This is a genomic window from Paenibacillus ilasis (assembly GCF_043195395.1).
Lineage (GTDB): Bacteria > Bacillota > Bacilli > Paenibacillales > Paenibacillaceae > Paenibacillus_AQ > Paenibacillus_AQ lautus.
Genome location: NZ_JBHDJG010000001.1, coordinates 4,193,744 through 4,251,414, shown reverse-complemented (window position 1 = coordinate 4,251,414; position 57,671 = coordinate 4,193,744). Strand labels below are relative to the sequence as shown.

At 51.5% G+C, this 57,671-nt stretch carries 48 protein-coding genes and 1 other RNA gene (1 of these 49 cut by a window edge); 47 read left to right on the top strand and 2 right to left on the bottom strand.

Annotation, left to right across the window (positions count from 1 at the left end; genetic code table 11):
• From ACETK5_RS19260 to ACETK5_RS19180, 17 genes are all read left to right on the top strand, one after another.
• Positions 1-389 carry the 3' end of a stage II sporulation protein P gene (locus tag ACETK5_RS19260; protein ID WP_394057155.1) on the top strand. Its footprint begins 988 nt before the window's first position, so 389 of the gene's 1,377 nt are visible here — the last part of the coding sequence; its start codon lies beyond the left edge, outside the window; it ends in the stop codon at positions 387-389.
• A gap of 55 nt (positions 390-444) precedes the next feature.
• Positions 445-855, top strand: a complete 411-nt coding sequence (locus tag ACETK5_RS19255; protein ID WP_394057154.1) for a hypothetical protein — start codon at positions 445-447, stop codon at positions 853-855.
• Positions 856-943: 88 nt separating this feature from the next.
• Complete coding sequence (gene lepA, locus ACETK5_RS19250; protein ID WP_100535890.1) at positions 944-2,761, top strand: translation elongation factor 4; 1,818 nt, start codon at positions 944-946, stop codon at positions 2,759-2,761.
• A gap of 391 nt (positions 2,762-3,152) precedes the next feature.
• Positions 3,153-4,319, top strand: a complete 1,167-nt coding sequence (hemW, locus tag ACETK5_RS19245) for a radical SAM family heme chaperone HemW (RefSeq protein ID WP_100535891.1) — start codon at positions 3,153-3,155, stop codon at positions 4,317-4,319.
• Positions 4,320-4,394: 75 nt separating this feature from the next.
• Complete coding sequence (locus ACETK5_RS19240) at positions 4,395-4,856, top strand: N-acetyltransferase (RefSeq protein ID WP_100535892.1); 462 nt, start codon at positions 4,395-4,397, stop codon at positions 4,854-4,856.
• A gap of 108 nt (positions 4,857-4,964) precedes the next feature.
• On the top strand, positions 4,965-5,999 hold the full coding sequence (hrcA, locus tag ACETK5_RS19235; RefSeq protein ID WP_100535893.1) for a heat-inducible transcriptional repressor HrcA: 1,035 nt from the start codon (positions 4,965-4,967) through the stop codon (positions 5,997-5,999).
• Between the two features lie 13 nt (positions 6,000-6,012).
• A complete protein-coding gene (locus tag ACETK5_RS19230) occupies positions 6,013-7,554 on the top strand; it encodes a TCP-1/cpn60 chaperonin family protein (protein WP_100535894.1) in 1,542 nt (513 codons plus the stop codon).
• A 63-nt stretch (positions 7,555-7,617) separates the two neighbouring features.
• Positions 7,618-8,229 (top strand): nucleotide exchange factor GrpE, encoded by a 612-nt coding sequence (gene grpE / locus ACETK5_RS19225; protein WP_100535895.1) that lies wholly within the window; start codon positions 7,618-7,620, stop codon positions 8,227-8,229.
• Positions 8,230-8,314: 85 nt separating this feature from the next.
• A complete protein-coding gene (gene dnaK, locus ACETK5_RS19220; RefSeq protein ID WP_100535896.1) occupies positions 8,315-10,153 on the top strand; it encodes a molecular chaperone DnaK in 1,839 nt (612 codons plus the stop codon).
• A gap of 93 nt (positions 10,154-10,246) precedes the next feature.
• Positions 10,247-11,365 (top strand): molecular chaperone DnaJ, encoded by a 1,119-nt coding sequence (gene dnaJ / locus ACETK5_RS19215; RefSeq protein WP_100535897.1) that lies wholly within the window; start codon positions 10,247-10,249, stop codon positions 11,363-11,365.
• Positions 11,366-11,597: 232 nt separating this feature from the next.
• Entirely contained in the window at positions 11,598-11,969 is a 372-nt protein-coding gene (locus ACETK5_RS19210) for a hypothetical protein (RefSeq protein ID WP_100535898.1), read from the top strand.
• Positions 11,970-12,020: 51 nt separating this feature from the next.
• Positions 12,021-12,221, top strand: coding sequence for a YfhD family protein (locus tag ACETK5_RS19205; RefSeq protein ID WP_100535899.1), 201 nt, complete (start codon positions 12,021-12,023; stop codon positions 12,219-12,221).
• Positions 12,222-12,516: 295 nt separating this feature from the next.
• Positions 12,517-13,494, top strand: coding sequence for a 50S ribosomal protein L11 methyltransferase (prmA, locus tag ACETK5_RS19200; protein WP_100535900.1), 978 nt, complete (start codon positions 12,517-12,519; stop codon positions 13,492-13,494).
• A 2-nt stretch (positions 13,495-13,496) separates the two neighbouring features.
• A complete protein-coding gene (locus tag ACETK5_RS19195) occupies positions 13,497-14,180 on the top strand; it encodes a site-2 protease family protein (protein ID WP_100535901.1) in 684 nt (227 codons plus the stop codon).
• 82 nt (positions 14,181-14,262) lie between these two features.
• A complete protein-coding gene (locus ACETK5_RS19190) occupies positions 14,263-15,033 on the top strand; it encodes an RsmE family RNA methyltransferase (RefSeq protein ID WP_100535902.1) in 771 nt (256 codons plus the stop codon).
• Between the two features lie 2 nt (positions 15,034-15,035).
• Positions 15,036-16,379, top strand: a complete 1,344-nt coding sequence (gene mtaB / locus ACETK5_RS19185; RefSeq protein ID WP_100535903.1) for a tRNA (N(6)-L-threonylcarbamoyladenosine(37)-C(2))-methylthiotransferase MtaB — start codon at positions 15,036-15,038, stop codon at positions 16,377-16,379.
• Between the two features lie 86 nt (positions 16,380-16,465).
• Positions 16,466-16,918, top strand: coding sequence for an NUDIX hydrolase (locus ACETK5_RS19180; protein ID WP_100535904.1), 453 nt, complete (start codon positions 16,466-16,468; stop codon positions 16,916-16,918).
• 2 nt (positions 16,919-16,920) lie between these two features.
• Here the strand turns inward: ACETK5_RS19180 and ACETK5_RS19175 are convergent, their stop codons facing one another.
• Complete coding sequence (locus tag ACETK5_RS19175) at positions 16,921-17,892, bottom strand: Na/Pi cotransporter family protein (RefSeq protein ID WP_100535905.1); 972 nt, start codon at positions 17,890-17,892, stop codon at positions 16,921-16,923.
• A gap of 160 nt (positions 17,893-18,052) precedes the next feature.
• Between ACETK5_RS19175 and ACETK5_RS19170 the strand changes: the two genes are divergently transcribed.
• The 30 genes from ACETK5_RS19170 to ACETK5_RS19025 all read left to right on the top strand — a co-directional run bounded on the left by ACETK5_RS19170 (position 18,053) and on the right by ACETK5_RS19025 (position 55,612).
• Complete coding sequence (locus tag ACETK5_RS19170; RefSeq protein ID WP_100535906.1) at positions 18,053-19,426, top strand: class I SAM-dependent rRNA methyltransferase; 1,374 nt, start codon at positions 18,053-18,055, stop codon at positions 19,424-19,426.
• A gap of 309 nt (positions 19,427-19,735) precedes the next feature.
• Positions 19,736-23,266 (top strand): helicase-exonuclease AddAB subunit AddB, encoded by a 3,531-nt coding sequence (gene addB, locus ACETK5_RS19165; RefSeq protein ID WP_100535907.1) that lies wholly within the window; start codon positions 19,736-19,738, stop codon positions 23,264-23,266.
• A gap of 5 nt (positions 23,267-23,271) precedes the next feature.
• Positions 23,272-27,387 (top strand): helicase-exonuclease AddAB subunit AddA, encoded by a 4,116-nt coding sequence (gene addA, locus ACETK5_RS19160; protein ID WP_100539283.1) that lies wholly within the window; start codon positions 23,272-23,274, stop codon positions 27,385-27,387.
• A 51-nt stretch (positions 27,388-27,438) separates the two neighbouring features.
• Positions 27,439-28,617 carry an exonuclease SbcCD subunit D gene (locus tag ACETK5_RS19155; protein WP_100535908.1) on the top strand — a complete coding sequence of 393 codons (1,179 nt, stop codon included), beginning with the start codon at positions 27,439-27,441 and terminating at the stop codon, positions 28,615-28,617.
• The gene (locus tag ACETK5_RS19150) at positions 28,618-32,070 is read left to right on the top strand and encodes an AAA family ATPase (protein ID WP_326112457.1); all 3,453 of its coding nucleotides are present in this window, start codon (positions 28,618-28,620) and stop codon (positions 32,068-32,070) included.
• Between the two features lie 281 nt (positions 32,071-32,351).
• Positions 32,352-32,711 (top strand): histidine triad nucleotide-binding protein, encoded by a 360-nt coding sequence (locus ACETK5_RS19145; protein WP_071222932.1) that lies wholly within the window; start codon positions 32,352-32,354, stop codon positions 32,709-32,711.
• Positions 32,712-32,895: 184 nt separating this feature from the next.
• Positions 32,896-33,069, top strand: coding sequence for a 30S ribosomal protein S21 (gene rpsU / locus ACETK5_RS19140; protein ID WP_005547957.1), 174 nt, complete (start codon positions 32,896-32,898; stop codon positions 33,067-33,069).
• A 16-nt stretch (positions 33,070-33,085) separates the two neighbouring features.
• The gene (locus tag ACETK5_RS19135) at positions 33,086-33,526 is read left to right on the top strand and encodes a GatB/YqeY domain-containing protein (protein WP_006209020.1); all 441 of its coding nucleotides are present in this window, start codon (positions 33,086-33,088) and stop codon (positions 33,524-33,526) included.
• A gap of 258 nt (positions 33,527-33,784) precedes the next feature.
• Positions 33,785-35,146: an NfeD family protein gene (locus ACETK5_RS19130; protein ID WP_100535910.1), complete on the top strand. Its 1,362-nt coding sequence runs from the start codon at positions 33,785-33,787 to the stop codon at positions 35,144-35,146.
• Positions 35,147-35,239: 93 nt separating this feature from the next.
• Positions 35,240-36,247: a flotillin-like protein FloA gene (gene floA, locus ACETK5_RS19125; RefSeq protein WP_100535911.1), complete on the top strand. Its 1,008-nt coding sequence runs from the start codon at positions 35,240-35,242 to the stop codon at positions 36,245-36,247.
• An 18-nt stretch (positions 36,248-36,265) separates the two neighbouring features.
• Positions 36,266-36,844, top strand: a complete 579-nt coding sequence (locus ACETK5_RS19120) for a hypothetical protein (protein WP_100535912.1) — start codon at positions 36,266-36,268, stop codon at positions 36,842-36,844.
• 198 nt (positions 36,845-37,042) lie between these two features.
• Complete coding sequence (gene yqfC / locus ACETK5_RS19115; RefSeq protein WP_071222936.1) at positions 37,043-37,336, top strand: sporulation protein YqfC; 294 nt, start codon at positions 37,043-37,045, stop codon at positions 37,334-37,336.
• Complete coding sequence (yqfD, locus tag ACETK5_RS19110) at positions 37,333-38,526, top strand: sporulation protein YqfD (RefSeq protein ID WP_100535913.1); 1,194 nt, start codon at positions 37,333-37,335, stop codon at positions 38,524-38,526. The genes yqfC and yqfD overlap by 4 nt, the downstream gene beginning before the upstream one ends.
• Positions 38,527-38,532: 6 nt before the next feature.
• Positions 38,533-39,504 carry a PhoH family protein gene (locus tag ACETK5_RS19105; protein WP_009590792.1) on the top strand — a complete coding sequence of 324 codons (972 nt, stop codon included), beginning with the start codon at positions 38,533-38,535 and terminating at the stop codon, positions 39,502-39,504.
• Positions 39,505-39,518: 14 nt separating this feature from the next.
• Positions 39,519-41,819 (top strand): HD family phosphohydrolase, encoded by a 2,301-nt coding sequence (locus ACETK5_RS19100; RefSeq protein ID WP_100535914.1) that lies wholly within the window; start codon positions 39,519-39,521, stop codon positions 41,817-41,819.
• 2 nt (positions 41,820-41,821) lie between these two features.
• Positions 41,822-42,319 carry an rRNA maturation RNase YbeY gene (gene ybeY / locus ACETK5_RS19095; protein ID WP_100535915.1) on the top strand — a complete coding sequence of 166 codons (498 nt, stop codon included), beginning with the start codon at positions 41,822-41,824 and terminating at the stop codon, positions 42,317-42,319.
• Positions 42,319-42,702, top strand: coding sequence for a diacylglycerol kinase family protein (locus tag ACETK5_RS19090; protein WP_394057141.1), 384 nt, complete (start codon positions 42,319-42,321; stop codon positions 42,700-42,702). The genes ybeY and ACETK5_RS19090 overlap by 1 nt, the downstream gene beginning before the upstream one ends.
• Before the next feature lie 20 nt (positions 42,703-42,722).
• Positions 42,723-43,127 (top strand): cytidine deaminase, encoded by a 405-nt coding sequence (gene cdd / locus ACETK5_RS19085; RefSeq protein ID WP_100535916.1) that lies wholly within the window; start codon positions 42,723-42,725, stop codon positions 43,125-43,127.
• Between the two features lie 72 nt (positions 43,128-43,199).
• Positions 43,200-44,102 carry a GTPase Era gene (gene era / locus ACETK5_RS19080; RefSeq protein WP_100535917.1) on the top strand — a complete coding sequence of 301 codons (903 nt, stop codon included), beginning with the start codon at positions 43,200-43,202 and terminating at the stop codon, positions 44,100-44,102.
• Between the two features lie 137 nt (positions 44,103-44,239).
• Positions 44,240-44,380, top strand: a complete 141-nt coding sequence (locus tag ACETK5_RS19075) for a YqzL family protein (RefSeq protein ID WP_074961956.1) — start codon at positions 44,240-44,242, stop codon at positions 44,378-44,380.
• Between the two features lie 36 nt (positions 44,381-44,416).
• Positions 44,417-45,172 (top strand): DNA repair protein RecO, encoded by a 756-nt coding sequence (gene recO / locus ACETK5_RS19070; protein WP_100535918.1) that lies wholly within the window; start codon positions 44,417-44,419, stop codon positions 45,170-45,172.
• 368 nt (positions 45,173-45,540) lie between these two features.
• Entirely contained in the window at positions 45,541-46,428 is an 888-nt protein-coding gene (gene glyQ, locus ACETK5_RS19065; RefSeq protein WP_100535919.1) for a glycine--tRNA ligase subunit alpha, read from the top strand.
• Positions 46,421-48,496, top strand: a complete 2,076-nt coding sequence (glyS, locus tag ACETK5_RS19060; RefSeq protein WP_100535920.1) for a glycine--tRNA ligase subunit beta — start codon at positions 46,421-46,423, stop codon at positions 48,494-48,496. The genes glyQ and glyS overlap by 8 nt, the downstream gene beginning before the upstream one ends.
• A gap of 326 nt (positions 48,497-48,822) precedes the next feature.
• Positions 48,823-49,302: a YaiI/YqxD family protein gene (locus ACETK5_RS19055; protein WP_100535921.1), complete on the top strand. Its 480-nt coding sequence runs from the start codon at positions 48,823-48,825 to the stop codon at positions 49,300-49,302.
• A 41-nt stretch (positions 49,303-49,343) separates the two neighbouring features.
• Positions 49,344-51,161: a DNA primase gene (gene dnaG / locus ACETK5_RS19050; RefSeq protein WP_100535922.1), complete on the top strand. Its 1,818-nt coding sequence runs from the start codon at positions 49,344-49,346 to the stop codon at positions 51,159-51,161.
• Positions 51,162-51,203: 42 nt separating this feature from the next.
• Positions 51,204-52,334, top strand: coding sequence for an RNA polymerase sigma factor RpoD (rpoD, locus tag ACETK5_RS19045; RefSeq protein WP_076321292.1), 1,131 nt, complete (start codon positions 51,204-51,206; stop codon positions 52,332-52,334).
• A 266-nt stretch (positions 52,335-52,600) separates the two neighbouring features.
• Entirely contained in the window at positions 52,601-53,359 is a 759-nt protein-coding gene (locus tag ACETK5_RS19040; RefSeq protein ID WP_100535923.1) for a tRNA (adenine(22)-N(1))-methyltransferase, read from the top strand.
• Complete coding sequence (locus tag ACETK5_RS19035; RefSeq protein WP_100535924.1) at positions 53,335-54,450, top strand: Nif3-like dinuclear metal center hexameric protein; 1,116 nt, start codon at positions 53,335-53,337, stop codon at positions 54,448-54,450. Before ACETK5_RS19040 ends, ACETK5_RS19035 begins: the two co-directional genes overlap by 25 nt.
• A 154-nt stretch (positions 54,451-54,604) precedes the next feature.
• Positions 54,605-55,011, top strand: an RNA gene (gene rnpB / locus ACETK5_RS19030) — RNase P RNA component class A.
• A gap of 355 nt (positions 55,012-55,366) precedes the next feature.
• Positions 55,367-55,612, top strand: a complete 246-nt coding sequence (locus tag ACETK5_RS19025; protein WP_243390606.1) for a hypothetical protein — start codon at positions 55,367-55,369, stop codon at positions 55,610-55,612.
• A gap of 77 nt (positions 55,613-55,689) precedes the next feature.
• On the opposite strand, the gene ACETK5_RS19020 is transcribed toward ACETK5_RS19025, so the two are convergent.
• Positions 55,690-57,621: a S8 family peptidase gene (locus ACETK5_RS19020; protein WP_100535926.1), complete on the bottom strand. Its 1,932-nt coding sequence runs from the start codon at positions 57,619-57,621 to the stop codon at positions 55,690-55,692.
• Positions 57,622-57,671 lie beyond the last annotated feature (50 nt).

The window sequence follows — 57,671 nt, the reverse complement described above, 5'->3', positions numbered from 1 at the left end:
ACTTCATCATCGGACATGCGAACGAGAACTGGAGACAGAACGAGGCGTTTGCAAGCAAAATCAATGCCAAGCTGGAACAGTCCTATCCCGGGGTATCTCGGGGCGTGTGGGGCAAATCGGCGGATCAAGGGAACGGGGAATATAATCAATCCCTGTCACCGAACAGCATCCTGATTGAAATCGGCGGCATCGATAATACGAAGGAAGAATTGCAGCGGACGGCTGAAGCGTTGGCGGACATCATTGCAGATGTGTACTGGCAGGAACAAGAGGCGGAAAAAGCCAGCGTGAAAAAAGAAGATGATCAAACGAAGAAGCAGTCCGTTTCGGCGGCACCCAAGGGCGGAAGCAAAAAAGGTACGGAGGATCAAGCAGCCAAAGCAGGTTAACAGCCCGGCGGCAACTGCGGAGCAAGCGTGAACGGGTAAATCGGGGAGGGACTCAGTGATGTCAAGAACGGGAAAACGGTTGGTGGCTCTTATCATATGGACAGGCATCGGCATATTGGTCGGCATGCAGCTTGGCGGGGCAAAGGCACCAGTACCGGGAGACGGTACCGGAGCCGTGCAAACTGTGCAGCAAGACCATATTCAGAATCCGCAAGGCGGGGCTGCCCAAGGGAATGGATGGGGAGGGACACGCAAGAACCCTCCCGCATCAGAGTCCGCTGTTCTAGAACAAGACGCTCGTAAGACACTGCCCGAATATGAGCCTATGCCTAGCGACATCCTGCTTCCCGAACGCTCGCAGCCGCCTGCCGATGTGCTTGCCGACAAGACGGCAGGACTGCTCCAGCAGCTGTCTGACAAAAGCATACGCTGGGTCGTGTCGATGTTCGGATCGATCACGGAATAAATTCACCTTTATTCTCAGCATTGCTGTGCATCCCCTCAACTGGTATAATAAGTTGATTCAAACATCTGGTGGTTGTTGGGGGTTAGGCATGACAGACGTACAAGTTAGACAACAAAAAATTCGTAATTTCTGTATCATTGCACATATAGACCATGGGAAATCGACGCTTGCTGACCGTATCTTGGAATTTACGGGGGCATTAACTTCGCGTGAAATGCAAGAGCAGGTACTGGATCAGATGGATCTGGAGAGAGAGCGCGGGATTACCATCAAATTGCAGGCCGTTCGCCTGAATTACAAATCCGATGACGGCGAGGAGTATATATTGAACCTGATTGATACTCCAGGGCACGTCGACTTTACGTATGAGGTATCCCGAAGCCTGGCCGCTTGTGAAGGCGCGCTGCTCGTAGTGGATGCTGCACAGGGAATTGAAGCGCAGACCTTGGCCAACGTATATTTGGCACTGGATAACAATCTCGAAATTCTGCCCGTCATTAACAAAATTGACCTGCCAAGCGCCGATCCCGAGCGGGTGAAGCAGGAAGTTGAGGATGTCATCGGACTGGATGCCAGCGATGCGGTATTAGCTTCTGCCAAGGCGGGTATCGGAATCAAGGAAATTCTGGAGCAGGTGGTTCAGAAAGTGCCTGCGCCAACAGGCGATTCGGAAGAACCGCTGAAAGCGCTGATTTTCGACTCCCATTATGATCCTTATAAAGGTGTCATTGTATATGTGCGCGTTATTGACGGAAGTATTAAAGCCGGCTCCAAGATCAAGATGATGGCCACCGGCAAAACCTTCGAGGTCATTGAGGTGGGGGCGTTTAAGCCGCGCATGTCCATCGTGGACGAGCTTAACGTCGGAGATGTCGGTTTCATCGTGGCTGGCATCAAGAGTGTTGGCGATACGCAGGTCGGCGATACGGTAACGGATGCCAAGCGTCCGACGGCCCAGCCGCTCCCGGGTTACCGCAAAATCAACCCGATGGTATTCTGCGGTCTGTATCCAATCGAAACGTCAGACTACAATGATCTGCGCGAGGCGCTCGAGAAGCTGCAGCTTAATGATGCATCGCTAAGCTTTGAGCCGGAGACATCCAGCGCGCTCGGATTCGGTTTCCGTTGCGGATTCTTGGGCCTGCTGCACATGGATGTCATTCAGGAGCGGATTGAACGCGAGTTTAATATACCGCTGATTACAACGGCGCCGAGCGTGATTTACCGCATTACGCTGACGAACGGGGAGCAGATCCAGATCGATAACCCGTCTCATTATCCTGAGGTCGGCAAGGTCGATTATGTCGAAGAGCCTTATGTTAAAGCAGGCATTATCGTTCCGAACGATTACGTCGGGGCGATCATGGAACTCTGCCAAAATAAACGCGGCGAATTCGTAAATATGGAATACCTGGACACAACGCGCGTTACCATTACCTATGAAATTCCGTTGTCGGAAATCGTGTATGATTTCTTCGACCAGTTGAAGTCGAGCACCAAAGGATATGCTTCGTTTGACTACGAGCTGTCCGGGTACCGTCGATCCAACCTGGTCAAAATGGATATTTTGCTCAATGCCGAGCAAGTGGATGCCTTGTCCTTTATTGTGCATAAGGACCGTGCATACCACCGCGGCCGGGCGATTTGCGAGAAGCTGCGCGAGCTGATTCCTCGTCAAATGTTCGAGGTGCCGATTCAAGCTTCTGTCGGTACCAAGGTTGTGGCCCGTGAAACGGTTAAAGCGATGCGCAAAAACGTTCTTGCCAAATGTTACGGCGGTGACATCTCCCGTAAACGGAAACTCCTTGAGAAGCAGAAGGAAGGTAAGAAGCGGATGAAGCAAGTCGGCAGCGTGGAAGTGCCGCAGGAAGCCTTCATGGCGGTACTGAAAATCGACGACAAGTAATTTTGCCTAGGAATAGCAGGCCTTCGAGGTAACGGGCTGGGCTGGTCCTACGGATATAGTCTGATGAAGTAAATGATGGGGAAAGCCGATTCTCGGCTTTCCTTTCTTTCATTCCAAGAGGCATCGCGTTATAGTAGAGAAGGAACTTCTGAGAAGTTACTTAAAGAGGTTGTTCAAAAAGTCATCTTTTGATCACGAAGCAGCACATGAAGCTAAATCGACATCGAATATTGAATTCAGCCGGGCCTTCCGGTGCTCACGTAGGTTTTGCCTACGCTCCGCTCCTCAGTCCCTAGCTTCATCCAACCTTCTCGGTGCTGAAAACCTGACTTTTTGAACTCGCACTTAAAGTAAGTCATGCTAGAGGTGTACATGAGGGGGCAAGAAAAGAATGACGGCAAACGATCAACGGACGGAAGCGGTGTACATTCACATTCCGTTTTGTACCAATAAATGTTTTTACTGCGACTTCAATTCCTATGTATTGAAGGATCAGCCGGTGATGGATTATCTGCGGGCGCTGGATAAGGAGATGGAGCTGACCGTTCAGGCCAACCCGCCGGGACGAATCAAAAGCATTTTTGTAGGCGGCGGGACCCCTACGGTGCTGAAGCCAAATGAAATGGAATACTTCCTGCAGAGCGTGAAGCGCCATTTTCCGGAATGGTCCGATCGTATTGAATTTTCGATGGAAGCGAATCCCGGCACAACAGATTTGGAGAAACTGTCCGTCATGCGCGAAGGCGGCGTGAACCGGATCAGCTTCGGGGTGCAGGCCTTCCAGAACAGCTTGCTGACCGGCATCGGCCGGATTCACGATACGGATGATGTGTATCGAAGTCTCGAGAACGCGAGAACGGCAGGCTTTGATAACATGTCCATCGATTTGATGTTCGGTCTCCCGAACCAAACCTTGGACATGCTTGCGGAAAGCGTGGATAAGGCGCTAGAGCTTGGACTCCCGCATTATTCAATCTACAGCTTGAAGGTTGAAGAAAATACGCTGTTCCATACGATGTACCAGCGAAACCAGCTGCCGCTTCCGGATGAGGAGGACGAGCTGAATATGTATCTTCTATTAATGGAGCGGATGAAGGCTGCCGGATATAAACAGTATGAGATCAGTAATTTTGCCAAACCCGGCTTTGAGAGCCGGCATAACATGACATACTGGCGCAACGAGGATTATTATGGCTTGGGCGCGGGAGCGCACGGATACGTCGGTCGTCAGCGCCATGTGAACATTAAAGGCGTCAACCCATATAATGAAGCAGCGAATCAAGGACTTCCGCGATTGGAGAGCTTTGAGGTATCAAGGGAAGAAGCGATGGAGGATTTCCTCATGGTCGGGCTCCGAGTGCTGGATGGCGTGTCTCGCAGCCGATTCCGGCAGCAATTCGGGACTTCCATGGAAGAAGTATTCGCCGGCCCGCTGAATAAAATGGTAGGTGCGGGACTTCTCGACTCCACGGATGACGGATATAAACTGAGCAGTAAAGGCATTTTGTTTGGCAACGATGTGTTCGCCGAATTTATAGGCAGCTTGTCAGCAAATTAATCTATTGAACTTATATGCGCTCTGTTGTATATTTATTCATAACATGACGGAGCGTGTAAAGGGGAGACGGACACCATGTCGGCGGTATGCAGAAAGGCGAAGTTAGAGGATGTCGAGCCGCTGTATCAGATGATTCAGGGTTATGCGGAAAAGGGGATTATGCTGCCCCGGTCCAAAAAAGTGCTGGAGAAACAAATCGGGGAATTCGTTGTAGCCGAATCCGAAGGGAACGTGATCGGCTGCGGTTCGTTGTGTCAGCTGGGAAATGATCTGGTGGAGATTCGTTCACTCGGTATCTCTGATGGATATAAAGGGCAAGGAATCGGCTCCATGCTGGTGGACTCCCTTCTGGAAGAAGCGAAACGTCGTGAGCTTCCGAAAGTGATGGCCTTGACGTATGAGGTATCCTTTTTCATCAAAAACGGCTTTGCCGTCGTGGAGAAGGAGATTTTTCCGGAGAAAGTATGGACCGACTGCATTCACTGCAAGAAGCAGCATGCATGTGACGAAATAGCTGTTCTTAAAGTACTGAACTGACTTGACAATCCTCAGGTCGGTTTGGTATTTTTGTTATATCGGTTAGCACTCGATGGCGATGAGTGCTAACGAAAGTGAAAATAAGCAGTCAGCAAGGAGGGGAGCGACATGTTAACAGATCGTCAACGCATGATTTTGAATGCCATTGTGGATGACTATATCCGTTCTGCCGAACCGGTTGGTTCAAGAAGCATTTCCAAACGCGGGGATGTCGGATACAGTCCGGCAACCATTCGTAACGAGATGGCTGATCTGGAGGAACTCGGCTTTCTGGAGCAGCCTCATACATCAGCTGGACGAATTCCGTCACATAAAGGATATCGTTATTATGTTGATCATCTCACGTCGTCGTTTTCCTTGAACCCTGCGGAACTGCATATGATGAAATCCTTTTTTGCAGAAAAGCTGAACGTGATGGAGCAGATGATACAGCATACAGCCGGCATTCTGTCTCAGATGACTAATTACACTTCCATCCTGCTGGGACCGGAAGTTTTTCATACGTCTTTGCGTCACTTCCAGCTTCTTCCTCTTCATGAGGATCAAGCGGTAGCCATCATCGTAACCAGCACAGGGCAAGTCGAGAACAAGATTGTTTCGATTCCGCAGGGTGTATCCGTTTCGGATCTGGAGCAAGTGGTAAATCTTCTGAACAAGAAGCTGGTCAATGTGCCTCTATATAAACTCAAGACCCGTTTGTATACGGAGATTGGTGAGGAAATGCAGCGGCATATTTCACATTATGAAGATCTCATGAGTATGCTGGATATCGCCCTCAACAATGAACCAGACCATCGCGGCGTATATCTCAGCGGCACGACCCACATGCTGAATCAGCCGGAGTTCAAGGATGTTGATAAGGTAAGGGAAATTTTCGAGCTTCTGGAGCAGACACCCGCGCTGATGAAGCTCATGGCCCCTGCTCCCGGTGAGCATGGTGTCCAGGTGAAGATCGGTACGGAGAATACGCATGAAGCGATTTCCAATTGCAGTTTGATCACTGCGACTTATTCGATCGACGGAAAAGCGCTAGGTTCGATTGGCATTCTCGGTCCTACAAGAATGGAATATGCACGGGTGATCGGCATCTTGAATGTGTTATCCCATGACCTGACGAAGCTGCTGTCACACTGGTACAAATAAAGGAGTGAGACAGATGAGCCAAGGACAACATAGCCAAGTGGACGGAGATGAACGTTATTCTACGCTATTGAACAACAGTAATGCCGTCCGGGCCGTCACGTCCGCTGTAGAAGGCACGCTTGGTCCCAAGGGGCTCGACGTGATGCTGGTGGGTCCCCGCGGCGAAGTGGTCATTACCAATGATGGGGTGACGATTCTGGATAAAATGGATGTCACCCACCCGGCAGCGCGCCTTCTCATTCAGGTGGCACGAGCGCAGCAGGAGAAAATCGGCGACGGAACCACAACCGCTACCGTGCTTGCAGGCGCACTTGTGCAGGAAGGAGTCTCCCGCATAACCCGCGGGGTGCCTGCTTCCAAGGTGGTGGAAGGACTGCGTCAGGGAATTGAGAAGTCGATGCAGCTCTTAACCAAACGGGTTCGGCAGATTGACGGATTGGATGATCCGCTTCTGGAACGGACGGTGTACGTTGCGGGGCGGGAACGGAAGGACATCGTGGAGCTGATTATGCAAGCCGCGCGGAAAGCCGGAATCACCCGTCTTCAGGACCCATCCTACTCGCTTGCAGACAGTATAATTGCCCTGGAGAATGCCGAGAATGAAGTGTTCGAGGGGGTACTGCTCCGGCAGCGGCCGATCTTCGCCCGCGAGTCCAAGTCTTATGACGATGCAAAAGTGTTGGTGCTGTATGATTCTCTTGAGCCGGATGAGATTGATGATGAGGCGCTCACAACCGAAGCCGGATTTGCGCAGTATATGGACCTCCGAAAAGTGTTCGCTTCCGATTTAGAGAGATTGTCCGAGCTGTCCGTAAAACTCATCCTGCTTGAAAAAGGCATCCATCCGGATGCGGAGCAGTTTTGCCTGGATCACGGCATAATGGTGGTGCCGCGCGTGTCACGTGCGGATCTTCGCCGGGTAAGCGATATGACGGGATCTACTCCCGTACGCCGTAAGGCGTTACATAAAGACTCGAAGGAGCTTGCGGCCCTTCTGGGTGATACCCCGCGTGTCGCTTATGATGAAGGCATCGAGAAAATCAGGCTGGCCAGCGGTAGCCAAGACCGGGACCGTATCGTGACGGTCATTGTTGGGGCAAGCACTTCGGAAGTAGTAGGCGAGGCGGCCCGAATTGCGGGAGATGCGGCCTCGGCACTGCAGGCTGCCGTTTCCGGCGGTGTCCTTCCGGGTGGCGGGACAAGCGAACTCGCGGTGTCCTACGAGTTGGAACGAATCCGGGAGGCTCAGAAAGGCATGGAAGCCTTCGGCATGGAAGCCGTTTCGGCGGCGCTGCGCAAGCCGATGTCGCAGATACTTCTCAATGCCGGTTACAATCCGCTCGAGAAGATGGAAGAAGTTCGAGCAGCGCAAATCCGTGCAGACTCGGATTGCATGGGCATTGATTGCGACAGCGGCCGGGTTGTGGATTATGAGGAGCTGGGCGTGCTGGATCCGGCTCCGGTCAAACTTCACGGCCTGCGGGCAGCCGGCGAAGTTGCCGCAGCCGTGCTGCGGATTCACCACGTGATCAAGATGAAAGAAATAGGCGAATAACGCTTAAAGGATAAAATGAATCACAGACAGTCTGTTTTATAATATGAAGGAGGTGAAGGCGTCTTGAATAATGAGCATAAGGATGCCGTTCAAGATACAGTTACAGAAGAAACGATGGAAGAAACTTTCGAAAACACGCCAAACTCGGGTGAGAGCAGGTCTGCGGAGGAAGCCGTAAATCCCGAACAGGAGATTCCTGTAACCGAGTCGGCTGATGAAGCCGGATCAGCCGAGCTTGAGAAGCTTCAGGCCGAGGTGCTGGAGCACCAGCAGCGTACCCTGCGAGTACAAGCGGATTTCGATAACTTCCGTCGTCGCACCCAGAAGGAGAAAGAAGATCTGGGCAAATATGCTTCCTCCAAACTGATTACGGAGCTTCTGCCTGTCATCGACAACTTTGAGCGTGCCCTTCAGGCATCCGAGGAGAATCCGGAGTTTGAATCCTTCTCCAAGGGAGTCAGCATGATCTTCCGCCAGTTGGAATCGGTCCTCGCTACCGAAGGCTTGACGGCAATGAAGAGCGTAGGCGAGCCATTCAATCCGGAGTATCACCAAGCGATCATGCAGGTGGAAAGCGATGAATACGAGGAAGGCATCGTGGTTGAGGAAGTGCAGAAGGGGTATATGCTAAAAGATAAAGTATTAAGACCTGCGATGGTTAAAGTGAGCATGTAAGCGACTTTCGATAGTCGTTTATCATATAAAAATTGATGAAGATCATGCGAGGATTCGCGTGAATGAATAAGGAGGAAAATTTTACATGAGCAAAGTTATTGGTATCGACTTAGGAACAACCAACTCCTGCGTAGCCGTAATGGAGGGTGGGGAAGCAGTAGTTATTCCGAATCCGGAGGGTGCTCGTACGACTCCATCCGTTGTCGGATTTAAGAAAGACGGCGAGCGTATCGTTGGGGATACAGCGAAGCGTCAAGCGATCACCAACCCGGATCGCACCATTATCTCCATTAAGCGTCATATGGGTACAAATCACAAAGAAACGATCGACGGCAAAGACTACACGCCGCAAGAAATCTCTGCCATCATTCTGCAGAAGCTGAAATCCGATGCGGAAGCTTACCTGGGCCAACCTGTAACCCAGGCGGTTATTACGGTTCCTGCATACTTTAATGACAGCCAGCGTCAAGCGACCAAGGATGCCGGTAAAATCGCAGGTCTTGAGGTTCTCCGTATCGTCAACGAGCCAACTGCTGCTGCATTGGCTTACGGCATGGAGAAATCCGAAGACCAAACCATCCTGGTATATGACCTTGGCGGCGGTACATTCGACGTTTCCATTCTGGAATTGGGCGATGGCTTCTTCGAAGTAAAAGCAACCAGCGGGGACAACCAGCTTGGCGGCGACGACTTTGACCAAGTGATCATTGACTACCTGGTAGCCGAATTCAAGAAAGAGCAAGGCATCGATCTCAGCAAAGACAAGGCAGCCGTTCAACGTCTGAAAGACGCTGCGGAAAAAGCGAAAAAGGAATTGTCCGGCGTACTGACAACTACGATTTCGCTGCCGTTCATCACGGTTGCTGACGGCGTGCCTCAGCATCTTGAGATCAACCTGACTCGTGCTAAATTCGAAGAATTGTCTGCTTCCCTTGTAGAGCGTACGCTTGGCCCGACTCGTCAAGCGCTTAGCGATGCAGGTTTGACAGCTAACGATATTCATAAAATCGTCCTTGTCGGCGGTTCCACTCGTATTCCTGCCGTACAGGAAGCGATTAAGAAATTGACAGGCAAAGAGCCTCACAAAGGCGTCAACCCTGACGAAGTGGTTGCTCTTGGAGCAGCTGTTCAAGCCGGCGTATTGACAGGTGACGTTAAAGACGTCGTATTGCTCGACGTAACTCCGTTGTCCCTCGGTATCGAGACAGCAGGCGGCGTATTCACCAAAATGATCGACCGCAACACCACGATTCCGACAAGCAAATCCCAAGTATTCTCCACGTATGCCGATAACCAGCCGAGCGTTGAAATTCACGTGCTGCAAGGTGAGCGCGAAATGGCTGCCGGCAACAAAACGCTGGGACGCTTCATGCTTGGAGACATTCCTCCAGCACCACGCGGCGTGCCGCAAATCGAAGTTACCTTCGATATCGATGCGAACGGGATCGTAAACGTTTCGGCGACGGATAAAGGTACAGGCAAGAGCCAGAAGATCACGATCACGTCCTCCAGCGGCTTGAGCGATGCTGAAGTTGAACAAATGATGAAGGACGCCGAGCTTCATGCCGAAGAAGACCGTAAACGCAAAGAGCTGGTAGAAGCTCGCAACAATGCGGACCAACTCGTATACACGACCGAAAAAACACTCAAGGATCTGGGCGACAAAGTCGACGCTTCCGAAGTGGAAAAAGCGAACGAAGCGAAAGACAAAGTGAAGAAGGCCCTTGAATCCGATAACCTCGAAGAGATTAACGCTTCGGTAGAGGAGCTGACTCAAATCGTACAGCAGCTGTCCGTGAAGCTGTATGAGCAAGCAGCACAAGAGCAGCAGGGTGCTGAAGGCGCCGACTCAGGTGCTGCTAATAAAGACAATGTCGTAGATGCAGATTACGAGGTTGTTGACGAAGATAAAAACAAAGGTTAATCTGAATAGATTGTATGGGAAGGTCAAAGCTGCGCATCTTCGCACTTTGGCTTTCCTTATGTAAAAGAGTAATAAAGAGATTGGGGTGAAACCGTGGCTGATAAGCGTGATTATTATGAGGTGCTCGGTGTCGGCAAGGATGCATCGGACGATGAGATCAAGAAGGCGTACCGCAAAATGGCTCGCCAGTATCATCCGGACGTGAACAAAGCCGCTGACGCGGAAGCCAAATTCAAGGAAGTGAAAGAGGCTTACGACGTATTGAGCGATGGTCAGAAGCGTGCGCAATATGACCAGTATGGTCATATCGATCCGAACCAAGGCATGGGCGGAGGCGGTTTCTCCGGTGATTTCGGCGGTTTTGGAGATATATTCGATATGTTCTTTGGCGGCAATGGACGCCGTGATCCGAATGCGCCTCAGCGGGGGAACGATCTGCAATATACGATGACGGTTGAATTTAAGGAAGCGGTATTCGGTAAGGAAACGGATATTACCATTCCGAGAACGGAGACATGCGATACATGTCACGGCTCCGGTGCGAAGCCGGGCACGCAGCCGCATACATGTTCAGTGTGTAACGGCAGCGGGCAGCAAGAAGTCGTGCAAAATACGCCGTTTGGACGCATGGTAAACCGCCGTGCTTGCTCGAACTGTAACGGAACTGGGAAAATCATCAAAGACCGCTGCTCGACTTGTAACGGTAATGGCAAAGTGAAGAAGCAGCGCAAGATTCATGTTCGCGTGCCTGCCGGCGTGGACGACGGAGCTCAACTTCGCATGACAGGTGAAGGCGAAGGCGGTTTCCGCGGCGGCCCGGCCGGTGACTTGTATATCGTCATCCGCGTGAAGCCGCATGACTTCTTCGAACGCGAAGGGGACGATATTTATTGCGAAGTGCCGCTTACCTTTGCTCAGGCTGCGCTTGGCGACGAGATTGAGATCCCGACGCTGACGGAGAGAGTGAAGCTGAAGATCCCGGCCGGTACGCAGACGGGAACCTTCTTCCGCCTGAAAGGCAAAGGGGTGCCTCGGCTTCGCGGCATGGGACAGGGTGACCAGCACGTCAAGGTTGTGGTCGTTACGCCAAGCAAGCTGAGTGATGAACAGAAAGAGCTGCTTCGTCAGTTTGCTTCCCTTGATGGCGAACAGACCCATGAGCAGGAACAGTCTTTCTTTGACCGTGTAAAAAAAGCTTTCCGCGGTGACTAATACAAACTTATGGGGTTAACCCCCCTCATAGCTTAAAGAACAGCAGCAGGCTTAAGGTAATCAACCTTGGGCCTGCTGTTTTTTTGTTTCTGGGAACGGAAGGGTGCCTTTAGGTGTTCTGTCAGCTTAAACAGCCCGATTCCTCAAGAATAAAACCCTTGACGATGAAGCAACCTAGGGAAGTTCCATCTAGGAAGATGCAATCTTGAATAGGAAATGCAGGTGATATGAAATGGCAGAGAAAAATATTTTGGCATATTTCAAAAGTCCGGAAGAAGCCCAGCATGCAGCCCGTAAATTACAGTCGCTGCGCGTTGCGGATATGTCCATCGACCGGTTTAGCGCCGATCCCGGCGGGGAGCTCAACAATCCGATGAATCCGTTGACAGGCAACATTGCAAGCTTAACAACACTGACCTTAAATGCGGATATTTCGGGCCCGGGGGCCGGTATTCTCGGGGCGGCGGACCCGTCCGCCAGCGGGATGAGCCGCGCCGGGGAGGACGGAACCGAAGGCCGGGATATTTTGCTGACGGTTGTACTGGACGAAGGTGTCTTCCCGCAAGCCATGCGGTTAATCGAAGAATCCGGCGGCATGATTTGAGGTTACAGGCACAAACTCTGAGTGTTTATATCGGAAAGGAGAATAACACCCATGATGAGACGCGTAAAAAAAGGGAAGATCTCGAGCAAAACCGAGAAGATGATTGCGCTGCAATCCGCCAAGGCGGAGGATGTTGAATTTTCGGCAATGGCAGCCGACCACGATGATGTGGAAGCGCTGCGCAGAAGCGAGGCGGCGGATGAACGCCAATTGAAGAAAATTCTCGATGAAACCAGTAAAAATGTAGATTAATCGTTATGGTTATAGCTTATGAAGAGCCCTCTTACCTACTTGTTACAGAGGTGGTAAGCAGGGCTTTTTTTGAAGAGATAAGAAAGTATAAACATCGGTGGCTTACCATCGTTCGTTCGCAAGAAAATCTTCCGCCGTATGCGGTCTGTCTTCTGAGATTGTACGTCGATAGCGTTTTTCTTATTCGAACGACTTGCGAGAAAAGTCATCATGGTATTTTAGTACAAACTTTGTATCCGGGGTCCTCAATATAGTACAATAATACTTATGTATGAATGAGGAGGAACAGTAGCACATGTTATGGCATGAATTAACGATACATACCACGGAGGAAGCCGTGGAGATGATTACGAATTTCCTGCATGAGGCGGGAGCCGGCGGCGTTTCGATCGAAGAATCCGGTACGACGAACAAGAAGCGGGACACATCCCTTGGACAGTGGTTTGATGAGATCGTTCCGTTTAACGATATTCCTGAAGGGCAAGCCGTTATTAAAGGCTACTTTGATGAGACGGTTACCCTGGAAGCGATCCGTGATGAGATTGCCCCGCGCGTGAATGAACTGAAGGAATTCGGGATTGATACAGGTGAAGTCAAGTATGAGATGAAGACGGTCGATGAGAATGAATGGGCAACGGCCTGGAAGCAGTATTTCAAGCCGATCCGCGTGTCCGAGCGGTTAACGATCAAGCCGACTTGGGAAGAGTACACGCCGGAATCCGATCAAGAATCGATCATTGAGCTGGACCCGGGTATGGCATTCGGCACAGGAACGCATCCGACAACTTCGTTATGCCTGCGCACACTGGAGATGGTGATCAAGGGCGGAGAGGAAGTCATCGATGTAGGGACAGGCTCAGGTATTCTCTCCATCGGCGCAGCGCATCTGGGAGCTTCACGGATACTGGCGCTCGATCTGGACCCGGTTGCCGTATCCAGCGCAATGGAGAACACCCGTCTTAACGGCTTGGAAGATCGGATTACGGTGAAGGAAAGTGATCTGCTATCGGTACTCACCCATTCGTCCAATCAATCGGATCTGGGCGTGACGCTGCCGGTACAAGTTGTAGTAGCTAACATTTTGGCTGAGGTCATCCTGTTGTTTGTAGACGATGTATACCGGGCTCTTCAACCGGGAGGCGCGTATATTGCCTCGGGCATTTACAAGAACAAAGAAGAGATTGTAGAGAAGGCGCTGATTGCCTCCGGTTTCGAAATTGCCGACATCTGCCGCGAGGATGATTGGGTTGCGTTCGTAGCGAGGAAAAACTGATTATGGATTTTTTGGATCAACTGTTATTTTATCCGCTGGAACAACTTCCTTTTTATCTGATTGCTTTAATTATTGCCTTTACTGTGCATGAGTTCTCGCATGCCTATTTTGCGAATAAATTTGGAGACCCAACGGCTAAGCTGCTGGGCAGGGTCACGCTGAATCCGGCGGTGCACTTTGATTTTCTGGGGATTATTCTCTTGCTGATAGCAGGTTTCGGTTGGGCACGGCCGGTTCCGATCAATCGTGAGAATTTCAGCAACCCGCGCCGTATGAGCATCATTGTGGCGGCGGTTGGCCCGCTGAGCAATCTCATGTTAGGTATACTTGGAACGCTGATCTATGCGGGCCTCTATCAGTTCGGTGTGATCGAGCCGATCGGCGTTACCAAAACAGATCAAGCGATCCATTTGTTTTTCAATACCTTTATACTGCTCAATTTCTTTCTGTGCCTCTTTAATCTTATTCCGTTGCCACCGCTTGACGGCTACCGGATTCTTGAGAATGTGCTTCCTCCGCGCGTAAGCGCGAGGATTCAGAAGTTCGAGCAGTGGTCGATACTTATATTCCTATTGATCATATTGCTGCCAACCTTTCAGAGATATACGATTAAGCCATTATATGATGCGGCGCATGCATTATCCATCGACTTTTTGAATCTGTTCATTAAGATGTTCGGGGGGTAAGAGGTGCGGATTTTCTCTGGTCAGTTTGCCCGAAAAGTTGTATGATGGGGTTTGGCGATTTTGGAGTTAGGTGAGGATAAAGATGCAGCGATATTTTGTGACTCCCGCACAATTCGAGGGAGACCGTGTTGAGATTACGGGCGATGACGCCCGTCATATTACCAAGGTCATGCGAGGCAGGCTTGGTGATAAATTGATTGTAAGCGATGGGGTATCCCGCGAAGCCATGGTGGAGATTGAAGGCATCGAAGCGGCCAGTGTCACTGCCGTTGTAATTGAACCCATGGAGATGACGCAGGAACCGCGTCTGCAAGTTAGCATCGCTCAGAGCTTGCCGAAAGGCGACAAGATGGAGACCGTCATCCAAAAGTGCACCGAGATTGGAGCGGTGTCCTTTGTGCCCTTCCTATCGGACAGAACGATTGTTCAGTACGATGCCAAGAAGGAAGGGAAGCGGCTGGAGCGCTGGCGGAAAATTGCGAAGGAGGCGGCTGAACAGGCGCATCGTAACCGGATACCGTCTGTTGAACAGCCTCTGTCGTGGAAAAATCTGCTTGCAGCATTTGCCGGCTATGATGCCGTATATTTTTGTTATGAAAAAGAGCATGGCTCCCAGCTGAGGGACGTGCTGAAGCCTTTTGTAGAGCAGGCGCTGCCGGAGTCGGCCGAGAAGGCCAGCTTGCTGCTGGTCGTTGGACCCGAGGGCGGCTTTACGGAAGAGGAATGCCGAGCGGCCGAAGATGCAGGAGCCGTATCCGTTGGACTTGGAAGGCGGATCCTTCGCTGCGAGACTGCCGGCATGACGGCGCTTGCCTGCGCACTATACGAATCTGGAGAAATGGGGGGCGTTTGAACATGCCATCCGTAGCGTTTTATACGTTGGGTTGCAAAGTCAATTTTTACGATACCGAGGCCATCTGGCAATACTTCAAAAATGAAGGCTACGACCAGGTGGACTTCGAACAAACCGCAGATGTTTATTTGATTAACACCTGCCACGTTACCAATACAGGGGACAAGAAGAGCCGTCAGATGATCAGACGCGCGGTTCGCCGCAATCCCGAGGCCATCGTGGCCGTAACGGGCTGTTACGCTCAAACCTCGCCTGCAGAAATTCTGGACATACCGGGCGTGGATCTTGTCATCGGGAACCAGGATCGCGATAAGATCATGGATTTCATCCATGATATTGAAAAGACGCGCCAGCCGATTAATGCTGTTCGCAACATTATGAAGACCCGGGTATTTGAAGAAATGGACGTTCCGGATTTTGCTGAACGCACTCGTGCATTTCTGAAAATCCAGGACGGCTGCAACAACTTCTGTACGTTCTGCATTATCCCTTGGTCCCGCGGTTTGTCACGCAGCCGTGATCCGAAGAGCATCATCACTCAGGCGCATCAGCTGGTTGGAGCGGGTTATAAGGAAATCGTGCTGACCGGAATCCACACAGGCGGATACGGAGATGATCTTGAAGATTACAGATTGTCCGATTTGTTGTGGGATCTTGACCGGGTAGACGGTTTGGAACGAATCCGCATCAGCTCCATTGAAGCAAGCCAGATCGATGAGAAGATGCTGGATGTGCTGAACCGCTCCAGTAAAATGTGCCGCCACCTTCATATTCCGCTGCAAGCGGGGGATGATACGGTATTGAAACGGATGCGCCGTAAATATACAACCGAAGAGTTCTATAACAAGATGGGCTTGATTCGTCAAGCGATGCCCGATGTGGGCATTACGACGGACGTTATCGTTGGCTTCCCTGGCGAAACCGATGAAATGTTCCGTAACGGCTATGACCTGATGAAGGCGATTCAGTTCTCCGAAATGCATGTATTCCCGTATTCGAAGCGTACCGGTACGCCGGCAGCACGGATGGAGGATCAGGTGGACGAGGAAGTGAAGAATGCACGCGTCCATGATCTGATTGACTTGTCGGAGCAGCTGCAGCTTGCTTATGCTGAACGTTTTGTGGGTCAGATTCTGGAAGTGATACCGGAACGTGAGTACAAGGGTGCCCCTCAGGGCGGAAAGATGCAGGGTTACAGCGATAATTATCTGCAGCTTGTATTCAACGGATCGTCTGATCTCGAAGGCAAACTGTGCCGTGTAAAAGTAACCAAAGCCGGTGTAAATGAATGCGAGGGCGAACTCCTAAGCGTCATGGATCATGGACTAAAGGCAGCTGCTCAGTAATTCCCATAGCGGCCATACCAGACAAGGATTTCATTTCCTGGCTACCGGAAGTGGAATCCTTGTTGTACATGAAGGAGGAATAGGACATGGCATATACACAGATTTCCGCAGGCGGCGTGGTATACCGTCATCATGAAGGGGCGCTTCAGATCCAGCTTATTTTGGACCGTTATGGAAAAACCTCGCTTCCCAAGGGCAAGATGGAAGCCGGTGAAACCGTCGAGCAGACTGCACTTCGAGAAATTTGCGAGGAGACAGGTATAGTCGGATCCATCACCTCTCCAGTGGACATTATTGCATATAAATACCATCATCCCGAATTCGGCCAGGTAGACAAGGAGGTTCACTACTATCTGGTTAAGGCAGAAAAAGGTGACCTGAAGCCCCAAATCGAGGAAATCAACGGGGTGGACTGGTTTGAGCCTCTGGCCGCTTGGAGGAAGCAGCGCAGCAACGGATACAACAACAATGATATCATCCTGCGTAAAGCGTTAACGCTGCTTGAAGTAAGCATTCCTGCGGATGAAGATATGAAATAATTTTAGATCTTTGCCCGCTTGTTCCAGAAGGGCAGATAGCATAGTGGAAGGGCGATGAGCGAGCATACGACATTGAACAGGGTTTGCGCATGGGCGATTTGTCCGGCCGGATCCGCCGCTAACCATCCGGATACGGTGGTTAAACCCGCTATGAACGGAGTAAAGAGCAGGACTCCGCCGATATTCAGCCCCATATGGGACCAGGCCACGAATCGTCCTGCTCGGGTACTGCCAATCGCTGCTATAAGTGCTGTTGCACAGGTGCCGACATTGGAACCCAGAACGATGGCAACGCCGATCTCCGGAGGCAGCGCACCGCTGGCTGCAAGTCCCATAGCCATTGCGATGACAGCGGCGCTGCTGTGCATCAGAGCAGTCAATATCGTTCCGGCTGCAATGCCCCAGAGGACGCTCCGCGAAGCGTGGTCCAGGAACCACTGGAACAAACCGAGGCTTTGAAGGGTCGGGCCGATGGATTGCATGAATTGTATAGCAAGCAGCACCAGCGAGAATCCGGCGACAGCAAGGCATAAAAACTGGCTGCGGATCAAATTGTTTTTTAACTTATCGTAGCTCAGAGGCACGCGCTCGCTGACGAGGACGGCCCCGACCCATAACATCAGCGAGAGGACAAGCAGGGGCATGGCGGCTTGTCCGATCTGCAGGCTGATGAGTTCGGTGGTTACCGTTGTCCCAATGTTGGTGCCGAGGATAACGCCCAGCGTACCGGCGAGGCTTAACAATCCGGCATTGGCGAAACCTATAGCCAGCACGGTAACGGCGGTACTGCTCTGCAGCAGGGCCGTGACCGCTGTGCTGGCGATCATGCCTTTAAGGGGCGTGGATGTCGCTTTATGGAGCCACTTATGCAACAGCGGACCGGCCCAGCGTTGGAGGGCAACCTCCATGACCTTCATGCCGAACAGGAACAGGACAAGACCATAACAGATGGGAAACCAGAGTGAGGATAGCATGATGTTCTCCTTTTTGTGAAATAAAGTGGTGGATTGGATATGAAGCAACCGCTACTGTGAAAGTCTGTCGATAGACTTTTTTCTTAATTACGTATATGACCCTTGGCGGACATGCATGCCTATTGAAATGGCCAGGGGCTAACTTAAGGAGTGAAATACAGTGCCATCGGTAATTTTGGAGCGCAGTCGAAAAAAGAGACTGGAGCAGGGGCATCCCTGGGTTTATAAAAGCGAGATTGCCTCTGTCGAGGGTGAACCCAAGCCAGGTGATATCGTATCGGTGTTAAACCATCAGGGCCGTTTTCTCGCCTCCGGTTATTACAACCCGCAATCTCAAATCACCGTACGCACCGTTTCGTATGAGCCGGTTGAGACGATGGACAAGGCTTTTTTTATCGCCAGGTTCCAGGAATGCCTGAAACACCGGGAACGGTTTATCGGAGATGAGAACGCCTACCGGCTGGTATATGGCGAGGCGGATTTTCTGCCGGGGCTGATTGTGGACCGTTTTGATGATGTACTGGTCTTGCAGCTGCTGACGCTGGGCATGGATCGCTGCCGCGAGGACATCGTGAACGCGCTTGTCGAGGTGGTCCAGCCGAAAGGAATCTATGAACGGAGCGATGTATCCATCCGGGAACTGGAAGGGCTGGAGCAGCGCACAGGCATTCTCTACGGGGAGTGTCCGCGCCACGTAACGGTGACGGAGAACGGCTTGAAGATCAAGGTGGATATCGAGGAAGGGCAGAAGACGGGCTATTTCTTTGATCAGCGGGAGAATCGGGCATCCATTAAGCCGTTAATGAATGGTTGGGGAAGCCGCAGCGGGATCACGCTCCAGACTGTGGAACGGGACGGTGAGATGAAGACCTTACCGGTGAACAAAAGCGGAAAAGAAGTCACTTTTCCCTATTGGGACGGAGCCACGGTGCTGGAATGCTTTTCGCATACGGGCAGTTTTACGCTGCATGGATGCCTTTATGGGGCCAAGAAAGTAACCTGTCTTGACATATCGGAGCATGCCATTGAAAGCGCCAAAGAGAATGTGGAATTGAACGGATTCCAGGATCGCGTGGAGTTTGTAGTGGACGACGCCTTCCAATATTTGCGCAACCAGGTAAAAGGCTTGGAAGAACGCGAACAACGTGCGCAAGGGGACCAGAAAGTGGATACCTCCAAACCGCTGACCGCGGGAGGTGGACGTTCTTGGGACGTGGTCATTCTGGACCCGCCGGCGTTTGCCAAGACCAGGTCTGCCGTCAAAGGGGCTTGCCGCGGGTACAAGGATATCAACCTTCATGGCATGAAACTGGTGAATGAGGGCGGTTATTTGGTTACTGCAAGCTGCTCGTACCATATGCGGCCGGATTTGTTTCTGGAGACGATTCAGGATGCGGCGAAAGATGCCGGCAAAATTTTAAGACTTGTGGAATGGCGTGCGGCTGGCAAGGATCATCCGCAAATTCTTGGGGTCGACGAGGGCCATTATTTGAAATTTGCCGTGTTCGAAGTGCGCAGCAAATCAAAGCTTTAAATTGCCGCAGCTACGCGGTTAATGCGAAGGGTCTTGCCATGGTGGGTGAACCACGATGGCGGGGTCCTTTTTTGGTTGCCCGCAATATTTTGGAATGGGAATGAAATCCAAACGTATGTTCCATTAAACGTTACTTATGCTATACTAGTAATCAGCATCTTTTTTGATAGAGAACGAACCAAGACGTGGATTTCACATGAATTTTGATAGATTTGACCAATAGATTCAAGGGCATGATTTCACCGGGCACGCAGCTGGTTTTGAAGGTGAAGGAGTCCCTTTCGAAAGACGATGTAAAGGGGGCAAAGCATGAGCATTCAATTTGTTATCGGCAGGTCGGGCAGCGGCAAAAGCACGTCGATCCGCCAAGAGATGATCGAGCGATTGGAGCAAGATCCCAAGGGGAATCCAATGATACTGATCGTTCCCGAGCAAGGGTCTTATGAAGCGGAGCATGCACTCGTTAATGCAGGAGGCATTCACGGGATGATGCGCGCGCAAGTGCTAAGTTTCCGTCGACTGGCTTACCGTGTCATGCAGGAAACCGGCGGGGCCGCGAAAGTGGCGATCAGCGAAGAAGGCAAGCGCATGCTGCTGTATAAAATTTTGCGGAGGCGCAAAGAAGAGCTCCAATTGTTCGGGGCTTCGGGGGAGCAGCATGGTTTTGTCGGCAAGCTGAGCGAGCTGTATACGGAAATGAAGCGCTATTGCATTGACGCTTCCTGCGTGGAGGAGCAGCTGGAACAGATGGTGTCAGGTTCCGGGAATTCACCGATGCTTCGGCGCAAGCTGGAGGACATTGTAACAGTCTTTCGCGATTTTGAGCTTGAGATTTCACGGTTTTACATGGATGAGGAAGATACGCTGGCCTCTTTGGCAGAGGGAGTGACCCAATCCGACTATATCAAGCGCGCGGACATTTGGATTGATGGTTTCCACGGCTTTACGCCGCAGGAGTACCGGGTGCTCCAGGAGATTATGACCCATGCCAACCGCGTAACGATCGCGTTGACACTGGACAAGCCTTATACGAACGGGAATGCTCCGCATGAGCTGGATCTCTTTCATCCTACCGCGGTGACGTACATAAAGCTTAAAGGCATTGCCGATGAGATCGGGGTGGATACGGCGCATCGTATCCTGCAGCCCGATGTTCTTCCACGGTTTCAAGAATCCCCTCTGCTTGCCCACCTCGAACGCGGTTATGATCGGAAGAAACGTTGGACTGAAGCTGCCCGGGACGGAGTTACAGAGAGCAATCCGGACGGTAGAAGCGCAGGTCTTCTTCTTCATGCTGCCAGTCACCGACGGGCTGAAATTGAAGGGGCTTTACGTGAAATGGTGCGTCTCGCCCGGGAAGAAGGAGCAAGATACCGGGAAATGGCCGTGTTTGTCCGGAATATGGGGGAATATGAACATCTGATAGGTCCTTTGTTCAGGGAACACGGCGTTCCTTATTTCCTGGATCAGAAGCGAAGCGAACTGCATCATCCGCTGGTCGAATTTATTCGCTCTGCGCTCGATATCATCGGACGTCGCTGGCGTTATGAGGATGTATTCCGCTGCGTGAAGACAGATCTGCTGCTGCCGCTGGACGGTTCGCTTACCCGTGAGGACATGGACCGTCTGGAGAACCATGTGCTGGCTTCCGGAATCCAGGGCACGCGCTGGACGGATGGCCGTCCGTGGAAGGGAATTCCAAGCCTCTCATTAGAAGACGGGGAGAGCGAGGCGCGAAATCCCGATGGCATGCAGGTGATTGAGTATGCCAGAAAGGTGATTACGGAGCCGCTGCATGCGTTTGAGAAACGGATGAAAAAGGCTGCAAGTGCAATGGATCAGAGCACCGCAGTTTATCGGCTTCTGGAGGAAACCGCTGTTCCTGAAAAGCTGGAGCTGTTAAGCCGGGCAGCTCTGGATGCCGGGCGTCCTGAGGAAGCCAGGGAGCACCGCCAGGTATGGGGGGCTGTGCTTGACCTGCTCGACCAGATTGTGGAGATGATGGGTGCGGAGAAGTTAAGCACCGAATTGTTCACGGGCGTGCTGGGTACGGGACTTACGGAAATGAAAATGGCTCTGGTGCCTCCGTCTCTGGATCAAGTGCTGATCGGCAGCATGGACCGGACACGGACGGGCGGCGTGAAATATGCTTTTCTGCTCGGCATTAACGACGGTGTTCTCCCAGCCCAGTTTCAGGACGATGGTATCCTGACAGAACCGGAGCGTGTTCAGCTCGAAGACCGCGGTTTGGAGCTTGCTCCAAGCATATCCCGAAGACTGCTGGATGAACGTTTCCTGATCTATAATGCTCTGACTTCGGCCAGTAAGCAGCTATGGGTCAGTTATCCTGCGGCGGACGATGAAGGCAAGACGCTATTGCCATCCGAGGTCATCCGCCATTTGAAGCTGATGTTTCAGATGGAAGAGGTGCCATTGTTTCCAAGACCGCATGCCGGGCAATCGGCCAGCGAGCAGGAGCATTACGCGGCCCGTCCGGACAAGACGCTTGCTTATTTAACGGGTCGGCTTCGCGACTGGAGGAATGGAGAGGAGATCCCGGACATTTGGTGGCATGTGTACAATTGGTATGCGGAGCAGCCGGATGTAAGACCGCGTCTTTCTTCGATGCTCTCATCCTTGTCCTACCGGAATGAAGCCCGGCCGCTTAAGCAGGAAACCAGCAGGCAGTTGTACGGAACGAAGCTGCGGACAAGCGTATCCCGGATGGAGCGCTTTGTTGCGTGCCCGTTTTCCCATTTTGCCTCCCATGGGTTGAAGCTGAAAGAACGGCAGCTGTACCGTCTTCAGGCTCCTGACATCGGGCAGCTATTTCATGCGGCCTTAAGCAGCATGGCCGTGAAGTTTCAATCGCAGCATCGAAGCTGGGGAGACTTGACCGCGGAGGAATGCCTGCGCGAGGCCGAAGCAACGGTCGATCGGCTTGCTCCGATGCTGCAGGGTGAAATCCTGCTTAGCTCCAAGCGATATGGATATATTTCGCGCAAGCTGAAAAATATCGTGGGCAGAGCGTCCGTGATTTTGGGTGAACAAGCAAGGCGCGGCAAATTCGAGCCGATCGGCCTCGAGCTTGATTTCGGTCCCGGAAAGCCGCTGCCGCCGCTGACGTTTGAATTGCCGAACGGGGTCAAGATGGAGATTGTCGGGCGTATTGACCGCGTCGACATGGCACGCGGAGAGCATGGGATCATGCTGCGCGTCATTGATTATAAATCGAGCCAGAAGGATTTGCGGCTGCATGAGGTCTATTACGGCTTATCCTTGCAGATGCTGACCTATTTGGACGTGCTGCTGACGTTTGCCGAGGACTGGCTCGGCGAACAGGCGTTGCCTGCGGGAACATTGTATTTCCATGTTCATGATCCGGTCTTGCAATCGGCAAACGGCATGACGCCGGAGCAGGCGGCAGAGGAGCTCCTCAAACGTTACAAAATGAAGGGCTTGCTGCTGGCAGACCGCGAAGCGGTTTCCCTTATGGATTCGTTCCTTGAAAAAGGGCACTCGGCCATTCTGCCTGTCGCCGTCAAAACGGACGGCAGCTTCTACAGCAGCGCAGCCGTTGCAACGCCTGACCAGTGGGAGACCTTGTTATCCGCCGTGCGAGAGAACATGCTGAATATCGGCTCCCGAATTACGGGGGGCGATGTCGCGATTGTGCCATACCGGATTCAGCAGGAGACGGCCTGCACGTACTGTTCCTTCCGGCCGGTATGCCAGTTCGACGACGCGATTGAGGGCAGCGAGTATCAGCTGCTGGGTAAACCGGGTAAAGATCAGGTTTGGGATCTGCTCGGGCATCCGAAGGGAGGAGATGGCCGGTGAGAGAGATGATAGCAAAACCCGAGGGCAGCATGTGGAGTGACGACCAGTGGAAAGCCATCGCAATGTCGGGCGATGACATGCTGGTTGCAGCTGCAGCAGGTTCAGGGAAGACCGCCGTGCTGGTTGAACGGATCATTCGCAAAATCCTCGACGATTCCGCAGGGTTCAGCGTAGACCGGCTTCTTGTGGCTACGTTTACCAAGGCCGCTGCTGCCGAAATGCGGGGGCGGATAAGAGAAGCGCTGGACCGTGAGCTGGACCGGGATCCGGACAATGAGCATATCCGGCGTCAGCTCGCTTTGCTTGGCAGGGCGTCCATTACGACGCTGCACTCCTTTTGCATGGAAGTCATTCGTCGATATTATCAGTTAATACCGCTGGATCCGGGATTCCGCATTCTGAATGAACATGAGGCGGATTTAATGCGGCAGGATATGCTGGAGGAACTGTTCGAAGAGAAATACGGCGAGGCCGAAGGTGATCCGGAGAGTCATTTTGTACGATTGGCGGACTGGTTCAGCGGCGAGCGAACGGATGACGCGCTGTACCGTCTTGTGCAGCGCCTCTACGATTTCTCCCGCAGCCATTCGTGGCCGGCACACTGGCTTAGGGAAACGGCTGCCGGCTTCCAGGTACAAGGTACGGAGGCTCTCGGACAAACGCCATGGGTTCAAAGCATTTTGGCCGATGCTCGGTTGGCCTTGAATGGAGCAGCCGGCTTGCTGCAGCAAGCCAGGGCGATCGCCATGCAGCCGGGAGGGCCTGCGCCGTATGTGGATAATCTGGATGACGACTTACGGCTGGTCGCCTCCCTGCTTGAGGCCATCGATATTTCGCCGTGGGAATCGTTGTACGGCATTTTCCGCGAGGCGTCTTTTGGCAAGCTCAAATCCGTTCGGAAGGATGAGGTGCTGCCGGAGCTTCAGGAACAGGTTAAGGAACTGCGCGACAACGTGAAGAAAATCGTCAACGAGCTGAAAAGTGCATTATTTGGCCGTCCGGCATCGGAATTTTTGCAGGAACTTCACACGGCAGCGCCGCTGATGATGGAGCTGGCCGAGACGGTTATCGCTTTTGGCGAGCGATATCGGGAAGCCAAGGCGGCCAAAGGTATGGTCGACTTTAATGACCTTGAGCATTATTGCCTCCATATTCTTCGCCACCCCGATTCCGTGCCGGGCCGTATGATGCCTTCCGATGCGGCCATGGAATACCGCGAGCAGTTTGATGAAGTGCTGTTGGACGAATATCAGGATACGAACAGCGTACAGGAAGACATCGTACGATTGATCTCCCGGGAAATGCCGGGCAACCGGTTTATGGTCGGAGACGTGAAGCAGAGTATTTATCGGTTCCGCTTGGCGGAGCCGGGATTGTTTCTCGATAAATATAAGACGTTTTCTTCTGACGCAAGCACTGCCCAAGCCGGTATCCGGATTGATCTGGCCCGTAATTTCCGCAGCCGAATGGAAGTAGTGGATGCCGTCAATTTGCTGTTCCGGCAGATCATGAATGAATCCGTAGCCGAGATTGCCTATGACGAACGGGCAGAGCTTGTATGCGGCGCTTCCTTTCCGGAGCAGGAGGTTCAGGGTGGCACGAACCCTTACACCCCTGAATTACTCCTCATCGACCGTCTTGGAAAAGGGACGGAGGCGCAGCCCGAAGAATCGGTTTCCGAAGACGATGGGGTTCAGCTTGAGGTTGAGGCGCTTGAAATGGAAACCGCCCAGCTGGAGGCACGCGCCATTGCCCGTAGAATCCGTGAGATGACAGGCGAAAGCGGGAAGCCGCTTATGGTGTACGATAAGGGACTCAAATCGATGCGGCCCGCGGGATATGGAGACATGGTCATTTTGCTGCGCTCAGCCATGGTATGGGCACCGTTAATTATGGAGGAGCTGCGGCAGGAAGGCATTCCGGCGTTCGGCGAGCAGAACAAGGGATACTTTCAGGCGACGGAAGTGGAGATCATTTTATCGCTGCTGCAGGTGATTGATAATCCCCGCCAGGATATTCCCCTGGCTTCCGTATTGCGTTCGCCCATACTTGGATTATCCGAAGAAGAGATGGCGCAGGTGCGTCTGTGTGCCAAAGGGACTTACTACGATGCGCTTAAGGCAGCAGTCGCGTTAAGTGTCGCCCCGCCGGTCATGGATTCTGCACGCTCTGCGGGCTTCGTGGATGGCAAATGGACACCGGGCGTAGAACTGGAAGGCTTGGCCGAAGCAGCAGCAGGTCATGAGCTCGTGGCAGGCAGCCTTCTTTCGGATGCTCCGTTATTAGCGGAAAGTCAGAATATCGAAATATCTCCGGAGCTGGGCTCAAAACTTGGATTGTTTATGGATCAGCTTCAGCGCTGGCGGCAGGAAGCGCGCCAAGGAAGTTTGAGCGATCTGATCTGGCGAATTTACAGCGAAACCGGTTATTTGGATTGGGTTGGCGGTCTGCCCGGCGGCAAGCAGCGTCAGGGTAATCTGACCGCCTTGTATGACCGGGCTGTGCAGTATGAACAGGATACCGCCTCCAGAGGTCTCTTCCGATTCCTGACCTTTATCTCCCGGCTCCGGGAGCGAGGCGGGGATCTCGGCACGGCCGGCGGTACGGAAAGTCAGGGCAACGCAGTGCGCCTGATGACCATTCACAAGAGCAAGGGGCTGGAATTCCCGGTTGTTTTTGTAGCGGGATTGTCCAAAAATTTCAACCAGCAGGATTTGAACTCCCCATTCCTGATGCATAAGGAGCTTGGCTTTGGACCGAAGTTTGTGGATGAAGGCATGCGCGTCAGCTACCCGACGCTGCCGAATCTGGCGATCCGGCGCAGGTCGCAGCTGGAGCTGTTGGCTGAGGAGATGCGCGTCCTCTATGTTGCCCTTACGCGGCCCAAAGAGAAAATGATCCTGGTCGGCACGGTGAAGGATTTGCCGAAGAAGGCGGCTGCGTGGGCACAAGCCGATTTTAACCCGGAGCTTCTTCTGCCGGATTACGTCCTTGCCCGTGGCCGGAGTTACTTGGATTGGATCGGCCCGGCCGTGATACGCCATCCATCCGCAGGTGTGCTCCGCGAAAAGGCGGGATTACCCGGAGAGACGAGCTCACGCGTGTTGAGGGAAGATCGATCGCAATGGATAATTTCGATTGAGACACCGGAATCCTTGGCGCAGGGCATGACCGGCATTGAGGATGACGTGCAGGCGGATAGCGATGATCGGTTGAATAAGCTGAATGCCCTGCGCAAGCTCGAGCCGGTTGTTCCCGTGGCTGCTATAGCCGAAGAGGAAGATAAAAGCACAGATGGTCAACGTTCAAGCATCTATGAGCGCTTGTCTTGGAAATATCGTTATGAAAAGGTCAGCCAAATATCCGCCAAAACGTCCGTAACGGAGATGAAGAAGCTGCTTGCCTTGCAGGACAGCCCCTCCCTGGATCTGCTGGAGGAGCAGGCCGTAAAACGCCAGAGCAAGGAAAATATCGGGGCAGGCTCATCCTTCACACTAAGCTTGCGGCGGCCGAAATTTATGGAGTCAACAAAGCTGACACCCTCGGAACGGGGAACCGTGTATCATACGATCATGCAGCATGTGCCTCTTGAACGATTGGAGGGAGCCGCGGAACCGACGCCGGAGATTGAAGACACGATCCGCTACCTTGTGGAAAAAGAAATCTTAACCGGTGAGCAGGCAGCCGCGGTGGAAGCCACGGAGATCAGCGGCCTGTTCGCTTGCGAGGTAGGGAAGCAGTTGCTGACGGCAGAGGATGTCTGGCGCGAGATGCCGTTTTCATATGCACTCCCAGCAGCTGAAGCATACCAAGGGCTCGCTTTCATGGACCAAATCTCGGACCAAGCGGCCGAAGCAGCACCGGATGTGCAGCTCCTTCAGGACGAAACCGTGCTGATCCAAGGGGTTGTGGACTGCCTGTTCAGGCAGGGTGGTAGACTTGTGCTGCTGGATTATAAAACGGACCGGGTCCTGGAGCATCGCGGCGGCGTTTCGGCCTTGGCAGAGCAGTATCGTTTTCAGCTGGATCTATATGCGAAGGCCTTGGAGGATATTTTAGACGAGCCCGTGCATGAAAAATGGCTGTACTTTTTTGATGGGGGACATGCCGTTCAATTATAGTCATTTCTATTGGTTTGATTGGGAAGTTTGAAGCGGGAGAGGAGAATAGCGATGCGTATATTGCATACCGGAGACTGGCATCTGGGGCGCACACTCGAAGGCCGGAGCAGGCTTGCAGAGCAGGAGCGCTTTTTGGATGAGCTGGTTAAGCTGGCAGATGAAGAGCAGGCGGATCTGATCCTCATGGCGGGGGACGTTTATGATTCCGTCAATCCGCCTGCGGCTGCAGAGCAGTTGTTCTACGATGCGGCCGCCAGACTTACGGAGGGGGGGCGCCCTATGGTGGTCATTGCGGGCAACCATGATCAGCCGGAACGGGTTGCATCGGTCACGCCGCTTGTTGCAACCAGGGGCATAACCCTGATTGGTACCCCTGTTGCCGATGCAATCACTGTTTCAGCGGCACGTACCGGAGAAACGGCCAAGATTGCAGCACTCCCTTATCCTTCGGAGGCCAGGCTCAACGAGCTGCTTTCGATCGATGGAGACGAGGATCAGCTCCGGCGTGCCTATAGCGAGAGAGTCGGAAAACTGATGAGGATGATGGCAAGGGATTTTTCTCCGCAGACGGTCAATCTGGCCATGAGCCATATCTATGTGCTTGGCGGCGTCGAGAGCGATTCCGAGCGACCGATTCAGGTGGGTGGAGCGTACACGGTTGATCCGTTGGCACTCTCTGTAGGCGCATCCTATACGGCGCTTGGTCACCTGCATCGTTCTCAGGCAGTAAAAGGAGAGGGAATGATCCGTTACAGCGGTTCACCTCTCGCCTACAGCTTCTCGGAAGCGGGACAGGCCAAATCGGTGACTCTGGTTGACGTATCGCCAGGAGGAGCCCCCGTGATCGAGGAGCTGTTTCTTAGCAGCGGCCGCCCGCTTGTTCGCTGGAAGGCCAAGGGCGGCTTGGAAGAAGTGTATCGTTGGCTTGATGAGGGGCGTGATCCCGAAGCCTTCATAGATCTGGAGGTATCCCTAACGGATGCCATGGGGCTTGCCGACATTCAGCGACTCCGAAAGAGCAGGGACGGCATTGTTCACATCCGTCCGGTATACCCGGAGATGGAGGCGCTGGAGCTGGAGAGCGAGCGCTCCCGACTGCCGCTGCCGGATCTGTTCCGAAAGTTCTACCAGCGGCAAACCGGCGGGGCGGAGCCCGAGGATCATCTGGTCGATTTGTTTCTGGAGCTTGTAGAGGAAGAGGAGTCTGACGGGATGGAGGTGAAGTCGTAGATGAAACCAATCTTGTTGAAGTTATCCGGACTGCAGAGTTACCGAGATACGCAGGAGATTGATTTTGAGACGTTGTGCGAAACCGGACTCTTCGGTATTTTCGGACCGACGGGAAGCGGGAAATCCACGCTGCTGGATGCTATTACCTTAGCCATGTACGGAAAGGTGGAGCGTGCGGTTAACGGAACCCAGGGCATCATGAACCATTCAGAGGACAGTTTGTCCGTTTCCTTTACGTTTGAGTTGTCTTCCGCTGCCGGGCTGGAGCGATACCGGGTAGAGCGCCGATTCAAACGGGTCAACGAGCTCTCTATAAGCAATACAATAAGCCGTTTTATCCACGTTACTCCCGATGGGGATCAAGTGATGGCGGATAAACTGGCCGAGGTCACCCGCTGCGTAGAAGAGAAAATCGGACTGAAAATGGATGATTTTACCCGCGCGGTTGTCCTTCCTCAAGGAAAGTTCGCCGAATTCCTCTCTCTGAAGGGGAGTGAGCGTCGGCAGATGCTTCAGCGGCTGTTTCATTTGGAACGGTACGGAGACCAGCTCGCAATCAAGCTCAGCCGGCGTGTTAAGGATACAGAGGGTTCGCTGAAATCCGTCGAAGCTGAACAGCAGGGGTTGGGCAGTGCAGGGAAAGAAGCTTTGGCGGAAGCCACTATGGTGCTGGAAGATGCCAAGAATCACGCGGCGTCATCCCGGAATCTTCTCCGGGCCGCCATGGAAGCCCATGAAGCTATGGGGAAAATCCGTGAGCTGGATATGGAAAAACGGCGGCTGCAGGGGAAGCTGGATGAACTCGCCCTTCATGAGGAAGAGATGAAGGAGCTGGAACGACGGCTTGAGCTGACAGGGGCGGCAGCCGCTGTTCTCCCTGCGCTTGAAGCATGGCGCGAATCCGGCAAGGCCTGGGATCATCGGCGGCAGATTGCCGAAGGACTCACCGCACAAGCTGCATCCGCTCAGCAGGCGGCGGAGCAGGCTGTAAAGGCGGATGAAGCAGCCCAGGCAGCCCTTCGGGCCGAGGAGCCGAAGCTGGTGCTTCGGGAGCAGCAGCTGGAGCAAGCTGTTTTATTGCAGCGGGAACGTGATGGATTACGGGACGAACTGATTAGACTCGACGCACAGCGAGTGAATGCCCGTAAAGAGCTTGATGGGGTAACTGCCCAACTGCAGAAGGAGCAGGAGCTGCTCGAACGAGGGCGAAAGCGGCAGGAGGAGCTGCAGGACAAGCTGAAAGGGCTTGAGACTCGCTCTGGTGATCGCCAGGTGCTTCATATGGCGATGCAGAAGGTTCAAGCGCTTGAGTCAGCCGGCAGACAGAAGCAAAAGGCTGAGCTCGAGTTAAAGTCGCAGGAGAGCAGGCTGAAGGAGCAAGAGGCTAGACGTGTTGCCCTGCAGAAGCAGGAGCAAGAATTGCAACGGCACTACATACAGCTCTCCGTGCAAGCTGACAGCTTGCAGCGTGATGCAGCCGAAGCCTCGTCGTTTGCCGATCGGATGGCAGCCGCGGCAGCTCATGTAAAACAGGCGATGAGCCAATCGCTTCGCGACAAACAGCTTCGTGCGCTGTCCCTTTCACTGGCCGCCGAGCTTCAGGAAGGAGCGCCTTGTCCGGTTTGCGGAAGTGAACATCATCCTCTCCCTGCCGCCTCATCAGGGCAGCCTGAAGATGATCTTGATGAGAGCATGGATCGGCTGACGCAGATCACTCATCAGATCCAGGAGGTCAGATTAACCCTGCGGGGGCAGCTTAACGAAGCGGAAGCGCTGGCAAGCCAAGCGCGTTCGCAAATTGAGCCGTACGCAGATGACGACCTGCTTGCCGTCAAACCCGACGGGCAGGAACAGGAACGCGGATGGATGGAAGCGGCAGTGTCAGCTATACCTGCCGATGATAAAGCGTACGATGTCGAAAGGCTTGCCTCCGATACGGCCCGGCTCATGAAAGCAGCCGAAACTCAGGCTGCTGCCATCGGGCAATGCCGTACGGAAGCGTCCAAGGTACAGCAGAGCCTCTTTACATGCCAGCAGGAGCTAATGAAACAGAACGCTGCGCTTGAGAATGGTCAAATGATATGGAACCAGCTGCGCGATCAGCTTGCAGGATTGGAAGCAGAAGCTGAGGGCATTCTGAATTCCTGGCAGGAAGGCAAGCCGGATTTCTCTCTGGAGGAGGCAGTCGGCCGTTTTCAGCTCATGCAGGAGAAGGATGCGGAATCCGAGTCGATTAAGGAAGGGCTTGAGCGCAGCGTACCATTTATTGAGGAGAAGAAGCAGGCCGTCCTTCGCTTGGAGCAGCAGCTTCGTGAGCTGGAGAAGCAGCTGATTCAATGGGACGCGCAGCGTGAAGGAAAGACGGAGGGGCTGAAGGATAAAGAAGAGCGGCTTCAGGCATGGATTGGTGACCGGTCGGCTGAGGAATTGCTGAGCGAATGCCGGACCAGGATGTCGATGCTGAAGGAATCCGCTGAACAAGCCAGAAGCGAGTGCAGGAAGGCGGAAGAGAAGGCTCAGCATGCAGCCAAGGAAGCGGCTCTTGCAGAACAGGCTGAGAGAGCTGCGCAGGAGCAGCATCAAGCCGCCAAGCTTGCTTGGGAGAACCAACTGGCAGCCTCACCGTTCGCTACGGAGCGTGCCGTCATGGAAGCCTGTTTAACCGCGGAAGAAATTGAACGTTGTGTCCAGTTAGTGAAAGCACACCGGGAAGGACAGCGGGAATGGACGCTGAGACTTCGCGACGTCGAACAGAAGCTTGGCGCCAGCCCTTTTCATGAAGAGGAGTGGGAACGGTGCTCAGCCGAGCTTCAGGCGGCCCGTACAGCCGATGAGGAGGCTCTTCAGGCGAGGGCCCGAGCCGAGCGGGACTTGGAAGACCTGAATAAACGTCACATCCGGTTTATGGAATTGGAAGAGCAGCGTCTTAGCCTTCAACGGGAGAGCGAGCGCTTGTCCAAACTGCAGTCCTGCTTGCGCGGAAACGCGTTTGTTGAATACATTGCGGAGGAACAGCTGATGCAGGTAAGTCAGTCGGCTTCCCAGCGTCTTCGCTACTTGACCAAGCAGCGCTACTCGCTTGAGGTGGATTCCGGTGGAGGATTCGTCATTCGGGACGATGCCAACGGCGGCGTCCGGCGACCGGTATCCACACTATCCGGCGGCGAGACATTCCTGACCTCATTAGCCTTGGCTTTGGCACTCTCGGCACAGATTCAGCTGCGCGGGCAATATCCGCTGCAGTTCTTTTTCCTCGACGAAGGCTTCGGTACGCTGGATCCGGAGCTGCTGGAGACGGTTATTACCGCGCTTGAGCGCCTCCATACGGATAAGCTGACCGTCGGCATCATCAGTCATGTGCCCGAGCTTCGGGCACGTCTGCCGCGCAAGCTGGTCGTACGGCCGGCAGAGCAAGCGGGTGCGGGCTCGAAGCTTGCAATCGAATCGATGTAGCAGCGAACCATGGATGATGTGATCTAAATCACGGAAACAGCAACATGGCCCTGTTATAGTACAGATAAGCCGACATATATAAGAAGCACCGGGCAGGCGCTTGATCATGAGAGATTCCTATCTTTTCCCTTGCTCTCGTGATGAAGCGCCTCCTTACTGGACAGCTGCGTTCCAGGGGTGCTTCTCTTTTTTTTGTGTCGTCCCTAATTGTCATCTATTGGACGCATTGCCTAATTTCTTATATGATAAAAGCATGTAAACGTATGAAAGGGGTAACCGTGATGGATTGTCTTTTTTGCAAAATCGTAGAGGGTGAGCTTCCTTCCACGAAGGTACTCGAAAATGATAAGGTGCTTGTATTTCAAAACATTAATCCGGAGGCGCCGGTTCATGTCCTGATTATTCCCAAGAAGCATATCGCATCCATGAACGATATTCAGGATGAAGATTTGCTGCTGATTGGCGAGATGCACAAAGCGGCTAAAGAAGCCGCTGCGAAGCTGGGCATTGCGGAGAGCGGTTACCGATTAATTAACAACTGCGGACCCGATGGGGAACAATCCGTGTTTCATGTGCACTATCACCTGATGGGCGGTCGCCGTTTAGGCGCTTTAACAGGCATTTCGCCCGCTCATACATAACATCGGGCCAATGAAGAAATAGATCAGCCTCGCTGTCCAATGTCGCAGCGGGGTTGTTCCAATTCTTTCGACTATCGTAAAATAGACGCCTAAGGTTGACACCTTATTTCCGTTTGCCCTATAATGAAGTTTGATGAACCGTGTTAATGCTCTTGGACGGTCTGGTCGGAGGGAGGGAAAACTGGTGTCTGAAACTAAAGTTCGCAAAAACGAGACAATTGATGCTGCACTTCGTCGCTTCAAGCGTTCCATTGCTAAAGATGGCGTATTGGCTGAAGTGAAGAAACGCAAGCATTATGAAAAGCCAAGCGTAAAGCGCAAGAAAAAGTCCGAGGCTGCTCGTAAGAGAAAGTTTTAGGAGGATCTGAACTAGCATGAATCTTAGCGAACGATTGAACGAAGATATGAAGCAAGCGATGAAGAGTAAGGACAAGTTCAAACTCTCAACGATTCGAATGGTTCGTTCGACGATAAAAAATCTTGAAATAGATTTGAAACGAAGTTTGGATGACAACGAAGTGCTTGATATTTTTAGTCGTGAAATCAAACAGCGCAAAGATGCCCTCCAAGAATTTGAAAAAGCGGGACGCGACGATCTTGCCGCCGATGCAAAAGCAGAAATTGAGCTCCTTAGCGCCTACCTCCCGGAACAGCTTACTGAAGAAGAAATTAAAGTCATTGTACAGCAGACCATCCAGGAAACCGGTGCTTCTTCAAAAGCCGAGATGGGTAAAGTAATGAGCGCTCTCATGCCGAAAGTTAAAGGGCGTGCAGATGGAAAGCTTGTCAATCAAGTTGTTCAACAATTTCTGTAACAACATAAGTGAAACACCCCTTGTTTTCTCAAGGGGTGTTTTTTCTTTTTATCCGAGGGATGTTTTCGAGAATCGCCTTTTCGCGATGGTTTTTTTTAAGGATGGGCATACTTTTTGAAACGAAATCGTTTCTGATTCGTAATAACTACCATATGAGGGCAAGTAGATACATATGCTTATGCAAAAGGCAGGTCGCTGAACCCTTTTTGTCGAAGTTAGGGTACAGATGGCTTAATACGTCGAAAAGGAGGGGAACAGATGAGCAGACCGTTTTGGATCCGCAAATTGCTGACATTCACGGCAGCAGCCATTATGATGCTGATATCGATCGGAATGTATGTAGGTCCGGTGAAATCCGCGGTGGCTGCGAACATCGGGTCGGTGTATGTCATTCCGGTCAAGCAGCAGATCGAGCGCGGCTTAACCAGCTTTATGGAGCGTGGATTTAAGGAAGCCGAGGAGATGGCGGCAGGACTGATCGTCCTGGAAATTGATACGCCGGGAGGTCTGGTTGACCAAGCGGGTAAAATTGCAGCCTTGATGAAGGGCAGCGATATTCCGGTTGTGGCTTACATCACGGGTAATGCCGCATCGGCCGGGAGTTACATTGCGCTGAACGCAGACAAGATTGCCATGTCGCCGGGCAGTATGATTGGCGCGGCTTATATGGTGGATGCCAGGGGGAATCCGATCGAGGATGCCAAGATGGTTTCCTGGTGGAAAACCAGCATGGCTAGTGCTGCTGAAGCTTCAGGCCGAAATCCGGAGATCGCCAAAGGAATGGCTGACCTCAATTTAAAGGTTGAAGTGCCTGAAATCGGTTTGACAAAGCAGCCAGGCGATATCATATCCTTGACGCATGATGAAGCGCTGAAGACGGGTTATGCGGATACGATTGCGAACAGCACGGAAGAAGTCATCACGTGGATGGACTACTCCACGCAGGACGTATTTCGGATGGAGCAGACCTTCTCAGAGAAGCTGGCTACCTTCCTCACGCATCCCGGTGTCATGGCGCTCCTGCTCTTCATCGGTATTGCAGGTGTCATTATCGAAGTGATCGTTCCGGGCTTTGGTGTGCCGGGAATTCTTGGTGTGGTTGCATTCGTACTGTATTTCTTCGGTAACCAGGTCGCCGGATTTGCCGGTTGGGAGAATTGGCTGCTGTTTGTGATCGGTATCGTGATGCTGGCGATGGAGCTGTTTGTGCCAAGCTTCGGGATACTGGGCATCATTGGATCAGCCAGCTTGATTGCCGGCGTTGTTATGGCGGCCTACAGCACGTCTCATGTGGCTCTATCCCTAGGTATTGGGGCGGCTTGTGCTCTGGTGGCTATCATCGTGGTCGCTCTCGTATTTAAGGAACGGGGAATATGGCGGAAGTTTATTCTCAGTGACAGCTTATCCAAAGAGCAGGGGTATATTCCGAATGAAGACCGGGATGTACTGATCGGTCTGGTCGGAACTTCGATTACGCCGCTTCGACCGGCTGGAACGATGGAGCTTGAGGGACGGCGGCTTGATGTGGTTACCCTCGGAGGATTCATCGATTCCGGTCGACCGGTCCGCGTCATCAAAACGGACGGCACCAGAATTGTGGTAGAGGAAGAAAAAGGGTGAACCTCGTCACGGAATTGTGTAGTATTAAAAGGGCTAGTGTTTAAACGATCCAAGTGATGAAGGCAAATATTTAATAATGGAGGGTAAACGAATATGGAATTGGATGGTTCATTGGTACCGATTCTTCTAATCGGTGTTGTCGCGATTATCGTGCTTAGCGTGTTTTTCAGTTTCTTCCCGTTAATGCTCTGGATTTCGGCGCTCGCTTCCGGCGTGCGCATCGGGATTATTACATTGGTGGCCATGCGCCTGCGGCGCGTAACCCCAAGCCGGATTGTGAATCCGCTCATCAAGGCAACCAAGGCAGGACTTGGCCTTAACATCAACCAGCTGGAGAGTCACTATCTCGCAGGCGGTAACGTAGACCGGGTGGTCAACGCCTTGATTGCAGCCCAACGCGCCAATATTCCGCTCGAGTTTGAAAGAGCTGCGGCGATTGACCTTGCCGGACGTGATGTTCTGCAGGCGGTGCAAATGAGCGTTAACCCTCGTGTTATCGAAACGCCGGTTGTAGCAGCCGTAGCCAAAGACGGTATTGAAGTCAAAGTTAAAGCCCGTGTAACCGTACGTGCCAACATTGACCGTTTGGTCGGGGGTGCTGGCGAAGAGACGATTATTGCTCGTGTCGGTGAAGGTATCGTAACGACGGTAGGTTCCAGTAATTCGCATAAAGATGTCCTTGAGAACCCGGACCTGATCTCCAGAACGGTCCTGTCCAAGGGACTCGACGCGGGAACAGCATTTGAAATTCTGTCCATCGATATCGCGGACGTGGATGTAGGTAAGAATATTGGTGCATACCTGCAAACAGAACAGGCGGAAGCCGACAAGCGCATTGCCCAGGCGAAGGCCGAAGAACGCCGCGCGATGGCGGTAGCCCAAGAGCAAGAGATGAAAGCTCGCGTCGTAGAGATGAGAGCGCGCGTTGTGGAATCGGAATCCCAAGTTCCATTGGCTATGGCTGAAGCCCTTCGCAGCGGTCAACTGGGCGTGATGGATTATATGAACCTGAAGAATATCGAAGCCGACACGCAAATGAGGGGTTCCTTCGGTAAGATGGGTGAAAATAATGACAATCCCGGAGACAACAAAAACAAGTAACGATGAGGTGAGCCTATAGTGAGCTGGTTAATCGAAAATTTTTACATTGTAGCTGTTATAGGCTTCTTCATCATCTCCGCCCTCGGAAGACGCGGCAAGAACCCTGAGGAGGGGAAAAATCCCCGTATGCCGTCCTTCGGCGGCGAAGGGGACCGTCCTGCAAGACCGGGGCAGCAGCGGCCTCAGCGGCCTGAAGTTAGACGGGTGCAGACGACTCCGCAAGTCTCCCGTCCGGCACCTGTTCAGGAAAGCACCCGGATCGAGCGGATGGATGAAGAAGAAATGGATACCGGGAACGGATACTCTCTGGAACATCAAGAGATTGATCGAGCGAGACGTGAGGAAGAGATGAGATCTCACCCCGATAGCATAGATCATAGAATCGAGATGATGGAGAGGGATTTGAACCGGATTCACTCGAATTTGAACCAGATGACTATCGCATTACCTGAAACGGTTGTCGAAAGCCGAGATGAAGATCGTGAACAGTCTAGGGGCAGTGGATCGTTTCTTGCAGAACAAGCTCGAAACGGCATTGTTTGGGCCGAAATTCTGGGAACTCCGCGTGCCAAGCGCCCCATGAATCCTCGCCGTTAAATTAGCGGATTCTTTCGAGCTCTTCGAGCCAAATTTCTTGTACAAGATCAACGTAAATTAGACTCAATTCATAGATTTATAGAAGCGGGAGACCGCCTCGTCAGATTTTTTTGACGGGGCGGTCTTTTTACTTTTGATCTCATAAAACAGCTTCTTGGGGCATAAGGTGTACAGTACAGGAAGGGGGAAAGTCTCCATATGTCCCGCATCAGCCGCAAGCTGCAAAAATGGACCCAAGAAATGCTTGATTTGCCACAGGACCTGTTATTTGATTTGCCGCGGTTGACCCTGATTGGCAATAAAGAGCTGCATATCGAAAATCATCGCGGAGTCCGGCATTTTTCCGAGGAACGACTTGTGTTGTCTTTAACGCAGGGTTCTTTGGAGATTTCGGGGACCGGACTTGCGATTCAGGCTATTCAAAGTCATGAAGTGACCATCATTGGCACCATTCATCATATTCAATACATAGGAACGGGGGAGAAACCGTGAAGATTCCGACGATGATCCATCTTCGAGGATATTTGAAGCTCGCTGTTCGCGGTGAGCATGTGGAAGCATTCATTAATTCATTGGCGGAGGCGGGGATTCCGGTTTGGGATGTAACACCGACAGGAGCCCACTCAGCAGAGCTTAAGCTGCTGCTGAAGGATTTCAGAGGGCTCCGTCCGCTGTTAAAACGGACAGGCTGCCGTACGCGTATCAAGGGGCGCTACGGATACCCCTTCAAAGCCCGCCGCCTGTTGAAACGCAAAGCGTTTGTTATTGGCGTTGTTGCGTTTTTTATGATTCTGTTGACGCTTTCCTCGATGGTGTGGAACGTAGAAGTCGAGGGGAATGAAACGATCGCTTCGGAAGATGTGCTTGATGCGGCGAAGCAGGAAGGCATCTACCCGTTTCAATGGATATTCAAGTTGCAATCGATGGACAAGCTGTCCGGGAATATGACCGCCCGCCTTCCGGGAACTTCATGGGTAGGGGTGGAACGCAATGGGACACGCATACGCATACAGATTGTGGAGGCGGCCGTACCGGAGAAACCGCCGCTCCAGAGTCCGAGGCATCTGATCAGTACGCAGGACGCTGTCATCACCTATATATACGCTGAGAAGGGGGTTCCCAAAGTAGGGATCAACAGCCGGGTGAAGAAGGGCGATATTCTGATCTCCGGTGTCCTTGGGGATGAGGAAAATTCGGAACAAATTGTAGCCAAAGGGGAAGTGAAAGGCCTTGTATGGCATGAATACGATATCGAAATCCCATTGGTAAAGACCCATAAGGTGTATACGGGGGAAGGGAAGAAGCGCTCCTATATCGTTTTTGGCGATCGGGCCGTTCAGTTGTGGGGCTACGGGGATATTCCGTTCTCCCAGCAGGAGACCTTGACCTTCTATGATCCGCTTACGTGGAGGACGCGCGTGCTTCCGCTGGGCTGGATGACCGAAAAGATTATGGAGGTTACCGAGGTCCAGCGGACCATAAGCGAGGAAGAAGCGAAAAAAGAGGGAATCGAGGGGGCACGCCGGGATATTTTGGCGAAATATGGAACAGATTCAAAATTCGTAAGCCAAAAAATTTTGCATGATAAGAAAGAGAATGGTAAAGTTTATATGAAAGTGCTTTTTGAGGTGGAAGAGACCATCGCAAAAGAACTTCCCATAGTATACGATCAAGGAGAATGAGGCTATTTGTCACAGCAAACGACCAGCATTCAAATTTTACTTCAAAGCGCGTCAGAGGGTCTGTCCTTATTCGGACCACAAGATACATTTCTTAAATTAATCGAAAAAGAAATTCCTGCGACGATTGATTCACGGGAAGCGGTCATCACGATTCGGGGACAACATCGAAATGTGGAGAGTCTTCAGCAGCTGTTTGAAGTGCTGCTCCAGCTTGTGCGCAACGGCTACATTTTGACCGAGCGTGATATTCTTTATGCTGTGGAACTCGCCAAGGATCTGAGGGCCGATCAGCTGCTGGATCTGTACAAGGGCGAGATTACGACAACCTTCAAGGGTAAGCCTATTCGTGTAAAAACCATCGGTCAGAAGCACTATGTGACCACCATCAAGAAGCGGGATATTGTATTCGGTATCGGTCCTGCAGGTACAGGGAAAACTTACCTGGCCGTCGTTTTGGCTGTTGCCGCACTAAAGGAAGGATCCGTCAAAAGGATCATTTTGACAAGGCCGGCTGTAGAGGCTGGAGAGAGCCTGGGCTTCCTGCCCGGAGACCTGCAGGAGAAGGTCGATCCTTATCTCAGACCATTGTACGATGCCTTATACGATGTGATGGGCCCGGATCAAACGGCCAAGGCGCTAGAGCGTGGCTTGATTGAAATCGCGCCGCTTGCTTACATGCGCGGGCGGACGCTGGATGATTCATTTATTATTTTGGATGAAGCACAGAACACCACGCCGGAACAGATGAAGATGTTTTTGACACGGCTTGGATTCGGCTCGAAGATGGTCATTACAGGGGACGTGACCCAGATTGACCTGCCGCGGGGCAAAAAATCAGGACTTATCGAAGCTAAAACGATATTAAGCGGAATTGAGGAAGTCGGCTTCGTCTATTTTGCCGAACAGGATGTTGTACGTCACTCTTTAGTACAAAAAATCATCGTCGCTTATGATAAAGCAGCAGAAAACCAAGATTAAAGGGGATTGTCGCAATGGCCTCCAAAGAACCATCGACGGACAAGTCCATATGGGGTAAAAACAGCGGATGGAAATATAGCGTGGCAACACGCTATATTCTGTTTTTGCTGCTTGCTTTACTCTTTTATATCAGTCTAGCATCCAAGCTTTTGCCGGAGCGGTATGACATACAGGTCAATACGAAAAGCGAAAAAAATATCGTAGCACCAGTACAAATTGAGGATAGCAAGGCAACGCTGAAGGCACAGGAGGCGGCTGCGGAGAACGTCCAGCCGATTTACCCTCTCGTTCCTCTGCGAAACGACGTTCTGGTCACGCAAATCCTTGACCGGATTGAACGTTTGAACCAGGACGTGGATATCAGCTCCGCCGAAAAAGTTGAAATTTATCGAAATGAAATTCCGAGAATGGCTAGAGAATTCGTGCAAAATTTCGTGTCGGCCAACAGCACGAACGAAGCCTATTCCAAAGAGCTGCTTCAGGAAATGCAGCGGGTCATCGAAGAACAAACCTATCGGATTCCAGAGGAAACATTCATTAAGATGCCGAGGTTGAATTCCGAAGATATTATTCAGATGAAGCCTGTAGCTCGCGAGATCGTATCCAGGCTGATGCTAAACGAGATCGTCGATGCCGATACGGCCCGTACCCGCGTGGCTGAGAGAGTGAACACAAGTTCGTTGAATGATCGGACCGCCAGGGAAGTCGTTCAGGAATTGGCGAGTTTAACGATTACGGCCAATAAGTTCTACGATGAGGTTGCCACGAAGAATGCGAAGGTTGAGGCCCGGGAGAATACCCCGCCCGTATTTATCAAACAAGGGGACATCCTCGTGGCGAAAGGCCAGCTTATCACACCGGAGCTGTATGAGCTGCTTGGTAAAAACGGCCTGCTGAAGGACGATATTAATTACTGGCCGGAGCTGGGCGTGCTGCTACTGTCCGTCTTGCTGTCTCTTGGCATACTGACTTTCATCCGGCAGTCGGAACCCGGCAAATTCAAATATAACAACTCGCAGCTGCTGATGCTGGTCTTGGTGTATGTGATCACGCTGATCACCATGCATTTGACCGCATTTCTGCAAAGCGATTCCCAGATGTATGTGGGATATCTTGCGCCGGTCGCGATTGGCGCGATTCTGGTTACCCTGCTGCTGGAAACCTCGTTGGCCTATTTCAGCGTCATCATTTTCAGCATCATGGCAAGTGTCATATTGAACGTCCAAGGCGAATTGTTTGACTTCAAATTCGGGTTATTCGCAGCCGTGACTTCCTGCGTGGCGATCTTCTCGATTCACCGCGCAAGCCAGCGGTCGACGATGTTGAAGGGCGGCATTATGGCGTCTCTCTTCGGCGCCTTGATCGTGTTCATTATGCTGCTGCTCAATAACGATACATGGACTACGAGCGAAACGCTGTATTCGATCGGTTTTGCCATCGCGGGCGGATTGTTAACGGCCATCCTGGTTATCGGGTTAATGCCGTTCTTCGAAGTCACCTTCGGTATTCTGTCGGCACTGAAGCTGGTGGAATTATCGAACCCGAACCATCCGCTGCTTCGTAAACTGCTGACGGAGACGCCAGGAACTTATCATCACAGTGTCATGGTCGGAAACTTGTCCGAAGCTGCGGCGGAAGCGATAGGCGCCAACGGACTGCTGTGCCGCGTCGGTTCCTACTATCATGATATCGGAAAAACCAAGCGGCCGATCTATTTTATCGAGAACCAGAACAATATGGAGAACCCGCATGATTCCATTGAACCGAAGCTGAGCAAATCCATTATCGTTGCTCACGCAAGGGATGGCGTGGAAATGCTCAAGGAGTACAAGCTCCCTAAACCGATACGGGATATCGCAGAGCAGCATCATGGTACAACGTTTTTACACTATTTTTATCATAAAGCGGTTCGCCAGGCTGAGGAGCAGGGCATCGAACCGGATTTCACTGAAGATGATTTCCGTTATCCAGGGCCGAAGGCTCAATCCAAGGAGTCTGCAATTGTCGGCATTGCCGACAGCGTGGAAGCGGCTGTCCGTTCATTGCGTAAACCGACGGTGGAACAGGTTGAATCGATGATCGAGAAGATTATCAAAGGCCGCCTGGATGACCATCAGTTTAATGATTGCGATTTAACGATGAAGGAATTGGATATTATTGCCAAGACGTTAAAGGAGACGGTGATGGGGATTTTCCATTCCCGGATCGAATACCCGGAAGATGTGAAGCGTCCCAAGCCGTCCGCCCCAAATGGCGATATATCGACTGCTTCCGAGACATCCGCAACGAGTGAGGAACAGAGAAGGAGCGTATAAGAATGAGCCTGCAGCTGGCATGGAATAATGAACAAGAGGATTTTCAGATTAGCGAGGAATTGATCGCCCTGCTTGAAGTGATTCTTCAGAAGGCCGGAGAGGCTGAAGGAGTAACCGATGGAGAGGTGGATCTGACCTTTGTCGATGATGAACAGATCCATGAATTGAACCGGGAGTACCGGGGAATCGATCGTCCGACCGACGTCCTCTCCTTTGCGATGAATGAAATTACGAACGATGAGCTCGAGATCATTTATGAGCTGGAAGAGGGAGAAGAACTGGAGAGCGTTCCGGATGTTCTGGGAGATATCATTATCTCGGTTCCTCGGGCCAAGCTGCAAAGCGAAGAATACGGCCATTCGTTGGAACGGGAACTCGGTTTTCTGTTTGTTCACGGATTTCTACATTTGCTCGGATATGATCATCAAGATGAGGCGAGCGAAGCGGAAATGATGGGCAAACAGGAGGCTGTACTTGCAGAAGTAGGATTGACAAGATAGTGAAGCCGCACAGACAATCGTTATACAGGGCATTTGGGTGCGCGATGCGAGGCATCTTGACGGCTGTACAAACGGAACGCAATATGAAAATCCACATTGCTGCTGCCTTGATTGTATTCATCGCAGCAGCTTTGCTGCAATTGGACCGAGTGAGTTGGTTGTTTTTGGTATTGGCGATTGCCCTCGTATTTATCGCGGAGCTGGTAAATACTGCGGTAGAGGCCATTATCGATCTGATCTCGCCAGAAGAACATGTATTAGCTCGGGTGGCTAAGGATACAGCAGCCGGTGCAGCGTTAGTTGCAGCGGTGTTTGCCGTCGTGATCGGCATTCTGGTCTTCTATGAACCGGTATGGGAATGGATGCAATCAATGACAAGTTGAATAAATAGGAGGAACTAGACATGGAAGCAGGATTGTTAATGCAGGAAGCGATTAAAGCACGTACGCGGGCTTACATACCCTATTCAACATTTGGTGTGGGAGCAGCCCTGCTCGATTCGCGCGGAGAGGTACATCTTGGCTGTAATGTAGAGAATGCCGCATACGGTCCTACCAATTGTGCTGAGCGCACCGCATTGTTCCGTGCGATTGCCGACGGTCATGAAGCAGGGAGCTTCCAAGCCATTGCCATTGTTGCCGATACGGACGGCCCGTGCACGCCATGCGGGGTATGCCGGCAAGTGCTGGTGGAGCTGTGCAAGCCGGATATGAAGGTGATCATGGGCAATATGAAGGGTGATATCAAGGAGACGACCGTCAGCGAACTGCTGCCGGGAGCGTTCGGTCCATGGGATTTAAACAAGTAAGTCTGCAAATGAATAGGATCAAATCAAGGTTTACACAACACGTAGATACAGGAACAGTAGCGGAGGAATGGTATGCAAAAAAAACAATTTAAGTCCGGGTTTGTGGCTATTATCGGGAGACCGAACGTAGGAAAATCAACGCTGATGAATCAGGTGATCGGTCAGAAGATTGCCATCATGTCGGACAAACCGCAAACAACAAGAAATAAAATTCATGGCGTATATACGACCAACGATTCCCAAGTGGTTTTTCTGGATACGCCGGGGATTCATAAGCGTCAATCCAAGCTTGGGGATTACATGAATCAGACTGCTTTGAGCACGCTAGGTGAAGTGGAAGCCGCCTTATTTCTGGTAGACGCTTCGGAGGGCATCGGCGGGGGAGACCGTTACATCGCCGAGCAGCTGCAAAAGATCAAGACTCCGATCATCCTGGTGATGAATAAAATCGACAAGATTGAGCCGCCCGCACTGCTGCCTCTGATTGAGCAGTATCGGAAGCTGCATGATTTTGCAGAGATCGTCCCGATTTCCGCGAAGCTCGGCAGCAATGTTGACACGCTGCTAGAACAGATACAGAAGTATTTGCCTCCTGGCCCACAGTATTATCCTGAAGATCAGGTGACGGATCATCCGGAGCAGTTCGTGTGCGCAGAGCTGATTCGCGAGAAAATTTTGCACATGACAAGAGAGGAAATTCCTCATTCCATAGCGGTTACCATTGAGGATATGCGGGTGGAGGAGAACGGAACTGTATATATTTCAGCCGTTATTTTTGTTGAACGCGACTCCCAGAAGGGTATCATTATCGGCAAGCAGGGTGCTCTGCTAAAAGAAGTTGGCAGACAAGCCCGTCAGGATATTCAAAGGCTGCTCGGATCCAAGATTTTCTTGGAGCTCTGGGTTAAAGTTAAAAAAGATTGGCGCAATCAAGAACGCGTTCTTCGCGATCTCGGATTTCACCGCGGGGAGTAATAAAGCCGCAGTGCAAATCGGAGGCAAATCATACACGGTGCCGCCTGCCAACAATTGCATTTCATAAATCTGCTCTAGGCGCACATCCTAATTTTCGTAGATGCGAAACGTCATTTCCGAAGAGAGGATGAATACGAATGCGAGATTTTTCGTGGAAGTATTTTGCGATGACTGGAGATGTCGATGCGTATTTGCTGTATAAGGAAACCGAGGGTGAGTCGGTTCTTACAGCTGCATCCGTTGAAGATGAGGCGGCCCCGCATGAAGAAGACGAGTAATTATTGGTTGTTCCAGGAATGGTTGGGGGAAAGCGCATGCTATATCGGGCGGAAGGGATTGTCATCCGCAGCATGGACTACGGTGAAGGGAACAAAATCATTACACTTTGCACCAAAGAATCGGGCAAGGTAGGCGTGCTGGTCAGAGGAGCAAAGAAGGTGAAAAGCCGACATGCTGCTCTGACACAGCTATTTACCTATGGAGAGTATGTTTTCTTCCGAAATGGTACGGGGCTCGGCAACTTGAATGCCGGTGAGATCATGGAGTCTCACCACGGGCTCAGGGAGGATCTTGTGAAAGCGGCCTATGCTTCTTATGCCTGCGAGCTCTTGGATCGGGTGCTGCAGGATGAGGAGACGGGCGCTTTTTGGTTTCATCAGCTCAAAGCCTGTCTGGAGGCGCTTCAGGAGGATAAGGATCCTCAAATTATCATCAATCTGTACGAGATGAAAATTCTGCAGACTGCAGGGTACGGGCCGGAGCTGGATGTGTGCATATCGTGCAATCAGCCCAGAAAAGACGAGGATATGTTGGTGAGCCCCCGGCTTGGAGGGGTACTGTGCCGTTATTGCAAACATTTGGATCCGCCGGCGATGGCGATCTCACCCAGAACACTGAAGCTGCTGCGCCTGTTTGGACGGCTGGATTTAAGACGGCTGGGCAATGTGGATGTAAAGGACGAAACCAAGGCCGAGCTCAAAAAAGTCATGCGGGCCTTAATGGATATGCAGCTTGGGCTGCGTCTAAAATCGCAAAACTTTTTGGACCAAATGGACAAGTACAATATTTGACGTAAGATATAGAATGAGGTATTATATTTATCAGTTTATTAGTTTTTTGAATACTGACATGCATTGAACGGGAAAGTAGTGAATGATCATCCGCGAAATAGCGAGCCGGGGGCGGTGGAAGCCTGGTGGGAGATATTCATGAACAGGGCACCCGGGAGCATGGTGAAACGATAAAGTGGGTTTTGCTTATCGCTGAAGACTGAATTGTGTCGGCGAATCAGCAGGACCAAGTAGGGTGGAACCGCGGGAAGCTACAGCTCTCGTCCCTATGTCTGTACAACAGGCGTAGGGCGAGAGCTTTTTGTTGTACAGAGAATGGAAAAGTATGGTGGAGTGAATTTGAAAAAGAATGTAAAGGAGCTAAAATCATGAACTTCCAGCAGATGATTTTGACGCTGCAGCAATTTTGGGCAGAACAGAATTGCATCATCGTGCAGCCGTACGACACGGAAAAAGGTGCCGGTACGATGAACCCGATGACGTATTTGCGTTCGATCGGACCCGAGCCTTGGAACGTAGCGTATGTAGAGCCTTCCCGTCGGCCTGCTGACGGCCGCTATGGAGAGAACCCGAACCGTCTCTATCAGCATCACCAATTTCAGGTTATTTTGAAACCTTCGCCGGACAATATTCAAGAGCTGTATTTGGAGAGCTTGAAGCGTCTTGGCATTAATCCGCTCGATCATGACATCCGTTTTGTTGAGGACAATTGGGAAGCGCCGACGCTTGGTGCATGGGGCCTAGGCTGGGAAGTATGGCTGGATGGTATGGAAATTACGCAGTTTACGTACTTCCAGCAGGTTGGCGGCATCGACGCAAGCCCAGTCGCTGTAGAGATTACCTATGGCATGGAGCGTCTTGCATCCTATATCCAGGATAAAGAGAATGTGTTCGATCTGGAGTGGGTAGACGGCATCACCTACGGAGATGTATTCCATCAGCCGGAATTCGAGCATTCGAAGTACACCTTTGAGGTGTCCGACGTTAAGATGCTGTTTACGCTGTTTAACATGTATGAAGAAGAAGCGAACAAAGCAATGAGCCAAAGTTTGGTATTCCCGGCATACGACTATGTTTTAAAATGCTCCCACACGTTTAACCTGCTGGATGCCAGAGGGGCGATCAGTGTAACGGAGAGAACGGGGTACATTATGCGCGTGCGAAACCTGGCTCGTCAGGTTGCAGCTACGTATTTGGAGGAGCGCGAGAAGCTGGGCTTCCCGCTGATTAAGAAAGGGGGCGCAGACCATGTCTAAGGATTTATTGTTTGAAATCGGTCTGGAAGAGGTCCCGGCGAGATTTCTGCGCGCCGCGATGGAACAGCTTCAGGACAAATTAGTCAAATGGCTGGAAACTTCCAGAATCGGACATGGAGAAGTGACGGCATATGCTACGCCGCGCCGCTTGGCGGTATGGGTACAGAACGTTGCGGATAAACAAGAGGATGTCAGCGAGGAAGTGAAAGGGCCTTCCCGCAAGATCGCGTTGGATGATAGCGGACAGTGGAGCAAGGCTGCGCTTGGTTTTGCAAAAAGCCAGGGCGTGGATCCCGAGAGTTTTACGTTCAAGGAGCTCGGCGGAGTAGAGTATATCTATGTGACGAAGAACAGCGTCGGCGTGGATACGAAGTCGATCCTGTCCGAAGGACTCCTTGGCATTTTGACTTCGATGACCTTCCCGAAAAATATGCGCTGGGGGGCGCACGAATTTAAATTCGTCCGTCCGATTAAGTGGATGGTCGCTTTGCTCGGCAGTGAGACGATTGATCTGGAAATTACGGGCGTGAAGGCCGGTAACGTGACCCGTGGACACCGTTTCCTTGGCGGAGAAGCCGTTATTCCAGAGGCATCGGCATACCGCGACGTATTGCGTGAACAGCATGTCATCGTGGATGTGAATGAACGCCAAGAGATGATTGTATCGCAGATCCAGGCATTGGCCCAAGAGAAAGATTGGAATATCGCCATCAAGGATGATTTGCTCGAAGAGGTATTGTTCCTGGTTGAGACCCCAACCGTGCTGTACGGAGCATTCGACTCCTCATTCCTTCATATTCCGCAGGAAGTATTGATTACTTCAATGCGAGAGCATCAGCGGTATTTCCCTGTGCTGGATAAGCAGGGACAATTGCTTCCGTTCTTCGTAACCGTGCGCAGCGGGGACAGCCGTTCCCTGGACGTTATCGCAAGAGGGAATGAAAAGGTGCTGCGGGCTCGTTTGTCGGACGCGAAATTCTTCTATGAGGAGGATCAGAAGCTTCAGATTAAAGACGCTTTATCGAAGCTGGAGAGCATCGTTTTCCATGAGGAGCTGGGGACCATCGGCGATAAAGTCCGCAGAATCCGCCGGATTTCCGATCAGTTGTCCGCGAAGCTTAGCATTTCGGCTGACGAAGCAGATTCTGTAAGCCGTGCAGCCGATATTTGCAAATTCGATCTGGTGACCCAGATGGTTTATGAATTCCCTGAATTGCAGGGTGTTATGGGAGAGGATTATGCAAGAAAAGCCGGTGAGAAGGAGCAGGTGGCCAAAGCGGTGTTTGAGCATTACCAGCCTCGCTTCGCCGGTGACGCGGTGCCTTCCACCTCGGTGGGATCCATCGTAAGCATCGCGGATAAAATCGACACGATCGTGGGATGCTTCTCCATCGGCATCATTCCGACAGGCTCCCAGGATCCTTATGCACTGCGCCGTCAGGCTGCGGGCATCGTTCAGATCATCTTGGAGCACAAACTCCCGGTGACGCTATCGGATGTCTTCGGTGTGGCCCTGGAGGTTCACGAGAACATTCGCGTTTTGAAGCGCTCGACGGACGAAATCCGCAAGGACCTTAAAGAATTCTTCGGACTTCGCGTGAAGAAGCTCCTGTCCGAAGATCAGCGCTATGATGTGGTGGATGCCGTCATTACCGCTGGATTTGATCATGTGGTGTCGGTTGTGTCCCGCGGTCATGCGCTGATGAATGCTGTGGATCATGTCCAGGATTTCAAAACAACGGTAGAATCCTTCAACCGGGTCAGCAATTTGGCAGCCAAGGCCGGCAAGGCTGCTGTCAATCCTGAACTGTTCACGGAAACGGAAGAAGGCAAGCTTTATGAAGCTTGGAACGCGATTCGCGAAGATTACCATGCTGCGCTGGAAGCTGCTGACGGCGAACGCTCTTTGTCCTTGCTGGGTGGACTCAAAGAACCGATTACCGGGTTCTTCGACTCCGTTATGGTCATGGCAGAGGACGAAGCGGTTCGGGCCAATCGTCTCGCACTGCTCTCCGGTATCGATGGAGATTTGAAGCGTTACGCCGATTTCACAAAATTGGTGTGGTAGTAGTGACAGCATGATTTTACAAATGTTATAATGCATTGTTCAGTGAAAGCGACAGCCCGCGGTTATGCACGGGATGGCGCTTTCGCTATGAACGGCCTGAATCAAGCAAGGGCAGGGTCATTGTTTATTTGATGAGATAAGAAAGTATAAGCTTCAGAGGCTTACCATCCTTATCTCGCAAGAATAACTTCCGCTATACGCGGTCTGTCTTCTGTGAAAGTACGTCGACAGACGTTTTTCTTAGAAGAAGGATTTTAATCTGCCAAAGACGTATATAATAATATACAGCATAAAGATGAATCCAAGACTAACGATAAGAGCCGGTGATGCGAATGAACGAAAGCAACTCCATTTCGATCGTGGTTGACGGTGATGCATGTCCAGTCAAGAAGGAAATCGCAGAGACTGCTCGTACATTTCGTGTGCCGGTACTGCTTGTTTCTTCCTATGATCATCTGCAGCAGGCAGAAGATGGGGTTACGACGGTCCAGGTGGATCGGAGTGATCAAAGTGCGGACCTATACATCGCTAACCACATATCCAGGGGGGATATCGTGGTGACGCAGGATTATGGACTGGCTGCACTTGCGCTTGCCAAATCATGCCATGTGATCTCCTTTCGCGGTCGTATTTTTCATAATACGGATATCGATTTCATGCTGGATTCCCGTCACCATCAGGCGAAGGCGAGGAAGCAGGGAAAGTATGGCAAAGGGCCCAAAAAGCTGCTTGACGAGGACCGGAGTTTTTTTCAACATAAACTGACAAAACTTTTGCATGAATTGCAGGAGAATGTCCACCCGTAGCGAATACTATTTACGTGCCAAAAGAGATGAAGGTGGTTTGGATGAGTACCGGACAAGGTAATATTCCGGATGATGTCATTGAGGAAGTACTGGCCAAAAGCGATATTGTGGACACGGTCAGCAAATACGTGCATCTTACCAAACAGGGGAAATACCTGAAGGGCTTGTGCCCGTTTCACTCAGAGAAAACTCCTTCCTTTACGGTTACACCGGAACGCCAAATCTTTTACTGCTATGGCTGCGGTAAGGGCGGAAACGCCATTAAATTTAGAATGGAAATCGAAGGATTTTCTTTTCCCGAAGCCGTCAAGACAATGGCAGAAGAGAATGATATCTCGTTGCCGGAAGGTCAAGGAGTTCCCGTAATTCCTCGTAATCCGGAAAAAGAACGTTTGATTGAAGCCTATGAGCTTAGCGCCAAGCTGTACCATTTTCTGTTGAAGAATACGGAGCATGGTACGGAAGCCATGAAGTATTTACGATCCCGCGGAATGAGCGACAAAATGATTGACCAGTTCCAAATCGGTTATGCGCCAGATCGTTGGGACACGCTCGTTCAGTTCCTGACGAAGCGATCCTTTGACTTGAAAGAGATGGAAAAGGGCGGTTTATTATCCGCAAGACATGAACAAGAAGGCTATCTCGACCGTTTCCGCGGACGAATCATGTTTCCGATACATGACCGCAGCGGCAAGGTCATCGCGTTTGCTGGCAGAATACTGGGGGACGGTCAACCGAAGTACCTGAATTCCCCGGAGACACTTCTATTTAATAAGAGCCGCACATTGTACAACCTGCACCAGGCGAAGACATCCATACGCAAATTGCGTCAAATTCTGTTATTCGAAGGTTACGGCGATGTAATTTCGTCATGGGAAGCAGGACTTCACAACGGTGTGGCAACCATGGGGACCTCTCTAACGGAAAACCAAGTGGCAATCATGAAATCGGTGGCTGAAGAAGTTGTTGTTGTCTATGACGGTGATAAAGCCGGTATGGCTGCTGCGTTAAAAGTCATTCCAATGCTCGAAGGCGTTGGTCTCAGAGTACGAATCGCTTTGGTGAACGAAGGAATGGATCCGGATGATTACATCCGTAAATTCGGTGCCGAGCGTTTCAGGCATGTCGTAGAGACAGCTGTTTCAACAACAAAATTTAAACTTATATATCTGAAGAAAAACCATATACTGCTAGAAGAAGATGGTAAGATTGCGTACGCCAAAGAGGCATTGCCCATTATCGCCGTACTGAATTCCTCGACTGAACGAGAAGTTTACTTGAGGGAATTGTCCTCCGAGCTCCATCTTTCCTATGAAAGTCTTAAGCAGGATTGCAATCTGCTTCGGCAATCGATGCAAAAAAAGATGGGTGATGGGGATAATAAGGAAAAAAGGTGGAATAATGGTAGGCATAAAAAAGGGCGCCAGCCCGCCCCGGTACTTCTGCCTGCTTACCATGCCGCAGAGCGGCGGCTGCTGTCGCTGATGCTGCAGGATGCGGAGGCCGCGCGATACGTAGGCGATCGCCTGGGAGAAGCGTTTAATATTGAAGATCATGCGGCAATTGCTGCTTATCTATATGCTTTTTACGCACAGGGTAAATCTCCGGATATCAGCCGTTTCATGTCATCGCTCCACGACGATCGTTTGGAAATGACGGTCAGCTCGATCATGATGATGGAAGCACCAGCCGAGTGGAATGTTCAAGTGCTCGATGATTGCATACGTGAGGTGCTGAAATTTCCGCAGCAGAGAGAGATCGACCAGAAAAAAGAAGAAATGATAAAAGCGGAGCGCTCAGGTGATTTTTTGCGAGCCGCGCAAATTGCAAGTGAGATTATCGCCCTAGAAAGACAATGAAGCCCCGCACATTGCTGTTTCTAGGGAGGAGGGAGTCGAATGATGGCGAATGATCAGCATACTGAACTAGAAACGGAATTTACGCTGGATCAAGTCAAGGATCAGTTGATTGAACAGGGTAAAAAGAGATCCGTATTAAGCTATAAAGACATTATGGAGAAATTATCGCCATTTGATCAGGACACGGAGCAGATGGAAGAGTTCTACGAGCAGCTGGCCGACCTGGGTATCGATGTGGTAAATGAGAATGACGAAGAGGGTACTCACCGGCAATCGGGAGATTCCGAATCCCATGATAATGAGGATTTTGGGTTTGACGACGATCTTTCACTGCCTCCTGGGATCAAGATTAACGACCCGGTACGGATGTATCTGAAGGAAATTGGCCGGGTTCCGCTGTTGTCAGCGGATGATGAGATTGAACTTGCCAACCGGATTGAACAGGGGGATGAGGAAGCCAAGCGCCGTCTGGCCGAAGCCAACCTGCGTCTCGTTGTAAGTATCGCGAAGCGTTATGTCGGACGAGGAATGCTGTTCCTGGATTTGATTCAGGAGGGCAACATGGGTTTGATCAAAGCCGTAGAGAAGTTCGATTACAAAAAGGGTTTCAAATTCAGTACGTATGCGACATGGTGGATTCGCCAAGCAATCACGCGCGCTATTGCTGACCAGGCCCGTACCATCCGAATTCCTGTGCATATGGTGGAGACCATCAACAAACTGATTCGTGTATCCAGACAGCTTCTCCAGGAGCTCGGACGTGAGCCTTCGCCGGAGGAAATTGCTGCCGAGATGGAACTCAGTGTTGAGAAAGTCCGGGAGATTATGAAGATTGCTCAGGAGCCGGTTTCGCTGGAAACGCCGATCGGTGAGGAAGATGATTCCCATCTCGGAGATTTCATCGAGGATCAGGAAGCACTCGCTCCTGCCGATGCGGCTGCTTACGAGCTTCTGAAGGAACAGCTCGAAGATGTGCTGGATACGCTGACAGAGCGCGAGGAGAACGTACTACGTCTTCGTTTCGGACTCGATGATGGCCGCACGAGAACACTGGAAGAGGTCGGCAAAGTGTTCGGTGTTACACGCGAACGGATTCGACAGATTGAAGCGAAAGCGCTCCGTAAGCTTCGTCACCCGAGCCGCAGCAAGCGGTTAAAGGATTTCCTCGAATAGCTTAATCCACGGACCTTCTGCAGTAATCGCAGCAGGTCCTTTTTTTCGAATTCATGCATGGCATGTATAAGTTTCTTGGTTATGGAATTTCTTCCTGCATTTGTTTTATTGGTCTTTATTTTAGCTCTTTTTCGGACCCATTGCAAATGACGAGGCACAACTTATGTTCACCGGATTTGCCGGTTTGCAGTTTGGTATCGTCTCTGTTAGGGTAAGGAATAGGTCGTGATTTGGACGAAAATATGGAATGGTAAGGTGTGTCGACCGTGAAATTATCAAGAAGATTAACACAAATACTGGAGAAGATTCCGCGCGGCAGCCGACTTGCAGATATCGGTTCCGACCATGCCCTGCTGCCTGTGGCTGCCGTAGAGAGCGGAGCGGCCATTCAAGCGATCGCCGGTGAAGTCAATCCCGGCCCTTATGATGCTGCCGTCAAGCAGGTCATCGAATCAGGGATGACGAATGTCATCAGCGTGCGAAGAGGAGACGGTTTGAACGTACTCTCAGCCGGTGAGGCCGACGTCATTACGATTGCCGGTATGGGCGGCAGCTTGATTGCAGCGATTTTGGACCGCGGCATCGATAAGCTGGCAGGCGTCCGCAGGCTGGTCCTGCAGCCGAATGTGGGAGAAGATATCTTGCGTAGATGGCTATATTCCCATGGCTGGGTGCTGATCGAGGAAATGATCCTGGAGGAAGACGGCAAAATTTACGAAGTGCTGGTCGCCGAGCCTTTGCATTTAACAGACCTGACGAATGAGCAGGTTTACACGGAAAGGGCGATTGGAGACGGTGTCCGGTTATCTACGGACTGGCTTTTCCGTATGGGACCTTGGCTGACACAGTCCCCGAATCCGGTTTTCAGTGAGAAATGGAAGTCGGAGATGGAGAAGATGGGGTATATTCTTCAATCGCTTTCGCGTTCAGATCTCACCACGGCCGCCGATAAGGCGAGTGAGATTCGATCGGATATCGAGTTTATTCAGGAGGTGCTGGCATGCTTGCCAAAGGACAAACCGTAATTCAATATATGGAGCAATTGGCCCCGAAGCACGTGGCCGAACCCGATGACCGGATCGGACTCCAGCTTGGAACATTGCAAAAGGACATTCGCACGGTGCTGATTGCATTGGATGTTAATGATGAAGTGGTGGATGAAGCCATTGAGCTTGGGGCTGACCTGATTATCGCGCATCATGCGATTATATACCGTCCGCTGAAACAACTGCAGACGGATACGCCGATGGGCAAGGTATACGAAAAGCTGATCAAACACGACATTGCAGTATATATAAGTCATACCAATCTGGACGTAACCGAAGGCGGGATGAACGATTGGATGGCGGAGGCCTTGGGAATCGAGAATACGTCGCCTATTCATGACATGCATAATGAACAGTTGTCCAAGCTGGTAGTATTTGTCCCGAAGAGCCATCATCAAGAGGTGCTGGATGCCGTGCTCGGCGCCGGTGCAGGCTGGATCGGAAATTACAGCCACTGCAGCTTCAACATCGAGGGCTTTGGCACCTTTGTCCCGCGAGAAGGCAGCAACCCTTTTCAAGGTCAGGAAGGCAAGATGGAACGTGCAAATGAGGTTCGAATCGAGACGATTGTTCCTCATGCCATCCGAAATAAAGTGATCCAGGCGATGCTAAAGGCACATCCTTATGAAGAGGTTGCTTATGATCTGTATGCCATGGACCTAAAGGGGAGATCCCTTGGTCTTGGCCGGGTTGGAAAGCTAAAAGAGCCTAAGACGTTGGCTGAGCTGGTAGACGTGGTAAAAGAGAAGCTGGAGGTCCCTCATGTTCGGGTCGTGGGAGAACTCGACCGCACGATCCGCAAGGCGGCCGTCATAGGGGGTTCCGGAGGACGCTACATGATGAAAGCACTGTTCCGTGGAGCCGATGTGCTGGTAACGGGAGATGTGGATTATCATACGGCACAGGATGCGCTCGCAGCGGGACTTACGATCATTGATCCGGGTCATAATGCCGAGAAGATCATGAAGGTCAAAGTTGCCGAGTGGATGGAGCAGAAGCTGCAGGAACATAAGTACGAAACCCGGGTGGTGGCTTCTCGTATCAATACAGAGCCGTTCCAGTTCGTTTGAAGAACAGAATCGTGAGGCAAGGAAAAGAGTCTCTTTTTGACACCGTTGGCCAGGAAGAGTACCTCATCCATGCTGGGAAATTAATCAGCTATTGTTAATGTTTAATGGGTTGTGTACCGCTTCAAATCACTGTATAATATATAATGTTGTCCGGAAAGTTTGACAGACAATCGCTGGCGGCGTCAAAGCCGCGAGAGGAAAGTCCGGGCTCCATAGGGCAGGGTGCTGGATAACGTCCAGTCAGCGCGAGTTGAAGGATAGTGCCACAGAAATGGACCGCCGATGGCCGCCTAAGGGCGGCACAGGCAAGGATGGAACCGAGGTGTAAGAGACCCCGAGGAACGCTGGTGACTTCGTTCCTGGTAAACCCCACCTGGAGCAAGACCTAATGGGACGCAGTCTCCTTCGAGGAGACAGCCTTAGCCCGAGGCGCGTCCGGGTTGGTCGCTTGAGTCGATTAGTAATGATCGGCCTAGATAGATGATTGTCGCTCATGGTGGCAGGGTAGTTCCCGCTATGACCACGAAGAGCACAGAACCCGGCTTACGGAAAGCTTTCCCAACTGAACAACATATTGCTTTACGGATACCGTAATGGTACAAACGCGCATTTTCTTTACATTCCTCGTCAGGTGTGTAAAGGAAATGCGCGTTTTTTCAAGATATCAGAAAGTATAAACTTCGAAGCTTGGGTCTTCCTGATATCGCAAGAAAAACTTCCTCTAACCGCGGTCTGTCTTCTGAGAATGTACGTCGATAGACGTTTTTCTTATGGTTTTGTGAAAATATTTGGAGTTCATCTGCCCTTTAAGGATAATCGTCCATACCAAATAGCCCCCGGGATAATAAGCTGTAATCATCAAGGGAAAGGAGATGCAAAAAACATGTCTTGTCATAACGAAAACCCATGTCCTCCTGTGTCACCGATTGTATGCGAACCGATCGTTGTTGTTAGAGACCATTATGTACCGCAAATCGTGCCTGTTATTCATCCGATAAAAGTGGTCGATAAGATTCACTGCGTACCGGTAGAAAAACATCTGTACACTTACAGCGAAGAAGAAGTTGTAGAGGGCCCTGGAGGCTATGGCGGAGTTACGGTATCCGGCAAGCGTTCGAAGAAAGCTGCAGTACGTACTAGCCGTTCCCGCCGGAAGAAATAAATGTAACGGGCTCTTTGCCTCCGATTATGAATAAAGCAGCTAACGCTGGAGGCGAAAGCTGCTTTATTTCGTGAATTTTATTCGTTTGATCCTGAGCCGTTTAACTTGCGAAGCTCCTTCTCCAGATTCTGCAGCGTTTGACCTGGCCACATCTGGAGAGGGACGTCGGGGGATCCAACAGCTTTCAAGGCTTGGAAAATATCAATCTGACCATGACCGTAATATTTATCTTTTCCTTTATCCCCAAGATCGACTGCTTGGTTTATCATGACGTCCATGACTTCCTGATTGGTCAGGTCAGGGTTAAGGGAACGAATGAGACCCGCCATGGCGGCTGCGTGGGGGCTGGCCATGGAGGTTCCGGATAGAGCCGCATATTGATTGCCTGGAAAGGTGCTCGCGATATTGGTCCCTGGTGCAGCCACATCGATGTAGTCGCCGTAATTGGAATATTCTGCCCGCTTCTGATTGGAGTCCGTTGCGGCGACGGCCAGCACCTCCGGATAGGCGGCAGGATAACCGGGGCGCTCCGTGTTGTCATTACCTGAGGCGGCAACAAGGACTACATCGCGATCATAGGCATATTTCACGGCATCATGCAGGAACTGGGAGTCCGCATAGTTGCCGAGACTCATATTGATCACCTTGGCTCCGTGATCCGTGGCCCAAATAATGCCTTCCGCGACGGCATAGGTTGTTCCGGATCCGGATCCGTCAAGCGCCTTGACCGGCATGATTTTGTTGTACCAGCTAACTCCCGCAACGCCTTCACCGTTGTTAACAAGGGCACCGATGATCCCGGCTACATGCGTCCCGTGGCCCACATCATCCAGCGGCTGCTTGTCTTTCTCTACGATGTTGTACCCTTCCACCAACTGCCCATCCAAATCGGAATGCTGAAGATCCACTCCCGTATCCACGACGGCAATGATCACATCTTCACTGCCCTTGGACAGATCCCAGCCCCGGTTCGTCTCAATGACGGGCAAATTCCATTGATATTGGGAAAACAGCAAATCATTCGGGATATTGACCTGCGCGTTGGCTCCATCCGGTAAGGAATCCGAGTTTACCCTGGATTGAGGAGGGCGGTCATTGGTTAAATAGATATAGTGAGGCTCGGTATATTTGGTTTTCCACTTCTGCTGGAAATAGGAGCGGAGTTTAAGGTAATCCATATCCTTGGAACGAAAAACATAGGCATAGCCAAGTTTCCTTGGAGTTTCACACGATATTTCCTTAGAGATATCGAGGAGCTGCTGCTTTGACGGCTCATTTTGAAAGGACACCACAATTTCATTTTCGTAAAAGTGACTGGCTTTTTCATTATCATGTCCGGTTTTGACGGTGATGTCGGAGAGGGTATCCGCATGAATGGATTCGACCTGGAATTTTCCTTCCTTCGGGTACGGAATCAAGCGAAGATTCCGCTTCTGGTGATTGCTTACTTCATGCAGTACGCCTTGATTAACCAATGCGGCCGCGCCATATTTACCATCCTTTGACGGCTCGGCAACAACAAAATAAGGCTGCCCCGCGACATTGAACTTGGGTGAATCATAAGTTTCTCCCCGTTTCAGCTTCTGCTGCGCCATTTGAAAATGATGCGTAATCAGATTTTTATCTTTTTTGTTCATTTTGGGAAGCAGACCCTGGATATCCGTCATTTTGTTTTGTTTAAGGTTATACCACCGTACTTGCTGAAAATGCTTGTGCAGCTTTTGTTCTTTTTGCGTATAGGCTTTTATTTGACCCGGGCTGCGCAAAGCGTTATTGTTCAGCATCTTCCGCAGGTGACCTTTTGCATCAAGACGGTTGAGTTGATCCGTTGCATGGATATCGCTTAACATGGTAAAGTGCTTGGCCTTGTTCTCCTGCTGGGGCCTTAAAGGCTGTGTTGGTTCAGCCGTTGGAGCCGGCTGTTTCGAGCCGGGGATGAACAGTAAGATCAGAAGCGCGCCAAGAACTGACGCGGCACCTAGGATGCTCCACAGAGTACGAGATTTCACAAATTTTCCTCCTCGCCGCATTTCATGATTTAAGTAGTCTTAGCGTGGGA

Excerpts from the sequence above, each read along its gene's own strand:
- lepA (WP_100535890.1), top strand. The coding sequence starts at position 944 with ATGACAGACGTACAAGTTAGACAACAAAAAATTCGTAATTTCTGTATC.
- hemW (WP_100535891.1), top strand. The coding sequence starts at position 3,153 with ATGACGGCAAACGATCAACGGACGGAAGCGGTGTACATTCACATTCCG.
- ACETK5_RS19240 (WP_100535892.1), top strand. The coding sequence starts at position 4,395 with ATGTCGGCGGTATGCAGAAAGGCGAAGTTAGAGGATGTCGAGCCGCTG.
- hrcA (WP_100535893.1), top strand. The coding sequence starts at position 4,965 with ATGTTAACAGATCGTCAACGCATGATTTTGAATGCCATTGTGGATGAC.
- ACETK5_RS19230 (WP_100535894.1), top strand. The coding sequence starts at position 6,013 with ATGAGCCAAGGACAACATAGCCAAGTGGACGGAGATGAACGTTATTCT.
- dnaK (WP_100535896.1), top strand. The coding sequence starts at position 8,315 with ATGAGCAAAGTTATTGGTATCGACTTAGGAACAACCAACTCCTGCGTA.
- ACETK5_RS19210 (WP_100535898.1), top strand. The coding sequence starts at position 11,598 with ATGGCAGAGAAAAATATTTTGGCATATTTCAAAAGTCCGGAAGAAGCC.
- ACETK5_RS19205 (WP_100535899.1), top strand. The coding sequence starts at position 12,021 with ATGATGAGACGCGTAAAAAAAGGGAAGATCTCGAGCAAAACCGAGAAG.
- prmA (WP_100535900.1), top strand. The coding sequence starts at position 12,517 with ATGTTATGGCATGAATTAACGATACATACCACGGAGGAAGCCGTGGAG.
- ACETK5_RS19195 (WP_100535901.1), top strand. The coding sequence starts at position 13,497 with ATGGATTTTTTGGATCAACTGTTATTTTATCCGCTGGAACAACTTCCT.
- ACETK5_RS19190 (WP_100535902.1), top strand. The coding sequence starts at position 14,263 with ATGCAGCGATATTTTGTGACTCCCGCACAATTCGAGGGAGACCGTGTT.
- mtaB (WP_100535903.1), top strand. The coding sequence starts at position 15,036 with ATGCCATCCGTAGCGTTTTATACGTTGGGTTGCAAAGTCAATTTTTAC.
- ACETK5_RS19180 (WP_100535904.1), top strand. The coding sequence starts at position 16,466 with ATGGCATATACACAGATTTCCGCAGGCGGCGTGGTATACCGTCATCAT.
- ACETK5_RS19175 (WP_100535905.1), bottom strand. The coding sequence starts at position 17,892 with ATGCTATCCTCACTCTGGTTTCCCATCTGTTATGGTCTTGTCCTGTTC.
- addB (WP_100535907.1), top strand. The coding sequence starts at position 19,736 with ATGAGCATTCAATTTGTTATCGGCAGGTCGGGCAGCGGCAAAAGCACG.
- addA (WP_100539283.1), top strand. The coding sequence starts at position 23,272 with ATGATAGCAAAACCCGAGGGCAGCATGTGGAGTGACGACCAGTGGAAA.
- ACETK5_RS19155 (WP_100535908.1), top strand. The coding sequence starts at position 27,439 with ATGCGTATATTGCATACCGGAGACTGGCATCTGGGGCGCACACTCGAA.
- ACETK5_RS19150 (WP_326112457.1), top strand. The coding sequence starts at position 28,618 with ATGAAACCAATCTTGTTGAAGTTATCCGGACTGCAGAGTTACCGAGAT.
- ACETK5_RS19145 (WP_071222932.1), top strand. The coding sequence starts at position 32,352 with ATGGATTGTCTTTTTTGCAAAATCGTAGAGGGTGAGCTTCCTTCCACG.
- ACETK5_RS19135 (WP_006209020.1), top strand. The coding sequence starts at position 33,086 with ATGAATCTTAGCGAACGATTGAACGAAGATATGAAGCAAGCGATGAAG.
- ACETK5_RS19130 (WP_100535910.1), top strand. The coding sequence starts at position 33,785 with ATGAGCAGACCGTTTTGGATCCGCAAATTGCTGACATTCACGGCAGCA.
- floA (WP_100535911.1), top strand. The coding sequence starts at position 35,240 with ATGGAATTGGATGGTTCATTGGTACCGATTCTTCTAATCGGTGTTGTC.
- yqfC (WP_071222936.1), top strand. The coding sequence starts at position 37,043 with ATGTCCCGCATCAGCCGCAAGCTGCAAAAATGGACCCAAGAAATGCTT.
- ACETK5_RS19100 (WP_100535914.1), top strand. The coding sequence starts at position 39,519 with ATGGCCTCCAAAGAACCATCGACGGACAAGTCCATATGGGGTAAAAAC.
- ybeY (WP_100535915.1), top strand. The coding sequence starts at position 41,822 with ATGAGCCTGCAGCTGGCATGGAATAATGAACAAGAGGATTTTCAGATT.
- cdd (WP_100535916.1), top strand. The coding sequence starts at position 42,723 with ATGGAAGCAGGATTGTTAATGCAGGAAGCGATTAAAGCACGTACGCGG.
- era (WP_100535917.1), top strand. The coding sequence starts at position 43,200 with ATGCAAAAAAAACAATTTAAGTCCGGGTTTGTGGCTATTATCGGGAGA.
- ACETK5_RS19075 (WP_074961956.1), top strand. The coding sequence starts at position 44,240 with ATGCGAGATTTTTCGTGGAAGTATTTTGCGATGACTGGAGATGTCGAT.
- recO (WP_100535918.1), top strand. The coding sequence starts at position 44,417 with ATGCTATATCGGGCGGAAGGGATTGTCATCCGCAGCATGGACTACGGT.
- glyQ (WP_100535919.1), top strand. The coding sequence starts at position 45,541 with ATGAACTTCCAGCAGATGATTTTGACGCTGCAGCAATTTTGGGCAGAA.
- glyS (WP_100535920.1), top strand. The coding sequence starts at position 46,421 with ATGTCTAAGGATTTATTGTTTGAAATCGGTCTGGAAGAGGTCCCGGCG.
- ACETK5_RS19055 (WP_100535921.1), top strand. The coding sequence starts at position 48,823 with ATGCGAATGAACGAAAGCAACTCCATTTCGATCGTGGTTGACGGTGAT.
- dnaG (WP_100535922.1), top strand. The coding sequence starts at position 49,344 with ATGAGTACCGGACAAGGTAATATTCCGGATGATGTCATTGAGGAAGTA.
- rpoD (WP_076321292.1), top strand. The coding sequence starts at position 51,204 with ATGGCGAATGATCAGCATACTGAACTAGAAACGGAATTTACGCTGGAT.
- ACETK5_RS19035 (WP_100535924.1), top strand. The coding sequence starts at position 53,335 with ATGCTTGCCAAAGGACAAACCGTAATTCAATATATGGAGCAATTGGCC.